The sequence below is a fragment of the Streptomyces sp. NPDC054765 genome (assembly GCF_053612065.1).
This window is the reverse complement of the sequence record NZ_JBSHBP010000018.1, coordinates 1-56,535: the sequence shown is the minus strand read 5'-3', so window position 1 is coordinate 56,535 and position 56,535 is coordinate 1. Positions and strand designations below refer to the sequence as shown.

The window sequence follows — 56,535 nt, the reverse complement described above, 5'->3', positions numbered from 1 at the left end:
AGCACCCGGTCGCTCATGCCGAGCACCTCGGGCAGATCGCTGGAGATCATCAGCACCGCCCGGCCGGACGCCGTCAGCTCGTTGATGAGCTGGTAGATCTCGACCTTGGCGCCGACGTCGATACCGCGCGTCGGCTCGTCGAGGATCAGCACCCTGGTGTCCGCCAGCAGCCATTTGCCGATGACGATCTTCTGCTGGTTGCCGCCGGAGAGGGTGCGGGCACTCTGCCCCAGCCCGCTCATCCGGACCTTCAACTGCTCGGCGACGGTGGCCGCTTCGCGCCGCTGCGCGCCGCGGTCGACCAGTCCGCCGCGGGTGTCGCGGTCGAGCCGGGCGAGGGTCAGGTTGTCCTGGAGAGAGGCGTCCAGGACCAGGCCCTGGCCCTTGCGGTCCTCCGGTACGAGACCGAGCCCGGCACGCATGGCGGCGCGGACATCGCCGCGGGCCAGTTCCTTGCCGTCGATCTCGACCGTGCCGGCGTCATAGCGGTCGACGCCGAAGACCGCCCGGACCACCTCGGTGCGGCCCGCGCCGACCAGCCCGGCGAGGCCCACGACCTCGCCCGCCCGCACCTCGAAGTCGATGCCCTCGAAGACCGGCCCGGCCACCGTGCCGTTGCGGGTCAGGCCACGGACGCGCAGCAGGGGCGCGCCCGGTGCCCCGGGCCGCTGGCGCGGGTACTGCTCGGCGATGTCGCGGCCCACCATGAGGCGGATCAGCTCGTCCTCGTCCGCCGAGGCCGGCACCTCCTCGACGGAGCGGCCGTCGCGCAGGACCGTGACCCGGTCGCCGAGCGCGCCGATCTCCTCCAGGTGGTGGGTGATGAAGATGACGCCCACCCCGGACTCCCGCAGCTCGCGGACGATCCCGAAGAGGGTCTCGACCTCCTCGGAGGTCAGGACCGCGGTCGGCTCGTCCATGATCAGGACGCGCGCGTCCAGGCTGAGCGCCTTGGCGATCTCGACCATCTGGAGGCGGGCGATGCCCAGTTCGGCGACCGGGGTGTCCGGGGAGACGTCGAGGCGTACGCGCCGCAGCAGCTCGGCGGCCCGTGCCCGCATCGTCTTGCGGTCGACCAGGCCGAGCGCGGTGCGCGGCTGGCGGCCCAGGAAGATGTTCTCGGCGACGGTCAGTCCGGGGACGAGGTTGAACTCCTGGTAGATGGTGGCGATGCCGAGCCGCTCGGCGTCCTGCGCCGAACGGATGGTGACCTCGTCGCCGTCCACGAGGATGCGGCCCCCGTCGGGGCGGTGGGCGCCGGAGAGCATCTTGATGAGGGTGCTCTTGCCCGCACCGTTCTCGCCGAGCAGGACGTGCACCTCGCCGGTGCGCAGGGTCAGGTCCACACCGTCCAGGGCGCGGACGCCCGGGAACGACTTCGTCACCCCCTCCACGCGCAGCAGTTCGCGGCCGCCCGGTTCGTCGTCGTTGACGCCGGTCATGCGCTGCCCCTCTCTCTTCCTCGGTGGTTCTGTGTGATGGCTGATTCGGGTGACGGGTCCGGGTGACGGGTCCGGGTGCCGGTGGCCTGCCCGGCGGCCTGCTCGACCGGCCTGCTCGACGGGCCTGCTCGACGGGCGTGCTCGACGGGCGTGCTCGACGGGCGTGCTCGACGGGCGTGCTCGACGGGCGTGCTCGACGGGTACCGGGCCGGGCCCCTCAGGGGGCGGGCGCCTCGCCGCAGGAGCGGCGGGTGACCAGCCGGGCCGGCAGCAGCACGGAGTCGGCGGGCCGGCCCTCGATCCGTTCCAGCAGGGTGTGGACGGCGGCCCGGCCCAGTTCACGGGTGGGCTGGGCGATGGCGGTCAGTGGCGGATCGGTGTGGGCGAACCACGGCACGTCGTCGTAGACCACCAGCGCCACATCGTCGGGCACCCGCAGTCCGCGGGCGCGGAGTTCGTCCATCGCGCCCAGCGCCATCAGGTTGTCGGTGGCCAGCACCGCGTCCGGCGGCTCGGCGAGGTCGAGGAAGTCGCTCATCACCCGCCGGCCGCCGGTGTGCTGGAGGTCGGGGGTGGCGCCGACCCGATCGTCGGGCAGGGCGATGCCGTGCCCGGCCAGCGCCGTACGGAACAGGTCGAGGCGCTCGTCGCCGGTGGGGGTGCCGGCCGGGGCGACGATGATCGCTGGGCGGCGGCGGCCGACGGCGGCGAGATGGGCGGCGAGGTCGGTGAGCGCGGCGCGGCCGTCGGCGCGTACGCAGGGGGCGTCGATACCGGGCACGGTGCGGTCCAGCAGGACCAGCGGGGTGCCGGAGGCGACGACCTCGCGGAGCATCGCCGAGCCGGTGCCGGCCGAGCTGACCAGCAGGCCGTCGATCCGGCGGTCGAGCAGGGTGCGGATGTAGTCGTCCTGCTGCGCGGGGCGCTCGCCGGCGTTGCCGATGACCAGGCTGTAGCCGAGGCTGCGGGCCTCGTCCTCGACGGCGTCGGCCAGCTCGGTGAAGAAGGGGTTGGTGAGATCGCTGATGACCAGGCCGAGGGCGCCGGTCCGTGCGGTGCGCAGCGCGCGGGCGACATTGTTGGGGCGGTAGCCCAGCTCCTGTACGGCGGCGAGCACCCGCTCACGGGTCTCGGCGACCGGGCTGTGGCCGTTGAGGACCCGGGAGACCGTGGCGACGGAGACTCCCGCCCGCTCTGCCACATCTTTGATGTTCGCCATGGCGCCGTTGCCGTTCTGTCCGTGCGCGCGCTCACCGTGTGGGAGAGCGGGTGCGCATGATCGACATGTAATCGATTTCCTGAGCAATTCGTGGGGGCTACGAAATCGATTACACGGCAGGCGCGTCAAGATGCGGCGAACGTGGCCTGCGTCACACCGGAGTGGGCGGGGGGTGTGGAGGTGCGGTAGTGGAGGTGCGGTACACCCCGACCCCGGGCACTCCCCCGTTCCCCAACCCGGGCATTCCCTCGTTCCCCAACCCGGGCATTCCCCCGTTCCCGAACCCGGGCACTCCCCCGTTGACCGTCCCGCCTCGACGACGGGCACCGGCCGTGTCCGGATCCCTGGGGCCCACCCGGCACCTACCGGGCGAACTGCCCCACACACGCGACGATCGCCACCAGCAGGCCCAGCACCCCGATAACGACCTGCCACCTGTCAGGCGGGGCCCATCGGTCGCTCTCCTGCTCCGTGTTCTGATCGTCCATCGCTCCTCCTCGTCCCTCCGGACCGGCCCCGGAGGCCAGGGCCTCCGCCGGCGGACCGCGGGCGAAGTTGTGGGGAGGAACGTGGTGAAGCCCCCTGAGAATAGCCCGAGTTGACGCCCTGCAGACGCTGAACCCGTCACGGGGCCTCCCTGACCCTGCCACGGGCTGCCCCCTCGCACGGCGTCACGGATCGCGGCCCCCGCACCGTGGCGCGGGCGCGGCCCCGCACCTCGCCTCGGACGCAGGACCACATCCCGTCGCGGACGGCATACGGCAGGGGGCCGCACCCCCTCGCGGGATGCGGCCCCCTGCCCGGAATGCCGGTGCAGCCGTGCGTCAGCCGACGGTCAGCTTGACCTCGATGTTGCCGCGGGTCGCGCGGGAGTACGGGCACACCTGGTGCGCCTTCGCCACGAGGTCCTCGGCGGTGGCCGCGTCCACATCGGGAATCGCGGCGGAGATCTCGACCGTGAGGCCGAAGCCGCCGTCCGCGGTCTTGCCGATGCCGACCTTGGCGGTCACCCGGGAGCCGGAGACATCGACGTTCTCCCGGCGGGCGACGACGCTCAGCGCACCCTGGAAGCAGGCGCTGTAGCCGGCCGCGAAGAGCTGCTCGGGGTTGGTGCCGGCGCCGCTGCCGCCCTGCTCCTTGGGCGGGTTGACGATCACGTCGAGCTTGCCGTCATCGCTGGCGACGCGGCCGTCACGGCCGTTCTCCGCGGTGGCGACGGCGGTGTAGACGACGTCGACGGTCTGGATGGACATACCCAATCCTCCTGTGGTTCGCCGCGACTCGCGCCCACGGATCGCGACGGCTGCCGCGAGCCTAATCCCTTGTCAAGGACGGCTTCCAGTACGAGTTCCCCGGCAGGGCCCTGCCGGGCCGCCCACCGCGGCCCCCGGCAAGGGCCACCGCCCGGCCGGAACGGCCACCGTACGACCGCAAAGCGCCGCCCGGCCGCAAGGACCGCCGTCAGCCGTCAGCTGTCAGCTGTCCAGGCTCACGATCATCTTCCCGGTGTTCTCACCGCGCAGCAGGCCCAGGAACGCCTCGACGCCGTTCTCGATACCGGCCACCTTGGTCTCGCTGTACTTCAGCTCGCCGGAGCGGATCCAGGCGGAGGCCTCCTCGACGAACTGCGGCTGCAGCGCGGTGTGATCCCTGACCAGCAGGCCCTGCAGACGCAGCCGCTTGCCGATCACCATCGCGAGGTTGCGCGGGGCGGGGCTCGGCTCCGTGGCGTTGTACACCGAGATCATGCCGCAGATGGCGGCACGGCCATGGACGTTGAGGGAGCTGATGGCCGCTTCGAGGTGGTCGCCGCCGACGTTGTCGAAGTAGACGTCGATGCCGTCCGGTGCGGCCTCCTTGAGCTGCTGGGCGACAGCGCCGTGCTTGTAGTTGAAGGCGGCGTCGAAGCCGTACTCCTCGACCAGGAGCTTGACCTTCTCGTCGGAGCCCGCGGAGCCGATGACCCGGGAGGCGCCCTTGAGCTTGGCGATCTGGCCGACCTCACTGCCCACCGCGCCGGCCGCACCGGACACGAAGACCGCCTCGCCCTCCTTGAAGGACGCGACCTCCAGCAGACCCGCATACGCGGTCAGGCCCGGCATGCCCAGCACACCGAGGTAGGCGGTGAGCGGAGCCAGCGACGGGTCGATCTTCGCGGCGCCCTTGGCATCCAGGACCGCGTACTCACGCCAGCCGAGGCCGTGCAGGACATGGTCGCCGACGGCGAGGGAAGCGTCGCGCGAGGCGATGACCTCGCCGACCGCGCCGCCGTCCATCGGCTGGTCGAGCTGGAAGGGCGGGGTGTAGGACTTCACATCGTTCATCCGGCCGCGCATGTACGGGTCGACGGAGAAGTGCTGCGTACGGACGAGGATCTGGCCCTCGCCGACCTCGGGCACCGCGGCCTCACGCAGCGCGAAGTCCTCCGGGGTGGGCCAGCCGTGGGGGCGGGCGACGAGGTGCCATTCGCGGCCGGTCGTGGGCAGTGCGGACATAAGCACGATCCTCCAAAAGCTTCAGGTACTGAAACAACCATGCTCCTCGATATTTCATGTTGTCAAGTAAATGGGTATCCTCCTGTGTATGACTCCCCGCGCAGACTCCTTGACCGTCGAGGTCGTCGAGCTCATCGGCACCGTCGTCGCCCGCTACCACGAGGAGTACGAGCATGCCGCGGCCGACCACTCCCTCACCGGCGCCCAGGCCAGGGTGCTGAGCCTGCTCAGCGTCGAGCCGCTGCCCATGCGCAAGATCGCCGAGCGTCTGAAGTGCGAGCCGTCGAACGTCACCGGCATCGTGGACCGTCTGGAGTCCCGCGGCCTGGTCGAGCGCCGTCCCGATCCGGCCGACCGCCGCGTCAAGCTCGCCGCCCCGACCGACGAGGGCGCACATACGGCCAAGGCGCTGCGTACGTCGCTCCACTTCGCCCGGGAACCGCTCGGCCACCTGACGGTCGCCGAGCGGACGCTGCTGAAGGAACTGCTGCAGCGGATGCTGGGCGTCGCGCCCGGGTGAGCCGGGCGGACAGCCGTCACCAGCCCGCGCTGAACGTTGTTCACCGCCGCCTCGTCGCGCCTGCGGCCGCGCCGCTCCCGCTCTTCCGCCAGTTCGCCGGGCGCCTCATCGACGGCGGCGAGCACGGCCGACACCTGCTCGTCGGCCACGCCCGGGGAGTCCCCGGCCGGCCTGTCGCAGACCCCGGCGGCTTCCGCAAGGGCGGCGAGCACCGGCTCGTCCGAGGCCCAGCGGTGCGTCGGCCGCGAGCGTCAGCGACAGATCGCCCCGCTCCACGGCCCGCACGGACGCCACGTCCATGGCAACGATCAGCAGAGCCCGGAGGGGGTGGTCATGGGCGATCAGCCCTCGGCTCCGGGCACCGCCCCGGACGCCGCCCCGGACGCGGCCCGGATCTGCTGCGCGAAGCCGGCCACCGTGAACCCGGGGGCGACACCGTCGACAAAGATCAGGTCACTGACGGCGTTGTTGGCGCGAAGGGGCAAGATCTTCTGGTACTCGGGCGAGTGGTACCAGTTCTGCGCGTCGGCCATGCCGGGGAACTCCAGGAGGACCGCCAGGCCCGGCCACGCCCCCTCGACGACCTGCGCCTCGCCCTGCGCCAGCCACTTGCCGCCGTACGCCTTGACGGTGTCCTCCACCTGCTCCAGATACGCCAGGCCCGCTTCGTTCGGGACACCGCCCGGTATACGCAGGTGATTGATCAAATAGGCGCTCATCTCAAACCCTCCAGCGTATCGCGGCAAGTACCGAGAGGCACTTCACAGTTGCCGCCTGCCGCCCCGCCGCGGGGGACACGGCGACACCCGCGGAACTGGACCGCTCCGCGACGGAACCACCCATCGGGTGAGGCGAATTCAGCGGTTTCGCCCGTTTCCACCCCAGTGTAGGGCTCCCTCCGCTTCACCGCGGGGGACCGGGACGGGGAGGCGAGGCGGGCGAAGTGGGCGAGGCGGCCGAAGTGGGCGAGGCGAGGTCCCCCGAGTTCGGCGCGTGGCACTCGATGCCCAGCGACTCACTGCCGACGGGCAGGCGGGCAGACGGGCCAACGGGCACGCGGGCCGACGGGCCGGGTCGTACGGACCGCCACCCGCCGCGGCGTTGGCGGCTTCCCGAGGGGCGGCCACCCGGTGCCCGGCCACCCTGCGGACGGATGCCATCAACGGGCAGCGCTCCGCCGGGGTGCGGGCGTACCGGCCGCCCCCTCCCCCGCCGGTACGCCCGCACCCTGCTGCGCGATCACTCCGATCGCCCCGCCGGCCTGCGGCTCCCCCTCAACTCCCGTTGTCCGCAGACCCCGCAGCAGTGTCAGCGCCGGCACCGCGGCGCAGACCATGACGCCCGCGGCACCCAGCACCGCCGTCTGCAGTCCGCCGGCGAAGGCGGCCCGTGCCGCAGCCAGCAGCGCCTCGCCCCAACGCCTCGGCACCTCTGCACCTCAACTCCTCTGCGCCGCTCCGCCTCCACGCCACTACGCCCCCACGCCGATTCCGTGCCCTCCCGCCCCGGCGGCGCCCCTCCCGGCTCCCCGGCACCCCCGGGACCCAGCCCCCGGCCCCCAGCCCCCGGCCCCCAGCCCCCGGGAGCGCACGCCATCCACGAGCATGTCCCTCATGAACGGCACCCCTGACAATGACCCGCCCGCCGGCCCCGGCACCCCCTCGGGCCTGCCGGGACCGGTCGCCTTCCAGCTCGTCCTGCTGCGCCGGATGGCCGACCACCACCCCGGCCTGGTCGAGGACGCCCTGCGCACCCTGCGGGTCTCCCGCGCCGATCTGCGCGAGGCCAACCGTCGCTGGCAGGCACGGATGCACGTCCCGCGGGCGAGCGGCGGCGTCCGGCCGTATCGTGCGCTGCTCGGCACCCCCGAAACCGTCACCACCCGCCGCATCGGCGACCTGACCTGCGAGGCCCTGTCCTGGCCCGTTCCGCTCTGGCCCGATCTGCGGTTCGAGGTCCTCACCGGCACCCGGGGCGCCGTCTGGAACGCCTGGCTCGTCCGGGCACCCGGCGCCACCGCCCCTGACCTGCGGACGACCGAGGATCTGGCGCCCTGGTCCTGCACGGTCGACGAGGTCGCCCAGGCCTTCGCACCGGCCCGCCCGATGGAGGGCAGCGCACCCAACCGCTGGCGGCTGTCCTGCACCGCCCCCGGCCCCGACGGCACGCCCCGGGACATCGTCCCCGAGTTCACCTGGGGGCTGTACCAGCGGCTGACCGGACCGGCCCCCGCCGCACCGGCAGACCACCGCGACATCACTCCTTCGCCCTAACCGCCCCTTCCCCGTCCCCCGACCGGACCTTCCCAGCAGGCGGCCCGCCGCGCACGACCGGAGGATGGCGCACGAGCGGTCCCTGTGAACAGGCCGCACGAACGCTCCGTCCATACCGGCCCAACGGGGAGGAATCACCCATGACCATCAGCCTCGCCCAATTGCGGCGGTGCTCGGCCGCCGTCGACCTCGGAGCGGCCCGGACCAGGGTGTATGTGAAGAACCAGGGGCTGGTCGTCGATGAGCCGACCGTCGCCGCCATCAACACCCGCACCGGGGCGCTGCTGGCCGTCGGCGCCCAGGCCGAGGTGATGGACGGCCGCACCCCCGACTACATCCGTGTGGTACGCCCGGTCTCCGGCGGCACCATCGTCGACATCGACATGGCCCAGCGGCTGCTGCGCACCCTGGTCGGCGACAAGCTGCGCAAGACCTGGCGGCGTCGGCCGACGATGCGGGCCGCGGTCTGCCTCCCGTACGGCAGCGAGCCGCTGGCGCAGCGGGCAGCCGTGGAGACGCTCACCGGGCTGGGGGCGCGGCGGGTGGAACTGGTCGACACCCTGGTCGCCGCCGCGGTGGGCTCCGGACTGCCGGTCGAGCAGCCCGAGGCGACCATGATCGTGGTGTGCGGCGCGGGAACCACGCAGGTCGCGGTGCTCTCCCTCGGGTCCATCGTGGCCGCGGAGACCGTGCCGGTGGGCGGCAACGCCATTGACCACGCGGTGGTCCAGCATCTGCGGCTGCACCACGAGCTGATGCTGGCGGGGCAGGCGGTACGGCCGCTGCAGCTGATCCTCTCCGGCGGCGACGGTCTCACCCCGGGCTCCACCGAGGTGCACGGCCGGGACGTGGTCAGCGGGATGGCGCGCTCCGTCCACGTCGACACCGAGCGGGTACGGGATGCCATCACCACTCCGCTGACCGCGATCCTCGACGGCATCGGGGCGGTGCTGCGGCGCTGCCCCCCGGATCTGGTGGCCGACCTCGGGGAGCGGGGCATCGTGCTCGCGGGCGGCAGCGCGCTGATCCCCGGACTGGAGCCGATGATCCATCAGGCCACGACCATGCCGGTGCACACCGCGGACCGCCCCGACACCTGTGCGGTCATGGGGCTCGGCGCCATGATCGAGGGCAAGGTGCAACCCCTGCACCTCGATCCGATGGCCCCGTAACGACGCCGCGCCCGGCCGGCCTCGTCAGCCGGGCCGCGGGGCTGCCGGACCCCGGACCGCCGCACCGCCGCACCGCCGCACCGCCGCACCGCCGGGCTACCGGACCGCCGCACCGCCGGGCTGCCAGACCGCCGCACCGCCCGGCACCACGGACTCCGCACGCACGTGACGGGCCGGCGTCCGCGACTGCCGCGGGCCTTACAGACCCGGACGTGACGGGCCAGGCGCTCACGACCGCCGCGAGCCCTACAGACTCCGGGCGTTCCAGGCGACCACGGCGGGGCGCTCGTGCTCGGTCCCCAGGACGCAGACCGCCCCGGTCTCGAACGTGAACAGCCCGCCCGCGGCGGCCGGCAGCCCGAGTCGGCGGGCGGCCAGCACCCGCAGGAAGTGCGCATGCGCCACCAGCGCCACATCTCCCTCATCGGCGGCGAGCTGTGCCGTGATCCGCGCCAGCACCCGGTCGGCACGGGCCCCGACCTGCTCCGGCGACTCCCCGGGATGTCCCTCGGGCCCCTCGGTCACGCCGTCGGAGAACAGATACCAGCCGGGCCGGCTGCGGTGGATCTCGGCGGTGGTGATGCCCTCGTAACCGCCGTAGTCCCATTCCCGCAGGTCGGCGTCGGTCTGCGGGCGGTCCAGGCCCGCCAGCTCGGCGGTGCGCAGCGCCCGCTTCATCGGGCTGGCATACACCGGCCCGATCTTCCGGTCCGACAGCAGCGGCCGCAGTGCGCGGGCCTGCTCCTCACCGCACGCGGTCAGCGGCAGATCGGTCCAGCTGGTGTGCCGGCCGTCCCGACTCCACTCGGTCTCGCCGTGCCGGACCAGAAGGAGGTCGCTCACGAGCCCTGCGCCTGCTGTCCCTGCTCCGCCTGCGCCTGCTCGCTCTGCTGGGCCTCGGTGACCGATGCGCGGACCTCGTCCATGTCCAGCGCACGGGCCTGGCCGATGACGTCCTCCAGGGCCTCCTCGGGCAGCGCGCCCGGCTGGGCGAAGACCGCGATGTTCTCCCGCACGATCATCACCGTCGGGATGGACTGGATCTGGAGGGCCTGCGCCAGCTCGGGCTGCGCCTCCGTGTCGACCTTGGCGAACACCAGGTCGTCGTGCGTCTCGGACGACCGCTCGAAGACGGGGCCGAACTGCTTGCACGGACCGCACCACTCGGCCCAGAAGTCGATGAGGACGAAATCGTTGCCGGAGACGATTTCGTCGAAGTTTTCCTTGGTGAGCTCGATGGTGCTCATGCGTGTTTCCCTGCTTCCGGTCGGTCGACGATTGCCAGTCGGTCTCCGGCTGCGGTAACGGGCACAACCCGTGACGTATTCCGCACGCCGGACCGTCCCGCACCCCTGCCCACCCCTCGCATTCCTAGACATGGCAATTCACGTGGGGAACCCCACGTCCGACGTGGGATACGCCACGCCGCCCGCCCGCCTCCGCCGCGGCGCCGAGAGCGCTCCCCCGCGCTCCTGGCCCCACCCCCTCCCGGGGCACTGCTGGGAGCGCCCCGGGGCACTACGGGGAGGCCGCGCAGCGACGCTCCCCGCAGTGCACCGCGCCACCAGCTAGCTCTTCGCCTTGGCGTAATCGGTCGCCATACCGCCCGCGAAGTCGTACAGAACGACCTGTTCGTCCCCCACGACCCAGGCATCGTGACCGGGCGGAAGGACGAAGACGTCGCCGGCGCCCACCTCGGACTCCGCGCCGTCATTCATCCTGATACGCATACGGCCTTGGACCATGAAGCAGTTGTGGTGGACCTCGCAGCTCTCGGTTCCGGCGATCGGCCCCACCGACTCCGTCCAGTGCCAGCCGGGCTCGAAGGTGGCCACGGCAAAGTCCAGTCCGGTGAGGTGCAGGGCTTCGAGGTGACCCCGGGGAAAGTCGCGCCGTTCATCCGGCTTGTCGACCGTCTTGACTTCCATCATGAGAGCTTCCTCTCTCCCTCCCCCTCCCCCTGGTCATCCGTTCTCCCTCCCCCTCCCCCCTGGTCATCCGTGCATCACCCCCTGGTCCTTCCATGGTGCGCCGCACCGGAGTACCCGGCCACCGCGTCGCGGGAAAAACGCTCCCTCGCGGGCACCCGGCCGGAATGCCGCCGGGACGTCGCCGGGGAGGTGCCGTGGCACGCAGTCGCCTCCCCCGACGGTTAGCATCCCGAAAGGACCGCCAAGAACGGAGCATTCTTCTGTGCGTCATCTGCGCGTAGGCGTCGCCATCCTGACCATGGGAAACCGTCCCGCCGAACTGCAGGCACTGCTGGATTCGGTCGCCAAGCAGGACCTCCCGCCGGCGCACATCGTGGTCATCGGAAACGGCTCGCCGCTCCCCCCTCTCCCGCACGGCGCGAAGGGCGTCGAACTGAGCGACAACCTCGGCGTCTCCGGTGGCCGCAACGTCGCCCTGGACGAGCTGCGCAAGCTCGGGGACCTCGACCTGGTGGTCGACCTGGACGACGACGGCCTGCTGATCAGTCCGGACGTGTTCAGCCGGCTGGCGGAACTGCACACCCGCGACCCGAAGTTGGGGATCGTGAGCTTCCGTATCGCCGACGAGCTGGGCCGCACCCAGCGCCGGCACATCCCCCGCCTGCGCGTCGGCGACCCCGCACGCGGCGGTCTGGTCACCACCTTCCTCGGCGGCGGACACTCCCTGTCCGTCCCGATGCTGGACAGGATCGGCGGCTGGCCCGACGAGTTCTTCTACGCGCACGAGGAAACCGACCTGGCCTGGCGGGCCCTGGACGACGGCTGGCACATCCGCTACGCACCGGAGCTGGTGCTCCAGCACCCGTACACCTCGCCCACCCGGCACGCCGTCTACCACCGCATGGTCGCCAGAAACCGCGTATGGCTGGCCAAACGGCACCTCCCCGCGCTCCTGGTGCCGCTCTACCTCGGCGTCTGGGCGCTGCTGACCGCCGTCCGCAGCCGCTCGGTCGCGGGCCTGCGCGCCTGGGCCGCCGGCTTCGCGGAGGGGGTACGGACCCCGTGCGGACGGCGACGGCCGATGCGCTGGCGCACGGTATGGCGCATGACGAGACTGGGCCGCCCGCCGGTCATCTAAGGGGTCTCTCCTCAAGGGGTCTCTCCTTAAGGAGGCTCCCCTCATTCCGCTTAAGGGGTCTCCCCTCGTTCCGCCCGCAGATACGGGTCGGTCACCCCACCCGGACAGGCGAGCCGTTCACGGTCCCATCCGGCACGCCGGGCACCGGCCTGATACGCACTCTCATAGAAGCCGAGCACGGCGGCACGGGGATCGGCCGCGGCACGGGCCTCGTCGTACGGCAGCACCGCCAAATGGCTGCCGCCGCGGTCGGCCCACTGTGCCGCCGCGGGCGCGAGCGGCTCCTCGGCCAGCCCCGCGGGCTCCGGCGCGGTATAGGAGTAGAAAGCGGGCGCCGCGAAGGAATCGTCGCCGAACCAGAAGCCGAAACTGATGACCTCCCGGGAGTACGCCTCCCGCGTCACCGGGTCGACCTGTCCGGGCTGGTCGACGTGCCGGTCGGAGAACCGGGTGTGGGCGATGTCGAAGGTGTGCCAGAAGTGGTGCACCGGGCTGGCCTTCCCCGAATAGCCCGCGGCGAACTCCTCCAGCACCGACGCCACCTGACTGAGAACCTGCCAGTAGCGGGTGGCATGCCCGGCGTCGTAGGTCGCATGCTCGGTGTCCTCGGCGAACGGCCGGGCTGCGTCGGGCAGGTCGAACGGCCGGGGGATGTCGAGCTCCGCCCGGACACCCAGCGCGGCCAGCGACTCCATGACCGCGTCGTGGAAGGACGCCACGGACCGACCGACGAGCGGGAACGAGATCGTCCGGCCGTCCAGCGTCGCGACGACCATCCGGTGGCCGACGAAGTCGAAGTCCATCGTGAAGATCGGATTGCCGTCGAGCTGTCCCATCGGACGGGTGGTGGTGCCGCGCCCGGTCAGATGGAACGGCACGTTCCACCAGTGATTACGCCGCGGACTGGCGGCCAGCCGGACCTTCCCCACGATCTGAGCGAAGCGATGAAGTGTCTCTTTGGTGTCCCGCCATTCGGCGAACGGGATCGGCGGGAACAGCTCCATCGTCATCACCTGCCCTTCCCGCCCAGCGCTCCTGACGGCCGGACGGGTCCTGGACGACCATGATGACCACGCCCGGACAGGTACGGCACGTCGTCAAACCCAAGAGGCCCAACGGCATTCCCGCGGCACACCGACCGGTCATGGTGGGCGGATCCCGTAGGGGACGTATCCGAGGTGCGGCACCCGCCCTCACCCGGGAAGACTCTCCCGGTAACGCGTTTCACCTGCGACTTCACCGGAGGGCCGGACATTTCCGTCCGATCCTGCTGGACAGCTCACCGGTCTTCCTGGACCCCGCCGAGGGCTGACCGGAGCCGCCGACGAAGAGGCCCCGCCCAGACGGGGGCAGGGCGCCTTGCGTTCCCCCCGCCGGCGCTCCGTCCGAGGCCGGCGGCGCGTCTGGCTGGTGCAGTTCGAGCTACCTACTCCACCGCATACAGCAGGTTGTACTCAGCACCATCTGCCTTGAAGTGCAGGCTGCGTTCACCAGGCGTATCCGTGATCCACTGCTGCCCGAGCCTGCCATCCCCGGCTGTGCCGCCGGCCTCCCCGAGAGAGACGGCAATCGTTCCCGTGAAGTCGCAGTCGTACTTGACGGTGTACATCCGGTCTCCCAGCACCGTCCCATTCCACACAGTGCCACGATTCTGGACAACAAGCCTCGGCTCGTCGAAGCCGCTCCAGCCCTCAATCGTGACGCACTTGAGCTTCTCCAGATACAGCTTGGCCATACCGTCCCCTGTGAAGGATCCTTCTCGACACTTCACATCCTGCCGAGCCTCAATAAACGATCACTAAACGAATGGACGCGGTATGCGCCGCCGAGGCGATGCCCCGCCCGCGGAGGGCGGGGCATCGCTGTAGCCCTCGTCAGAGCAGCCAGTGCGCCCAGCGCCACCAGCACCACCAGCACCACCAGCCCCAAGGCCGACCCTGCCACTACCCTCCCGTCACGCACCACACTCGGGGAGATCACGGACGAGGGGAAGCCGGCCCTCTACGCCGCCATATGAGCGTCTGGGTAGCTCCTGCTACTCGGGCCTCCTCCCGGTGGCGCTGACTGACGCCGGTACGCCGGTGGGGCAAGTCGGCTGGGAATGCGCAGGAGACACGTGCTGGCCGAAAACGCCCCGACGTGACTCCAGCTCGCCAAGAGCTCCGTGCCAGGATCCGAAAGGGTCGAAGTGGGAGAAATGCTTGCTGTGCAAAACCACTCCAAGTGGCACGCCGTCTGGCGTCTCATGGTCACCTGCAAGGAATCGAGCGTAATCGTCCACATCAATGCATCTTCCGGCGCTGTGGAGATGAAAGAAAAGCACCGAAAACCGGCCTGACGAACAGCCGACGGGCAAGCCGGCTACTCAGATTGCAGATCTGTTCGACACGTCAAACACCGAAGCCCCGCCAACCCATGGCGGGGCTTGGCTCGCTCCACGGATGCTCACCGCGCCCTCCCGCGGGAACGCGGCCGGGCACTGCCGGCAGTACAGCGACCGCGCCCACCGCTCCCGCGGCAACGACTTCCAGAAGTCCGGAGGCGGCCCGCATGGCGACGTCGACCAGGGTCCTGCGGCTGACCGCTTCAACCGGCCCCCTGGAACAGCGGGCCCCCTAGCCATGTGGGACGGCCGCGGAGAGGGTGCGCAGGTCGTCGAAGGCTTGGAGGAGATACGCGTCCACGCTCTGTGAGGGGTCGTCGAACCAGGCTTGTCTCGCCTGGCCGAACGCTGCCATGCCAATCTGCGCGACCAAGGCTGCGCGACGGGTCGGGACCCCCCGCGCGCGCAGGGCATCAGCCGCAATGTCGCTCAACAGCGCCGCCTTGGCGAGCTGACGCTCGCGCAGCGCGGGCGTGGCGGTGATGACGTGATGCCGGTGCTCCGAGGGCTCGCGGTTGCTCTCGAGGAAGGGGACCATCGCCCGGAATGCCTGCAGCAAGGTCGCGAGCGGCGGGACGGAACCGGGAACGGCGGCGAGGGCCTCGGCCAGCGCCTCTCGCGCGGTGGTTTCAAAAGCGAACAGGACCTCGCGCTTGTCCGCAAAGTGCCGGAAGAACGTGCGCTCGTTGACGCCGGCTCGGGCGGCGATCTCAGCCGTGGTGGTCTGGCCGAACCCCCGTTCCCGGTACAACTCCAGGGCCGCCTGCTCAAGGCGGCGACGCGCTTCTACTCCGCTCCGTGGCACCCCCCGAGGATACCGCATGTGTCAGTGACCGACACTACTTGACGCCAGTTACTGGCGCTACGTAGGGTCAGTGACTGGCGCTACGTAGCGCCAGTCACTGACATCAAATGGGGGAGTAGTGATTCATGCATGTCTTTGTTACCGGTGGCTCCGGCCTGACCGGCCCCGCCGTCGTCGCTGAGCTCATCGCGGCCGGCCACACCGTCACCGGTCTGGCGCGCTCGGATACGGCTGCCGCTCGGCTGGAGTCGCTGGGCGCCACACCACACCGCGGCTCCCTGGACGACCTCGACAGCCTGCGCAGCGGTGCCGAAGCCGCCGACGGCGTCCTGCACATGGCCTACGGCGGCGACTTCTCCGACCTCGACGACATGATGAGGCGCGACCGGACGGCGATCGAGACGCTCGGCCAACCGCTGGAACACTCGGGCAAATCGTTGGTCATCACCTCGGGCACGCTGGTCATGGCCGCCGGCCGGGAGACCACCGAGAAGGACGAGCCCGACACGGCCGGGATCGCCGCCTTCCGTATCGCGGGCGAGCGAGCTTGTCTGGGCTTCGCCGCCCGGGGAGTACGCGCGAGCGTGGTCCGGCTCGCTCCTACCGTCCACGGCCCCGGGGACTACGGCTTCATCGGCATGCTCGTCGCCACCGCACGAAGGACCGGCATGTCGGCCTACGTCGGCGACGGCGGCAACCGGTGGCCTGCGGTACATCGGCTCGACGCGGCGATCCTGTTCCGCCTGGCATTGGAGAAGGCTCCCGCAGGCAGCGTGCTGCACGGGGTAGCCGAAAGCGGCGTCACCCTGAAGAGCATCGCGGAGACGATCGCCCGGGGCCTCGATCTGCCCGCGGTCTCGCTGACCCCGGACGAGGCTGCCACGCACTTCCCCAGTCCGTTCATGGCCACTGTCTACGGCTTCGATGCGCCCGTCTCCAGCTCCTGCACCCAGGAACTGCTCAGCTGGTCGCCCACCCATCCGACACTGCTCGACGACCTGGAGCACGGCGATTACTTCGCCGCGCCGGCCTCCTGACCACCTCACACCGATCCTGAGCCCCGCCGTGAGAACTGTCCGCTTTCGCGAGTACGGCGAACCGAACGACGTGCTGCTCCTGGAGCAGGTACGCATGGGTACGCGCTCCTGGAGCAGGTACGCATGGGTACGCGCTCCTGGAGCAGGTAGGCATGGGTACGTGCTCCAGGAGCAGGTACCCATGCGTCGACGACGTACTCGGCGAGTTCGCCCGGCACGCCGCGGCCGGCAGGTTCACCCTCCCCGTCGCCCGAACCTTCGGGGCGAGGCAGGGCTGCTGATCGCGGTGCCCGGTCGGATACTGCTTCGTGGCGAAGGGGCTGCCGGCGTCGTCCTCGGTGAGGATGTCGAGCTTGACCAGGCGCTTCAGATTGGCGCGGGAGCCTTCGATGTTCGTGCCGGCCGCCGAGCGGCTTCAGGGCGAGCCTGATCATTTACCCGGCTCGTCGTCCTTGCGCTTGGCATCCTCGATATCGAGACGCCGCAGCAGGAAGCCGGCGATCACTGGCATCTCTTCTGCCTCGTCGCGGGCGGCCTTCTTGTTCTGCCCGCGCACACGTAATGCCGAGTGTTGTCGATCAGCATGGGTTCCAGGAGGAGCGATGGACGAGAACGAGCTTCACAGGCGGGACGCGACCGGGATAGCCGCACTGATCCGCACCCGGCAGGTGTCCGCTGCCGAGGTGGCACGCGCGCACCTGGACCGGATCGAGGCCGTCGGCCCGAAGGTCAACGCCACGGTGACGGTGCTCGCCGAACAGGCGCTCGCCATGGCGGAAGCGGCGGACGAGGCCGTGGCCGCCGGCGCGGCCGTCGGTCCGTTCCACGGCGTGCCCTTCACGGTCAAGGACTCGCTGGACGTGGCCGGTGTGGTGACCACACGCGGTTCGACGCTGTTCAAGAACCATGTCGCGGACGCTGACGCAACCGCGGTGGCCCGGCTCCGGGCTGCCGGGGGCATTCCCCTGGCCAAGACGAACCTGCCGGAGTTCTCCTACTGGACCGAGACGGACAACCCGCTCGTCGGCAGGACCCGCAATCCCTGGAACGCCGAACGCACTCCGGGCGGGTCGAGCGGCGGCGAGTCGGCCGCCATCGCCGCGGGGATGTCCCCGCTCGGACTGGGCAGTGACGTCGCCATCTCGGTGCGGGGCCCCGCTCATGACACGGGCATCGTCGCGCTGAAAGCCACCCGGGGCCGGATACCTGTCACCGGACACTGGCCCGAGGTGCCCCGCCGGTACTGGCACGTGGGTCCCATGGCCCGCAGCGTGCGGGACATCGCGACCGCGCTCGGCGTCCTCGCCGGTCCCGATGGTGAAGACGGTTACGTTCGCCAGGCGCTGCCGTCCCCGCGGCCGGCTTCGGCCGGCGAACCGCCACGGCTCGCCGGGCTGCGGGTGGGCTGGGCGAGTGAGCCCGCCTTCGGTCCGGTGGACAGCGAAGTGACCGCCACCGTGGCGGCCGCGGCCGACGCGCTGCGCGACCTCGGCTGCGTCGTGGAGCCCGCCGCTCCCGCCGGTCTGGAAAACCTCGACGCGACAGCCCTGAGCGCGGTGCTGTACACCGCTGAGATCGTGCCGTACTTCCGCAAGGCCGCCGACGGGCGCGTATCAGAGCTGGGCACCCTCCTCCAGCGGACGCTCGCCGCGCCGGAGGTGGAGCCGGCCGACTATGTCGCGGCACAGCAGCAGGTCGAACGGCTCAGCTCCATGTTCGCCGGGTACTTCGAGCGCTACGACGCCCTGCTGTGCCCGGTGTGCCCCATTCCCGCCCCGCCGCACGCCCTGAGCAAGTTCGAGGCCGGCGGTGTCACCGTCCCGGCACGCGGCATCATGCGGGCGGCCGTTCCTTTCAACCTCACCGGACTGCCCGCGCTGGCCCTGCCGTTCGGGACGACGGGCGGCGGTCTGCCGGTCGGCGTGCAACTCGTCTCCCGTTGGTACGACGAAGCGACCATCCTGCGCCTGGGCAGCGCCCTCGAAACGGTCAGCCCCGTACACGGCCGCAGCCCCGACCTCACCTGACGCGACCGGCATACAGGCCGCCGGCCTGTGCCCGCGCCCACCGAACACAGCGGCCTGGCCGAGTGGGCATCACGGTGGAGGACCTGGCACGCGACGCGAGGCCTGTTACCGCCGCCCGTGCGAAGGAGGTCATCGAGACCTTGCGGGCCCGGACTGTTCCCGCTCTCCGCGGTGCGGTCCGGGCCCGCTTCTGCTGACGAACAGCTCGCCCTGTTCGGCGAGCCAATGCCCGTGCGCATTCCTGCGGTTGAGTGGGCGGCATGGCCGGCTGACGAGTCGGTCCAGGCCCGTTACCGGGCCGAGGTCTGTCTCACCTCATCCCCGTCCGTGTGCTGGTTCCTCCAGTGAACGGCGCTGTCCAGGACGGCTCCGACGCCGTGATCGCACCGGACACAGCAAGATCGTGGCACCACGACCAGCCGTCACGGGACGGCCCTTGGTGTCCTCGTCATGCCTGGGTCCCGGGTTCGGAACCCGACGGCGGCTCAGCCGAAAAACCAGGTCAGACCCCCGTCTGACCCCCGTCTGACCTGGCTTTCCGCTGGGGCGGACGGTGCTACGCGCGCCCGGGATCGTGGTCCTTGCAGACCTGCAGAGCGCTGTCAGAACTGCAACCGATCAAGTCGCTGTTCTTGGAGTCGGTTCCCTCCTTCGCCGGGACGGTGGCGGTACCGGCGCCGGTCCACGAATTCCCCAGGTCGTTGGTGATCGTCCAGGTGCCGGTCACCTTCTTCGTCAGCTGGGCCCGCAGGAACCAGCCGTACTGATTCGGCTTGACGTGGATGGTGGCGGATCCGCCCTGTGTGTTGTCCGTCCGCCAGCTGTTCGACCAGTTGCCCTGGATCGCGACGTCGACTTTCCCCTGCACGGGCCCGTCCTTCGGACCGAAGGTCACACCTGCCGTGGTGGTGACGGATCCGCCCGCGGTGTAGGTGTAGCCAGTGGTCTGGCTCCAACTCACCTGCTTGTCCATGATGTCGCTCGTGCCGTTCACCACCCGCCCGCCGTCGGCCGTCACGTTCTGGAAGTCGCCGAGGGTCGCTGTGGTGCTGTCATCCACCTTGTAGTCGGCCATCGGGATGACGCCCGACTTGTTGTCGAACTGCTTCAGGGCGTACACGGTGGCCAGCGTGCGCAGCTGCGCATCCCCGGTTCCGGCGGCGAGGCTCCAATTCTGCGTCGCGTCGCCGCGGCTGCAGTCACGGGCTCCGATTATGGAGGCAGCGCCCATGCTGTGAAGGGGCTTCATGCATTTGTTGTCGCCGACGTGGCGGATCAGATACGTACCCGCGTCGGCAGCTGCGTCGCTCACCGGCTGGAGATACCACTTCTGCGCATCGGTGTCACCGCAGCCCGACTCGCTGAGGTCATCGGGGTAGGTAGCGCTGGACAGATCGAGGCACTTGCTGGAATTACCGTTGATCAACCGGAAGGTGCCGTCGTCATTGGGAACGATCTTGAATTTCTGCTGTGCCGAGTCGTCCTTGTTCCAGAGGTCATAGGTCGTCCCACCGGCGTACTCGTTGCCCCAGCGGAGTGCGAGGGAGCCGTTCTGCGCCGACGTGGATATGGAGACAGGGATCTCTGTGGCGATGCTTCCGGTGTCCGCGTGCGCGGCCACCGTGTTGAGCGGCGAAAGCACGATTCCCAGCGCCGCAACCGGGACCGCCAGCACCGCGGCGGTCATACGCGGCCCCGGGCTCCGGGGGGTCATCTCAACGGTCATGGTTCCTTTTCCTCATTTTCCGTAAGCCGTGCTCGTGGGGCCGGGTCAGGTGCCCCGAGCGGTATCCGCGGCACGGTCTCCAGGCCGAAGGCGGTGGCGGAAGGCGGTGGCCGAAGGCGGTGGCAGGACAGCAGCTCACCCCGTCCGACTGGTCCACCTGGTCCACCTGGTCCGTCTGATCCGTCTGATCCGTCTGATCTGCCGTAATACGATCGACAACGTAGGCGCGGGCGGCCGGATGAACATCCTTCATCTGACGGATAACGCACTCGATTGCGGCGCCGGACCGTGATGACCGGCGGTCAGCCCTGTGACAGCGGCCCGTCCAGGTTCTTTCGGCGGATGACTTCAGTGGCGAGTTCGACTCGTGAGGCCCAGGCGGGCCCCGGTACCAAGGTCGACACCAAGGCGGGCGCTGCGGGCAAGCGGTCGGGCCTCGCGCACGCCGCTGCCGGTGGCAGGTCGGGCTCGGGCGTCCCGCGCTGCCACACCTCCGGCCTGAACGCGTCGTTCGCCCCGAGTGACTCCGCATCGCCCGGCATCTCGGCGAGTCCCGGCCCTCATCCAGCCGGGCCTTCCCAGCGGCGGTGCACCCGCGCCCGCGGAGCGCACACGTACGGCTGCCGCTGCCGCAAGCGGTGTCCCCAGCGGGTCCGCATGCTGTTCCGGCAGGGGGAGCCGAGCCCGTGCTCCGGTTCCGATGAACTACGTTGATCATGCACGGACCGACGCCGGGGCGTCGACGGAGGATAAAGCTGCCTGTCGGCAAAGGGAGCTCAGCGACCTCCGCCCGACAGGCGCGCGCCATAGACGACGCCGGTGGGGACGACGGCCGGCAACGACGTCACCAGAATCAACGACTTCACCAGAATCGGAGAACAGCAATGCGGTACGAGTCGTCCGCGCAGCCTGACACGTCCGGCACGCCCTCCCTCGCGAGGCCGACCTCGCGTCGCCGGCTGCTGGGAGTGTCCGGCGCGGCCCTCCTCACAGCGGCATGCAGTCCTACGGGGGGTAAGCAGTCGGGCGGGGAGGGGAGTGTGCAGCCGGACGCGAAGGGTGGCGGCGCATCCACGGGCGAGGCGCCGAACGGCGCGCTCGGGGTGAACTTCAACGAGGACCCCTCCGACATGAACTTCGCTCAGGTGAGGGCCCTTTCGGCGAAGTGGGTGCGCGGCTTCGCCCCGATGACGGACTACTTCGACACACACGCCCCGGCCCAGCAACGGTCCATCGCCAGGCTGCTCGACGCGAGCGGGAACGGCTTCAAGACGGTCCTCTCGCTGAAGTTCCCTTTCCTGACTCTCGGGCAGTCGCTTCCCAAGGTGGGCAGCAAGGAGATGGGAGCGCAGCTGAAGCGCGTGGACCGGGTGCTGCACGCTGTCATGGGGAAGGTGGACATCCTCACGATCGGCAACGAGCCCTTCCTCGAGACCATGAAAGACGAGCGCGATGCGCGCCTCAATGTGTTCTACGAGCATGTCGCCGAACACGTCATCGCCTACCGCCGGAAGAACTTCCCGCAGGGCTGCGGCACCCGCCTGTACATGGGGGCTCTCACCCGCCTCGACAAGAAGGAAGGGCGCACGAAGGCCACCGAGCGGTGGGTCGGCTTCGTCAACAGGAATCCGGAGATCGAGGGCCTCGACATCCATCCGCACGTCGACTCCCTGCAGGCGGCCGGCAGGTACGTCCAGTACGTCGTGTCCCGCCTGGACAAGAACAAGAAGTTCCTCACCACGGAGTTCTCCCTGGTGCAGCGCTGGGAGAACCACATGAGCGACACGATCCCGGCGGCCTACGCCGAGAAGTACAAGGTGCCCCCGAACACCCGTGTGTGGCAGGTGATCGGCAACGCGTTCGAGAAGCCCTTCCCCCAGAAGAGGTGGGACGACTTCCTCGCGATGAGTCCGTGGTTCGCATCCCACAAGGACTATCTGACGCAGCAGGTGCGGATGTTCCGGGAGACCGGGAAGCTCGCGGTGGCCACCTACGGGGTGGTGCAGATCGAATCCATGCAGACGGGCTGGGGCGCTGCCAAGGAGCCGTGGATCCTCAACCCCCTGTACGCGAACCGCACTGTCAGGGAGGAAAACGGAAGGGTGGGACGGACCACCGTCTGGTTCGACTCGTTCCGTGCCCTGCAGGATTCCTGAGGCTCACCGGTACTGGTCCCGTTCGCGCCCCACAGGCGCATACGGGGGCAGCCTGGTCGGCAATACCCATGCCGACACCGGCAAGGCGTCCTCTCCGCGCAGACGGGGTTGGTCCCTGGACCACCGCCCTGGCCAAGGTCGGAATCGGGTGGTCCCCGCACCTGCGGGGGTGCCGCGATCGGCGTGGACGGTCTCGGGCACGATCCCGTTGCGTTCGATGGCCTCGCGGATCAGCTCCTCGGCCCGTTCTGCTGATTCGGCGCGTTCGACGTTGTGGCCGACGATGTAACGGCTGAAGATGTCGATGATGACGTCGGCGTGGTACCAGATGCACTTGTCCGGGCCGGCCAGCCTGGTGATGTCCCAGGTGAAGACCTGCGAGGGGGCGGTAGCGACCAGTTCGGGTACGGCCTTTGCCGGGTGGGTCGCCTGACGGCGGCGCTCGCCTGACTGCCCCGCTCACGCAGGATCCGGTACGTCGTGGAGACGGAGCAGTGGTAGCGGTCGGCATCCAGTTCGCGGGCCCAGATCTGCGCGGGCGGTAGTTCCGCGTATGCGGGGCTGTTCATCAACTCCAGTACTAAAGAGGGTTCTTCGGGTGTCAGGGCCGAAGGCTGCGTCTGGACGGTGCGGGTCTTACGCGGCGCCGGGGGTTTGAGGGCACGGTAGTGGGTCGCCCTGGACCGGCCGGTCAGCCGGCACGCGGCCGTGATGCCCAGCTGGTCCTGGACACCGGTGAACGCGGCGTCCAGGACAGGATCTGCGGCAGGCTTCAGTCCGCGCTCTCGGAGATCATTTCCAAGAGCGCGGAAGCTTTTCCCATCACCTCGAGTGCGGCCTTGTTCCGGGCCAGGTCCCTCTGCAGCCGCTCCACCTGCTGCCGCAGCTTCTCGTTCTCCACCTCCGCGGCGGACTTCTTCGCGCGGGCCGGGCTGGTCCGGCGGTCGACCAGGCTTTCCAAGGGCCCCGGCGCCCCGGGCGGCCCGCCACTCCTTGACATGCGAGTGGTAGAGCCGTTCCCGGCGCAGGACCGCGCCCTTCTCGTTCCTGGGCGCGGCGTCGTACTCGGCGACGATCCGCAGTTTGTACTCCGAGGTGAAGGTGCGGCGCTTCGGCCTCGGCGCCGGCTCGGATCCGACGGGCTCGGTGCTTGGTATAAGGGGCGATTTCTCCTGTCGTGCCCTCTCAGGCCAACCCCGCAGAACGGGACGTCTCACCCAAGGCCGGCAGAGAGGGTTCCGTCCCCTGCATGTCCCCATGTATGTCCCCTGTATGTCCCCTGACAGTCCCCCGAAAGCCCCCTGGAAGCAGTGGGGAAGTCCGGCTTGGATGCCGCGATATCGGCGGTGTCGACGGCGTCGGCGCCGATAGGCAAGCCGTCGGCTCTACGGCACGGGCGCAGCGGGAGCGGTCCGTGATGGAGATGGTCGGGCATGCCTGAGCGGCTTTGATGCGGTCCCGGTATTCCGTGACGGGGTGCCCGCCGGTTTGGTGGCGTCGAGTCTGGGGCGCTCACGCCCAGACTGCGCCGATTGAGTGAATACCGGCACGGAGGCTAGCGCCATCCGAAGAATCGGTGCGTCACTTGTGGTACTGGAAACCCGGTGGGCCGCCCGTCCCTCCCCGGGGGGATGGCAGTTGCCGCGCCGGAAGAGAACCCTGAAATACGGCTGCCGCCCGAGTGTGTCCCCCTGGCGGAGGCTGTGCATCTCCGATCCTGTGTTCTGCTGTGTCACAGCGTGGATGGCGCCCCCGGATCGGATCGAAGGGAACCTCCATGTCCGCATCCGCACATCAGACGGCCGCGCAGGCAGCAATCGATCAGCAGTTCAAGGAACTGAGCGAGGCTTCAAAGATGGCGCTGGCGCAGGCGCTCGCCGGCCTGGCGACGCAGCAGGGTCGGCCATCTCCTACTGCGGCAGCCGCCCAGGAGGCCGAACCTACCGCAGCGACGGCGGCCCCCGACCCGACGGTTCCGGTGGGTGCCCATCCGATCGGTGTGGCGATCGACGCGATCAACCAGCGCGCCTATGTGGCCAATTTCGGCGCCAACACCGTCACCGTACTCGACACCAGCACCCCCACGCCGACCTTCGTCGCCACCATCACGGGGTTCAGCTCCCCATTCGGTGTGGCGATCCTTCCCGACGGGCTGCATGCCTATGTGACCAACCTCGGTGCCGGCACCATCAGCGTGGTCGACACCACCACCAACGCCATCGTCGGGTCGCCCATCACGGTCGGGGCCGCACCGCGAGGAGTAAGGATCCTCCCGGCCTTGAACCGGGCCTACGTCGCCAACTCGGGGGCGGACAGTGTCAGCGTGATCAACACCAACACCAATGCGGTCATTACGGCCGTGCCTCTGCCCGCCGGAAGCGGACCGAACGAACTGGCGATCAGCCCGAACGGGACCCAGGTGTACGTGGCCAACTTCGGCAACGGCACCGTCAGCGTGATCGATGTCGCCACCAACACCGCATTCCCCGGCACGACGGCCGCACCCGGTGCCGCCGCGGTGGCGTTCCACCCGAACCCGGCCGCCAACCGCGCCTACGTGACCTCACTCACCAACGTCCTCGTCCTCAACACCGCCGTCACCCCGCCGACCGTCGTCACCCCCATCGGCGGGTTCAGCAACGCGGGTGGAGTAGTGGTCAGCCAGGACGGCCTGGACGCCTTCGTGGCCAACGCGGGCAACAACACCGTCGGCGTGATCGACACGACCACCAACACGCTTCTGGCGCCGCCTCTGACAGTGGGCAACGCACCGTTCGGCGAGGCGATCACACCGGACGGGAACTACCTCTACGTCACCAACCAAAACGACGGCACACTCAGCGTCGTGCAAATCCGGCCGATCGTCAGCGCCATCGCTCCGTCCTCAGGCCCCCAGTCCGGTGGAACTCCGATCCACATCTTCGGCAGCGGCTTCACCAACGCCACGTCCGCCAATCTCGGCGGCAGTCCCGTCACCGGCTTCACGGTGGTCAACGACTCCGACATCAGCGGCACCACGACCGCCCACGCCGCCGGAACAGTCCAGGCGACCGTATTCACCCCGCTGGGAAGCGGAACCGGTGGGAGCTTCGACTACCTCCCCCCGGCACCGAGCATCACGCAGATCACTCCCAACCAGGGCCCAGCAAGCGTCAGCACTACGGTCGTCATCACCGGCTCCCAATTCACCGGCACCACCAGCGTCACCGTCGACGGCAGCCCAGTCCCCTTCACCGTCGACTCCGACACCCAGATCACCTCGACGCTGCCGCCCCACGCGGCCGGCTCCGTCACGGTGATGGTGACCACCCCCGGCGGATCGGCCAACGTGGGGTTTACCTACCTCGCCGCCCACGCCACCTCACTGACGGCCACCCCCGCACTGAGCAAGCTCTTCCCGCCGCACGTGTACTTCCCCTCCCTGACCGCCACGCTGACCGACCAGGTCACCGGCCTCCCCGTGCCCGGCCAGACCATCACCTTCACCACGGGCAGCCACACCTTGGGCACCGCCACCACCGACGCCCAAGGCACGGCTCAGGTCAGCGAGGTACTCACCCTCTCGCTCATCCTCGCCAACGGCGGCTACGACGCCACCTTCGCAGGCACACCCACCCTCCTGTCCTCCAGCGCCCACGCCGGAATCGTCGAGCCCTGATCTCGCCCCCAGGACAACGGCACAACGCCCCAGCGGCACTGACGGGCGCCACCACAAGGCATCGTGCCGCCATCCGGCCGCGAACGGGGCACGTGACCGGCACCACCACCGCTCCGTGTGCTCCCGAATATGGAGCACACGGAGCGGTCTCCTCCCCCCGCCACAGCCCCGTAGCGGGCTCCTCATGAAGCAAGAGGGCTGACAGGCCACCACCGTGAACTTCATGGACGAATCTCTTGGCGACTGCGCGACGCACTCACCTTCGACCACTCAGTCGCTGGTCATCCCCGCCTCGCGGAGGCGGCATCGTAGCTCGCCCGACAGTTCCTACCGCCCCAGCCGGGTGCCGGCGTACTCCTCCTCCAACTCCTCCCGCGCCGCGGCCGACATCCTGGTGCCGCCCCTGGGATGTGGCGCCGATGAGGGCCTGGGGGCCGAGGCCCCGGATGATTGTGTTGACGGCGGCGCACGCTGCGGCGAGCGTGTCGATGTCGTTGCCGTACCAGGTGTAGTCGTGCGGGTTGAGCTTGAGGTCGCGCAGGCGCTGGGCGACGGAGCGGAACATGGTGCCCGAGCCGACAGCGGGTTCCCGGATCGATTTGCCTTCGCCGCCGACGTCCTTGTCCACGAGGATTCGGGCCATCAGGTCGGTGACGCAGGCGGGGGTGTGGTACTCGCCGCGCCACTTCTTGTCGCTCTTGTGGCGCAGGCCGGTCAGGAGCGGGCTGAGGACGGTCGGACTCGGAGCGCCAGTACGGGTCGTCGTGGCCGGTGAGGTCCATCAGGCCGGTGTTGAGGGCGGCGTGGGTGACGGCGTGGACGGCGCGCAGCTGCTGCTTGTCGGGCTCGGGGTTCCAGGCCCAGTCGTGCAGGCGTAGGGCCCGGTTGATCAGGTCCGGTCGCTTGATCCAGTGGCCGAGGTAGATCTGTTTGAAGAGCCGCGGTGGTTCGTGGGGCTGGAGGTTGAGTATCCAGTCGGCCAGGCCGGGAGCGTTGCGCAGGAGGGCGGGCGCGGCGACCGTGCCCAGGACCATCGGCACGACGTGCCCCAAGCTGGGCAAGGCGCACGGCACCTGGGCCTTCTACTTCGAGGGGGAACCAGGCGAGGGCGGCAAGCGTGCGCGTGTACGCCGCGGTGGCTTCGCCAAGTTGGACGACGCCAAGAAGAAGGCGAAAGAGCTCTATGACGCCACCAGCGCCGGCACCGATTCAAGGTCCGTCACCTGGACAAGATGCACGACGCGATCGAGAGGGAGAACGCCGAGCGGACCCTCCACCGCCTCCGCGTCGACCAGCTTCAGCAGGACCGGGACGCCGCGCAAACGGGCGCCGATCTCCTCGGTGTGATCGCCCTCGCCGGCCGGGGCCAGGAGGCTGCCGTCAGCGCGGCCGTGAAGTGGGTGAGGGATCACTGCCCGGCGAACGACCTGGAGCTGGTCCGGGTCGAGAACTTCAACGACCGGTACCCGGGGAAGGAGCGCGCGTACTTCTCGCTCACACGCTTCACGGTCGCCCGCTCCGAGTCTGCGGCCCTGGACGGCTGGGCGCTGCCGACGGGTCTGCCGCCCGTAGCATCGGGGGCCACCCGACGTGCTGCGAACAAGCGTCAGAAGGCGGCGTGAGGGCGCATCCGTCCCCTGATCCACACCCGTGTCCCCTGGGTGTCCCCTGAATCTTGGTCTGAACGGATGAACGGGGGCCACCGCGCTGTGGCGGTGGCCCCCGTTCTGACGTTTCCCCAGGCAGAAAGGTTCTTCGTCCTGGGTGCTGCGGTGGGGCGGGTGGGACTCGAACCTATCCCGGTGACGCGCCTCACCTGCGGCTTTGCCGAAGAAGCCGACATTTTCATCCCATTCAATCCTGCTGCGTCCTACTCGATCCTGCTGGATCCGGTGTCGTTAGGCGATCGCCACACCACTTCCCCGGCAGACGGCGACACCGGGGCGAGACGTGCCCCCAGCCCAAGTCCCGCCGAGCCATGCGTGCAAACGGATGACCACACAGCCTGGACAGTCGACCCTGGACGCGGTCGCTTTCTGTAGTCGCCGCAACGGAGAGTCTTGACGCAGCTGCGGCCCGAGAACAGCACCAACCCGACCTGCCCTTTGAACTTCCGCACAGGCTGCGCATGAGTTGAGCGCCGTGGTCAGCGCCTTCACCACCGCCCGAGAGTGTGCAGAAAGGTAGGTCGTCAGCATCGCGACCGCACGGCGCATTCTCGCCCTGTTCGCCCCGGGGCCGCCGACGGCACCTTCCAAGGGCCCGTTGCTGCGGTAGGCGGAACAGCGCCCAGACGACACCTCCGCCAACCCGGCTACAGAGGGCCTACCGTCGGCGGGCGGCCAAGCTGGATCGGGCATCGCGCCCCACCATGGCGCCGGCTCAAACCCGGCAAGATCCGTCGTAACGGATCGAGACAGCGCCCAGTATTAGCCTGGTGGTACCAACATCACACGTGCCAGCGGTACGACGCTGGAGCGGCGACCCCAGGCCGCAAAGGCTCCGTGGACCACTCTCGCCCCACTGGACCTGAAACCAACAGAAGGGCACTATGTCCGAATCGCTGAAAGTAAGTAAAAACAGCTCCCCGTCTCCCTGAAACCGCAGCTCACGACCTGTGGTCCCCGCGCATGCGGGGTTGGTCCCGCGGTGACGCAGTAGACGTCGATGCTGACCGGGTGGTCCCCGCGCCCGCGGGGTTGGTCCCATGGCGACCTGGGCGGCCTTCGGCCGGGTGGTCTGGTCCCCGCACCCGCGGGGTGGGTCCGTTCCCGCGGCCGAACGGATCGTGGTTCTCGACTGAATCCCCGCGGCCCCTGCTCGCCGGGACCGACAGCAAGGTAGTCAAGGAGAAGCTGGGCCACTCCTCGCGGCAGATCACTTCCGACACCTATAGCAGCGTCCTGCCAGAGATGATGCGGGCCGAGGCCGAATCGGTGAGGGCTATCGTCACCCGCCACGTCCCATACGAGGTGCCCACACCGCTGGAGATCCCTGAATCTGCCTGGCAGGGTGATGTGGCCGTCCACTTCGCTCACGGAGTATGGCAATCGGGGACGCCTGGGTTGTTAGAGCACAGACCCGGCCGGACTCCGTTCCCCTCGGAATGATCGAGCTGACCGGTCGGGGCCAGAATGACGCCGCCAACGTCTCCGTGAAGTGGATACGCGAGCGCTGCACGGCCAGGGCCCTGGAACTGGGCTGGTCGAGAACTCAACGGCCGCTACCCGAAGGATCAGCGGTCGCACTTCTCGCTCACGCGCTTCACGGTCGCCCGCTCCGAGGCACCGGGGCCGGCGGGCTGGGCTCTGCCGGTTGGCCTGCCTCCGCGGCAGGAAAATCTGCCCACCGTGCGCCAACTCAGCGTCGAACGGCGGCCTGAGGCGGATCTCCCCGGAACTGACCCCGTGGCCCCTGTAGCGCCCCTGTAGGGCCCCTGAATCTTGATCTGAACGGATGAACGGGGGCCGCACTGTGGCGGTGGCCCTCGTTCTGACGTTTCCCCAGGTAGAAAGGTTCTTCGTCCTGGGTACTGCGGTGGGGCGGGTGGGACTCGAACCCCCGGCCGACGGATTATGAGCCCTTTGGGGATCTTGGCGGCCCTTGCCCGTCCATGCTCCTTCATGACGTTTTAGCAGGTCAGAAGGGGTGAGCCGTGTCGGCGCCCTTTCGCCTTTGTCAGTCTGTTCCTGTCCTTGTGTCCCGACTGCGTCCCGACGCCGCCCTGATCAGACGACGTCACCGGCCTGACGGGGACATAGCGCCAGCTCGGCGAGGGGACCCGAACCCTGCCGCAGCGGAAATTCCTTCCAGAGCAAAGCGCCACGAGGGCAATGCCCGGCAGCCGACTGAAGAAGGGTGCCGAGAACCGACATGCCAGAACATGGCCTGCAGGGCAGTTGAGGTGCGCCTGACCAGGGACCAAAGCTCGACGGCGGGCTGACCGGCTCCCACGATTCGCCCAGCGGTCGGCCCAAAGGGCACAATGCCTGTCAACCGAGCGGCAGACAGGGGGAGTTAGCGTGTCAACGCGGCAGGTCTCGTACACACTTGACGACGAGACCGTTGTGCGATTCGAGATCGAGGAGACAGACACCTTCCGACCGGTGGGGGCGGAGGAAGTGGTGGGCAGGGTCCGCGAAGCCGTGCGGCCAGCCGTGGAGGCCGCACGCGCTGTCCTGGACCGAGTGCGGGAGGTGCGCCCCGCCGAGGTGGAGGTCAAGTTCGGTGTGAAGGCGACCGGGACGGCGCAGTGGTTGGTGGCCAAGGCCGCCACCGAGGCGAACTTCGAGATCACCCTGGTCTGGCGACCGGGCGAGGCTTCGAACATGGCCCCCGACAGCCCGTGAACGCGTCCCTGGTCAACGCTCCGCGCCCGGGCAGCGACCCTTGGGTCGCAGCGGTGCACGCCGACGAGTATGACAACCATCCCCTGGGATCCGGGTTCCTGATCGACAGCCGGCGCGTGATGACCTGTGCCCATGTCGTCTGTCCCTCATGGGACAAGGGCGTCGCTCTGTGGGTGGCCTTTCCCAAGTCCGATCAACTCATGGAGGACCAGCGGCTGCCGGTGAGTGAGGTGATCGCCCCGAGCCCGGAAAGCAAGCGGCATACACAGGACGTCGCGATCCTGGTGCTCGCAGACAGCGTTCCCGGCGAGTCGGCGGCACCTTTGCGCCGTCCCACCGCAGGAGACCTCGTGGGCGAGCCCTGGTGGTCCTTCGGCTTCCCCGACGACGTCTTCGGCAGTTCCTCCGACGGGGAGGTGGGAGAGAAGCTGGCTCACGGCTGGATCCGGCTGGACACCGCTTCGCGGTATTTGGTGCGCCCCGGCTACAGTGGCGCCGCCCTGTGGTCGCCCACCTATCAGGCGGTGGTCGGGATGGTGGGCCAGGCGAACAGCCGTGGCGACGCCCTTGCGCTCACTCTGTTCCAGACAGACAAGTGCCTTCCTGACGAGAAGTTGTCCGCCCTGACGGAGTGGTCGGCTCAAGACGCGGGTGAAAGCGCACTCGCCGCCTGGGGCTGGACCCTGGAGGACGACGCCGAGGCCGGGCGGCACTGGAAACCGCGGGCACGCGGCGTCAGCACGGACGCGGAGCGGGGTTTCCGGTTTCGCGGTCGCACCGTGGCCCTGACCGAGATCGTCGGCTGGATCACCGCCGATGAGGCACCCAGGCATGTACTGGTGGTCACAGGATCCCCCGGGGTGGGAAAGTCGGCCGTGCTCGGGCGGGTCGTGACGTCCGCCGACACCGCCATCGCGGCGACTCTGCCCCAGGCGGACGACGCCGTACGCGCCCCTCTGCGCTCGGTGTCCTGCGCCGTCCATGCCAAGGGCAAGACCGCGCTCGAAGTCGCCCGTGAGATTGCCCGCGCCGCGTCTGCAGCGGTTCCAAAAGCTGTGAGCGATCTCGCTCCCGGCCTGCGTGCGGCGCTCACCGATGCCTCAGGGTCACCCTTCACCGTCATCATCGACGCGCTCGACGAGGCCACCAGCGCCAAGCAGGCCCGGCTTATCGCCCGCCAGATCGCCATTCCCCTCGCCGAAACATGCGCGGACCTGCACGTACGCGTCATGGTCGGCAGTAGGCGCCGAGACGATGAAGGAGACCTGCTCGCCGCCTTCGGTGATGCCGCACGCGTGATCGACCTGGACAACCCCGCGTACTTCGAGGAAGCCGATCTCGCGGCGTACGCACAGGCAACGCTGCAACTGCTCGGTGATGAGAGACCGGGCAACCCCTACGCCGACGACCATGTGGCCCGCCCCGTCGCCGCCCGTATCGCCCGGTTGGCCGATGGCAACTTCCTGGTGGCGGGACTGACCTCACGTACCCGCGGATTGCGTGACACGGTCGCGGTGGCTCCGGCGGACATCTCGTTCAACCCCACGGTCGCCGCGGCGCTGCACGAATACCTGGAGCGGCTGCCCTCGATCGACGGCATTGCCGCGGAAACGGTGCTCACTGCGCTCGCCTACGCCGAGGCCCCGGGACTACCGCTCTCCCTCTGGGGCGTCGCCATCACGGCGCTGCACGGCACCTGCCCAACGGAGAACCAGCTGCGCGCGTTCGCGCGTTCTGCGGCGGCCAACTTCCTGATCGAGACTGGTGTCAACGACCAGAACGCCGGGGTCTTCCGTCTCTTCCACCAGGCACTCGACGACGCGCTCAAGCAGTCCCGCGTCAAAAACGGAGCCACGGAGGACGACGAGCGGGCTCTCACTCGCGCCTTCATCGCCCACGGGCAGACCTGCGGCTGGGATATCGCACCTGAGTATCTCCTGCGTTCGCTGCCGCGGCACGCGCTGCGTGGCCAGGTCGTGGACGACCTGCTCTCCGACATGACATATCCCCTCCACGCTGACCTGCGCCGGCTGATCCCAGTGGTCGGGCAAGCGCAGACACCCGAGGGGCGAGAACCTGCGCTGATTCTGCGTCAGACGCCTCTGGCCATCGATGCCGGGCCTGCGGAGCGTGCGGCGCTGTTCAGTGTCACCGAAGCCCAGGAGGGGCTCGGCCGTACCTATAAGGAGCACGCGGCCGGCAGTCCCTATCGGGCCGCGTGGGCCCTGGTCACTCCGCAGGCCGAGGAAGCGGTCCTGGAGGGGCACACGGAAGAGGTCCGTGCCGTGTGCGGCCTCGTCGTCAGGGGACGTTCCGTGCTCGCCAGCGCGGCCGAGGACGGCACTCTGCGTTTGTGGGATCCGGTTTTGGCCCGGGTGACACGAGTCCTGCAGCCCCGATTCGGTGGGATCAGGGCGCTGTGGAACTGCACGATCGATGATCACCCGCACCTGGCCCTCGGCACCGGGGATGTGGTGCGCTTGTGGGATCCGGCGACAGAGACCGGTGCAGGGCAACCCCTTGCCCTGCAGGGACATGGCAGCACTGTGTACGACCTCTGCCAACTTCAGGCCGGGGACAGTACTTATCTGGCCACCGCCAGTGCGGACAAGACCGTACGTCTCTGGGATCCCACCACTGGAGATTGCGTGCGGGTGATCACGGGGCACACCGACTGGGTCAACGCCGTGTGCAGCATCCCGTCGCCCCACGGTGACCTACTCGCCTCGGCAGGCGTCGACGCGACCGTGCACCTCTGGAACCCGCTCTCTGGTGAGATGCCGCTACGCGTGCTGACCGGGCACGAAGACGCGATCAACGCCATGTGCGCGATCGAGGTAGGCGGTCACGTGCTGCTGGCCACCGGCGGCTCGGATGCGACCGTACGGCTATGGGACCCCGTGACAGGGGAACCCGTGCGGGCCCTCAGTCGCCGTGCGGAGCCGGTGCTCAGGCTGTGCCCGCTGGAGGTGGAAGGCCAGTCACTTCTCGCCTGCACGACAGGCGATGCCATCCAACTGTGGGATGCCGCTTCTGACGACACCGTCGTCACCCTGCGTGGGCACAGCGACGATATCGGGGCGTTGTGCACGCTGCCCGTTCACGAACGTACGTTCCTCGCGAGCGGTGGCCTCGACCACACGTTGCGCCTCTGGGACCCCGCAAGAGTGCAGGTCAAGGAAGCCCATGCCGTTCACGCGGTGTGCGCGGTGTCCGTGGACGGACGCACGGTCCTGGTGACTGGTGGCGATGACGGAGTGCAGGTGCGAGACGTTGTCACAGGCCACGTCGAGCGGTCTCTGGAGGGCCCGAGCGACTGCGTGCGCGCCCTGTGTCCACTGGTCGTCGACGGCCGCTCCCTCGTGGCCGCTGCCGACGATGACCACTCCGTGGTTCTGTGGGACCTGGGGTCAGCGGATGCGTTCGGGGAGTACCGGGGACACGCGGCTGCTGTTCACGCCGTCTGCTCTCTGACGGTAGACGGACGCACGCTCCTCGCCAGTGCCGGCGCCGACTGCACCGTGCGCGTGTGGGATCCCGAAACGGCAGAGACGGTCCACACCCTGTGGCATCCCTACGGCGTGTACGCGGTGTGCGCCGTCGATGTCGACGGAGTCCAACTTCTGGCCTCTGCCAGCGGTGGGCCTGACGGCCGGGTTTACCTGTGGGATCCCACAACTGGTGAACGTATGGGACGCCAGTGGCGCGCCTCGACGGCGGTTCTCGCCATGTGCTCCTTGCGCATCGGCAAGCAATCGGTCATTGCCGCCGCGACAATCGACGGCGAGACGTGGCTCTGGGATGCCGCCACTGGGCAGTGTGTCCACGACCCTGAGGAGCCCGGTCTGCGCCATACGAGCGCGATCAACGACCTCTGCACCGTCGAACACGCTGGCCGCACTCTCCTGGTCACCGCGAGCAGCGACAGGACGGTGTGCCTATGGGACCCGGCCACCGCAACACTGGTCATGGAGGTCCCAGTCCGCCACACCGGCCTGGGAGTGTCCTGGTTCGAGGGACTCCTAGCAGTAGGCCTCGACCGAGGGCTGCAGGCCCTTTCCTTCAACCTTCCGTTCTGACCTTGAACGACACCCCAGAAGCGGCGAAGAGCTGGGCGGACCACTGAACGTCACGCGCCTTCCCTCTCATTGCTGGCCCAGCTGCTCTCAGGCCCAGCGCGGCCACGCTCTGTGAGCCAGCTCCCCGTGTGTGGGCGTGTTACCCCGGCCGCGTTCAGCACGGGTAGGACGCGCAGCCGTATGCACTGGCTGGGAGCAATTACGATGACGCTCGAGTGCCGACGGGGAGCAATGCCGGCTGTCCAAGGTTCGCATTACGGTGGCCGAGCGACCTACGGCCGCGTGCGGCAGGGCACGATGGAGGGCGGCGCGGAAGGTGGCGCACAGGTCGATGGCGACGTAGCGGACCCGCTCGCGCCAGGCGGCGGGCTGGGAGGTGAGTCAGTCGGCGACCGACCCTGCCTTGCGGCCCTCGACCTGGCCGAACAGGCCGCGCCCGCCGATCGCATCGACGAAGCCGATGTGCCAGGCGTCCGTGACGAGTTCCCACTTGCCGGTGGAGGGGTTCTGCTTCCACACCGGCTTGCCCCGCCGGGTCTCGTCGATCCCGATCGCCGAGGCCGCGGGCGGGTCCTCGGGCGGGATCTTCGCTGCGTAATCCTCGATGCAGTGCTGCACGATCGGCCAGGACAGGCCCAGATCCCGGCCGGCCTGCACCACCGTGCGGCCGCCGTCACAGACCGCGGCCCCGCCGCCTGGCGCAGGGCCTTGGTGGTACGCATCCGTGGTGGCACCTGGCCTATCGCCTCGGTGAACGAACCGCGAGGGCAAGCGGGTTCGGTGCAGTACCCGTGTGCCTTGCGCCGCTGGATGCTCACGGGGCGTCCGCTGCAGGGCAGGTGCCGCGGCCGGGTGGTGCAGTAGTCCTTCAGCCGAGTGGAGAAGGCCCCACAGCCGGGGCAGGCTCGGGCGGAGCCCTCGCTTGTCACCACGTACGCCGAGGAGCCGCCCGTCCTGTCGTCCTTGACCTGCGTCACCCTCACCTCCTCCAGCCCCACAAGTCGCGTTGCCGCCTCGTTGATCCCGGTATCGTCGATGTTCGAGCCTGTGGGGTTTCATGATCGGTTGCCTGGAGAACAACCATGATCACGAAGGCCCGCGGGCCACTTGCGTCCGGGGCACCCACGTCCCACACGCCGATGCGCGGTCAAAGCATCTGGGCCGCACATCGGGGCACCATACCGATAAGTAAGGCGCCACCTTCCTCGCCCGAACCTGCACAGTAGTAACATGTACTACATGGAGGTCACTGCCCGCGAGTTCAATCAGAAGTCCTCGCAGATCCTCGCCGCTGCAGCACGGGGCGAGACCATCGTCGTCACCAAGAACGGCGTCGCCGTCGCGCGCCTCGTCCCGATCACCGACGAGGACATCCCCCCGTACCCCACGGATCCCATGGGACCCATCGACCTGCCGGAGCTAGACCTTCCTGACCTCACCAACGATGAGATCAACGACGTGCTCAGGGGGATGGGTTCGTGAGCCTGGTCGCCATCGCCGACACCAACGCCCTCTACCGTCTGCTCGACCCGAAACTCGCCGGGCACGAGGAGCACAAAGAGGCGCTGGCAGCCATCAGCCATCTCATCGTCTCCCCCATGGTCCTGGCCGAACTGGACTACCTGATCGCGGCAAGAGGCGGGCCCCGCAAGGCTTTGGCCTCGGCCCGGTTCATCGAACGCAACACGGCCACCCGCCGGTTCGAGGTGCCCTCTGTCGCCGAGCACCTGAGCGCAGCGATCGCTGTCGCCGAAGGGTACACAGACGCTGACGGAGGGAAGGGCATTGGATTGACCGACGCAATGAACGTGGCCCTGGCTGCCGCGTATCGAACCGACGCCGTGTTCACCACGGACCGCCACTTCCGCATGGTCCGACCCCTGACCGGCCACAAAGCCTTCCGGCTCTTGCCCGACGACCTGTAAACGCCAGGGCTGACGTCGCCGCGAAGCATGCCGAGATACCTTGCCGACCTCAGAAACCCCTGCCGGGTAAGCCTCTCAGGTGGATCCACTCGGTGAGCCCCCGGCCGCCGCTCCGGAACCGGGCGGCGCTGGGGCTGCTCCCGACAGTGGGACTGCAGCATCCGCAAGATCGATGTGGCCGCCCGGCATCACTCTGCCGAGCAACCGCACCAGACGTATCGACCGCGTCGCCCCCAGGGCTATGACTACCCGGCGCACCGTCCGCCGGACGCCACCCGCCAACCACCTGCCAACAAGCCGTTCGTGATCACATCACAGGATGAACAGGGCATGTGGGCGTCATTCTGGACACTTGCGTCCACTACGTGTCCACTGAATCTTGGTCTGAACGTGTGAACGGGGGTCACCACGCTGGGTGGTGACCCCCGTTCTGACGTTCCCCCAGGTAGAAAGGTTCTTCGTCCTGGGTGCTGCGGTGGGGCGGGTGGGACTCGAACCCACGGCCGACGGATTATGAGTCCGCTGCTCTAACCGGCTGAGCTACCGCCCCCCACGGCGCGTCGCGCACATTTGTGCGCGCCGTCTGCCGCAGCATAGCCGCTCATACGATCTGTTGCCCGTGAGGGCTGCCGTCGGGCGACCACGCACGCCCAAGAGGACTTCGATCACCGGGGGTTCGGTTCCACGGCGCAAGAAAAAGGACCCCTTCCGGGGTCCTCTTCTCTCTGCTCCCCCGACTGGACTCGAACCAGTAACCCTCCGGTTAACAGCCGAATGCTCTGCCAATTGAGCTACAGGGGACCGAGCTCCCCCGACTGGACTCGAACCAGTAACCTGCCGGTTAACAGCCGGCTGCTCTGCCAATTGAGCTACAGGGGATTGCTCTGTGTGCCTCGAATGCACCGCTGTCCGGGCTCCCGGACGGCGTGCGCTCGCTGCGACACATACATTAGCGCAAGCAGGGGGGTGCTCCGCCAATCGGTATCGCCTCAGGTCACCTCGGGTGATCTTCGGCCCCGGAGGGTAGGCGCGCGGCACGGCCCGGCACTCCGGTGCGTACCGGCACCGGACGGGAGAGACGAGAGGGAAAGGTGGAGCAATGCGCTACCGGCTCACGTTCATCGCGGGACTGGCCACGGGGTACGTGCTCGGCGCACGGGCCGGCCGGGAGCGGTACGAGCAGCTCCGCAAGGCCGCCCAGCGGGTCATGCAGAATCCGGCGGTCCGGAACACCGCCGAGTCCGCCGCGCTGACCGGGCGCGACGCGGCGTCGAAGGCGTTCGGGACGGTGTCGGCCAAGGTCGGGGAGCGGATGCCGCAATCCGTCAGTGACCGGGTCCGCTCGCTGCGCGAGCAGCGCGGCTCCGGTGAGGACGACTGGGGCACGAGCAATACCTGAGCCGGAGGCTCCCGGGGGCGAACCCTGGCTCCTTCCCTATGTGTCCCCTGACTTCTGCCCTATGCGTCCCCTGACTCCTTCCCTTTGCGTCGTATGGGGCATCATCTGGGTGCATGGGGATAGTCGCCGGATTGGACAGTTCGTCCGAGAGCACACGGATCGTTGTCTGCGATGCGGACACGGGTGCCGTCATCAGGCACGGGTATGCGCCGCACCCCGTCGCGAAGGGGCCCGAGGCCGATCCGCAGGCGTGGCTGATGTCACTCGGCGAGGCGGCGGGCAACGGGCTGCTCGAAGGGGTGCAGGCGATCGGTGTCTCCGCGCAGCCGCACGGTCTGGTCCCGCTGGATGCCGAGGGCAACCTCGTACGCCCCGCGCTGGTGGGCAATGACAAGCGGGCGCAGAGCTCGGCCGCGGACCTGATCGACTCGCTGGGCGGGCGTACCGCGTGGGCGCAGGCCGTCGGGGCGGTGCCGCAGGCGTCGCACGCGGTGACGAAGATGCGCTGGCTGGCGCGTACGGAGCCGGCGCATGCGGCCCGGATCGCGGAGATCATGCAGCCGCACGACTGGCTGGCGTGGCAGTTGCTGGGGCGGCCCGCGCGGCGTACGACGGACCGCGGCGGGGCCTCGGCGACCGGCTTCTGGTCGGCGGCGACCGAGTCGTACCGGCCGGATCTGGTGGAGCTGGCGCTGGGCCATCAGGTGCGGCTGCCGGAGGTGCTGAGCCCCTCGGGGACGGCCGGGTTCACCCCGGAGGGGCTGCTGATCTCGGCAGGTACGGGCGAGACGATGGCGGCCGCCTTCGGGCTCGGCGTCGGGGCGGGCGACGCCGTGGTGTCGCTGGGCGCCTCGGGGTCGGTGTTCGGGATCCATCACGAGGCGCTGGCCGACCCGACCGGGACGATCACCTCGTTCGCCGACGCGACCGGCCGGCATCTGCCCGTCGTGCACACCAGCAATGCGGTGCGGGTGCTGCGCGGGGCGGCGGAGATGCTGGGGACGGATCTGGAGGGGCTGTCCGAGCTGGCGCTGAAGTCGTCGCCCGGTGCGTACGGCATGGTGCTGCTGCCGTACCTGGAGGGTGAGCGGACGCCGCATCTGCCGCACACCGCCGGGTCGTTGCACGGGATACGGCGGGAGAGCATGAAGCCGGAGCATCTGGCACGGGCGGCCGTGGAGGGCATGCTCTGCGGGCTGGCGGATGCGCTGGATGTGCTGCGCGGGCGGGGTGTGGCGGTGCGCCGGGTGTTCCTGCTGGGCGCGGCCGCGGAGCTGGGCGCCGTGCAGACGGTGGCGCCGGGGCTGTTCGGGGTGCCGGTCGTGGTGCCGCAGCCGGCCGAGTACGCGGCGCTGGGCGCGGCGCGGCAGGCGGCGTGGGCGTGGGGCGTGGCGCACGGCACGCTCACCCCGGCCGCCGGCGCGGAGTCCGGGGCGGGCGGCCAGGCCGCCTGGGTCGATCCGCCGCCGTGGCCGGCCGCCGCGAGCCAGGTGTTCGAGGCGGGCGAGGAGCTGCCGGTCGGCCAGGCCGTGCGCCAGCAGTACACGACGGTGCGCGACGAGGTCCATCCCGGGGCGTTCCAGCGGTCGGTGTGAGGTCCCGGGGTGCGCCGGGCCGGGGGCCCGGCGGCCTCAGTCGAGGTAGCCGCGGAGCTGGTCGGCGAAGGCGTGGTCGCGGAGTTTGCCCAGGGTCTTGGACTCGATCTGCCGTATCCGCTCGCGGGTGACGCCGAAGATCCGGCCGATCTCCTCCAGGGTGCGGGGGCGTCCGTCGGCGAGGCCGTAGCGGAGCTGGACGACCTTGCGTTCGCGCTCGCCGAGGGTGGACAGGACCGCGTCGAGATGCTCGCGGAGCAGCAGGAACGCGGCGGATTCGACGGGTGAGGCGGCGTCGCCGTCCTCGATGAGGTCGCCGAGGGCGACGTCCTCCTCCTCGCCGACCGGGGCGTGCAGCGAGACCGGCTCCTGGGCCAGCCGCAGCACCTCGCTGACGCGTTCCCCGGTCAGGTCGAGGTGCGTGGCGACCTCCTCGGGCGTCGGTTCGTGGCCGCGTTCCTGGAGCATCCGGCGCTGGACCCGCACCACGCGGTTGATCAGCTCGACGACATGGACCGGGACACGGATGGTGCGGGCCTGGTCGGCCAGCGCGCGGGACATCGCCTGGCGGATCCACCAGGTGGCGTAGGTGGAGAACTTGTAGCCGCGGGCGTAGTCGAACTTCTCGACGGCACGGATCAGCCCGAGGTTTCCCTCCTGGACGAGGTCGAGCATGGTCAGCCCGCGGCCGACGTAGCGCTTGGCGACGGAGACCACCAGGCGCAGGTTGGCCTCGATCAGGCGGCGCTTGGCCATCCGGCCCAGGACCACCAACTTGTCGAGATCGAAGGCGAGTCGGGAGGAGAGGTCGGGGGCGTTGGTGAGCTTCTCCTCGGCGAAGAGACCGGCTTCGACGCGGCGGGCGAGTTCGACTTCCTCGGCGGCGGTGAGCAGCGGGATCCGGCCGATCTCGCGGAGGTACTGGCGGAAGAGGTCGGAGGACGGGCCGCCCGTCTCGGGGCGCTGCGCACGTTCCGGGGTGATCGCCTCGATGAGCATCTCCGCGGCGGGTGGTTCGGCCTGCTGCGGCACGGTGAGCGCTTCCGGGGCCGGCTCGGTGTCGGGGTCCGTGGCCGGGTCCGTGGCCGGTTCTGCAACGGTCGGCGCGTCGGCGAGGGTCTGGGTCTGCACGGGGGCGACCTCCAGGGTGATCGCTGCTGAGGCGGCAGAAAGGTGGTCGGGCACGGTTGCGGCCGAGCCGCTGTCCGTCCCGTACGTCACGAGCGGTTCCGCGGGGGATTCCGGCGCGGTGCGACCGGGCCCGCCGCGCTCCGAGGACTCAGGCACCGCTTCTCAGTGTGGAGTACGACACACTCCCTCCACGAGGGGCGTGCGAGCACTTTTTGAGTCCGGTCCGTGACCGGACGGCTACCGCGGGGAGTCCCGGGGGCGCTACAGGGCGGCGTGGCCGCGTTCGCGCAGGGACTGGCCGTACTGCTGGAGGACCCAGAGTTCGTTCTGTACGGCGGCGAGGTGTTCGGGGTCGGCGCGGGGGCCGAGGCGCTGGAGGGTGCCGCGGATTTCGGTGACGCGGTGGTTGACGGCGGCGAGGCGGACGGCGACCAACTGGACGCCGGCGTAGGCCTCGTCGGGGTCACGGCGGGTGTGCAGCGGTTCGACGGCGAGCTCGGTGACCATGGCGCGGACGGTGTCGTCGGGGGCCGCTTCCCGTACCCGGGGGATGTACGCGCTGTCGGCGGCGCCGGCCGCGGTGCCGCCGGCGTCCTCGACGCACTGGCGGACCACGGCGTAGGGCGGGGCGGTGAACTCGTCGGCCCCGTAGGCGTCGAAGGCCGGGGAGACCAGGTCGGGGCGCTGCAGCGCGAGCTTGAGGAGCTCTCGCTCGACGCGGTGGGCGGGGCTGCGGAGATTGAGCGCCGGGCCGCGCGGGCCGGGGGCGGGGCGGGCCTGCTCGGCGGCCGGGGGCTGTCCGCGGTGCGGCCGGCGGCCCTGGTCGGGGCCGCCGTCACGGCCGCGCTCGCGGGCCCAGCGGGCGAGCTGGCTGACCCGGCGGACGACGAACTGGGTGTCCAGGATGCCGAGCATGCCGGCGAGCTGGACGGCGGATTCGTGCTGGATGGAGCTGTTCTTGATGTGGGCGACGATGGGGGCGGCTTCGTCGAGGGCGGCGGCGCGGCCGACGGTGGTGTCGAGGTTGTGCCGGGAGACGACATGGCGCAGCGCGAACTCGAAGAGCGGGGTGCGGGCCTCGACGAGATCGGCGACGGCCGCATCGCCCTTGGCGAGCCGCAGGTCGCAGGGGTCCATTCCGCCGGGGGTGATGGCGATGGAGGTCTCGGCGGCGAACTTCTGGTCGTCCTCGAAAGCGCGCAGGGCGGCCTTCTGGCCTGCGGCGTCGCCGTCGAAGGTGAAGACGACCTCGGAGCCGGAGTTGTCCATCAGCAGGCGGCGGAGGATCTTGATGTGGCCCTCGCCGAAGGACGTACCGCAGGTGGCGATGGCGGTGGTGACGCCGGCGAGATGGCAGGCCATGACGTCCGTGTAGCCCTCGACGACGACCGCGCGGTTGGTCTTGGCGATCTCCTTCTTGGCGAGGTCGATGCCGTAGAGAACCTGGGACTTGCGGTAGAGGGGCGTCTCGGGGGTGTTGAGGTACTTGGGGCCGTTGTCGTCGTCGCGGAGCTTGCGGGCACCGAAGCCGACGACCTCGCCGGCGATATCGCGGATCGGCCACATCAGGCGGCCGCGGAAGCGGTCGATGGGGCCGCGGCGGCCCTCCTGGGAGAGACCGGAGAGGACCAGCTCCTGGTCGCTGAAGCCGCGGCCGCGCAGAAAGCGGGTGAGGTGGTCCCAGCCGGCCGGGCTGTAGCCGACGCCGAAATGCTGGGCGGCGGCCTGGTCGAAGCCGCGCTCGGCGAGGAACTTGCGGGCGATCTCGGCCTCGGGGCCGTCCAGCTGCTCAACGTAGAACTGGGCGGCGGCCTTGTGGGCCTCCACCAGGCGGGTGCGCTCGCCCTGCTGGCGGCCGGGGGTGTAGCCGCCTTCTTCGTAGCGCAGGGTGATGCCGGCCTGGGAGGCAAGCCGTTCGATGGTCTCGGCGAAGGAGAGGTGGTCGAGCTTCATGATGAAGTCGACGGTGTCGCCGCCCTCCTGGCAGCCGAAGCAGTGATAGAGACCCTTGGCGGGGCTGACGTGGAAGGACGGGGACTTCTCGTCGTGGAAGGGGCACAGGCCCTTGAGGTTGCCACCGCCGGCGTTGCGGAGCTGGAGGTACTCGGACACGACGGCGTCGATCGGGACCGCGTCCCGTACCGCCTTCACATCGTCATCGTTGATCCTGCCTGCCACGCGTGAATTCTACGGCCGGGGTCGGACAGTCCTGGCCGCGCGTCCGTGCGCGCCGACGGCTCCGGTCGGGCAGCCCCTGGGGGAGCCGTCGGCGAGCGCCGTGGGGCTCCCTCGCCCCGGCCGGCCTCCCCGGTCAGCCCAGCAGCTCCAGGAACCGTTCCAGTCCCACGTTGCCGCCCGAGACGATCACGCCGACGCGGGGCGGCAGGGGGGCGATGCGGCCGGCGAGCAGGGCGGCCAGGGCGCTGGCGCCGCTGGGTTCGGTGACGATCTTGAGGCGTTCGAAGGCCAGCTTCATGGCCGCGCGGATCTCGTCGTCGCTGACCAGGACGACGGAGTCGAGGAGGTGGCGGTTGACGGCGAAGGTCAGCTCGCCGGGGGTGTCGATGGCCTGGCCGTCGGCGATGGTGCGCGGGACCGGGATGGTGACGCGGTGGCCGGCGGCCAGTGAGCGCCGGGTGTCGTCGCCGGCCTCCGGCTCCACGCCGATCATGCGGATGCCGGGGACCAGCGCGGTGGCGGCGGTGGCCGAGCCGGCCATCAGCCCGCCACCGCCGACCGGTGTCAGCAGCGCGTCGAGCGGGCCGGTCTCCTCGATCAGCTCCAGGGCCGCGGTGCCCTGGCCGGCGATGATGTGCGGATGCTCGTACGGCGGGATCAGGGCGAGGCCGCGCTCCTCGGCGAGCTGCCGGCCGAGGGCGGCGCGGTCTTCGGTGTAGCGGTCGTAGCGGACGATCTCGGCGCCGTAGCCGGCGGTGGCGTCCGTCTTGGACGCCGGGGCGTCCTCGGGCATGACGATGACGGCATGGCTGCCCAGTTCCCGGGCGGCCAGGGCGACGGCCTGGGCGTGGTTGCCGGAGGAGTAGGCGGCGACCCCGCGGGCCAGTTGTTCCGGGGAGAGCCGGGAGACGGCGTTGTAGGCGCCGCGGAACTTGAAGGCGCCGGCCCGCTGGAAGTTCTCGCACTTGAGGAAGATCTCGGCGCCGGCCAGCGCGTCGAGGGTGCGGGAGCGCAGCACGGGCGTGCGGTGTGCCACGCCCGCCAGCCGCCGGGCGGCGTCCCGGACGTCGTCGAGCGTGACGACCGGGACGCCGGCTTTGCCGGGGCCGGTGGATCCGGTGGATCCGGTGGGCCCGGTGGATCCGGTGGATCCGGTGGGACCGTTGGGGTTCTGCGTCATGGGCGCACGCTACGGGAGCAGCGAGGACAGCGGAACCTCCGGATCGGCCAGCGCCTCGGGTGCCAACCGGGCTCCGCCGCGGATCAGTTGCTGGATGGATTCGGCCACGTCCCAGACGTTGACGTTCATCCCCGCGAGCAGCCGGCCGTCCGCGCCGAGCCAGAAGGCGATGAACTCCCGTCTGGCGACGTCGCCGCGGCAGACGACCTGGGCGTAGGAGCCGGGCGGGGCGTAGCCGGAGTACTCCATGCCGACGTCGTACTGGTCGGAGAAGAAGTACGGGATGCGGTCGTAGCTGATGTCCTGGCCCAGCATCGCGCGCGCGGCGGCCGGGCCGCCGTTGAGGGCGTTGGCCCAGTGCTCGACGCGCAGACGGGTGTCCAGGAGGGGGTGGTCGGCGGCGGCGACGTCACCGGCGGCGTAGACGTACGGGTCGGAGGTGCGCAGCGCCGCGTCGACGGCCACCCCGCCGCCGGCCGCCGGGTCGGCGAGGTCCAGCCCGGCCTGTTCGGCGAGTGCGGTGCGCGGGGCGGCGCCGATCGCGGCGAGCACGTCGTGGGCGGGGTGTTCCTCGCCGTCGTCGGTGCGCACGGCGAGCACCATCCCGTCCTGTCCGACGATCTCGGTGAAGCGGGCGCCGAAATGGAAGCGGACGCCGTGTGCGCGGTGCAGGTCGGTGAACAGGCCGCCGAGTTCGGGGCCCAGGATGCCGTGCAGCGGGGTCGGGGCGGCCTCGACGACGGTGACCTCGGCGCCGTAGGAGCGTGCCGCGGCGGCGACCTCCAGGCCGATCCAGCCGGCGCCGGCGATGACGAGGTGTCCGTTGTCGCGGCCGAGCGAGGCCAGGACACCGCGCAGCCGCTCCGCGTGCGCGAGGCGGCGCAGGTGGTGCACGCCGGCCAGGCCGGTGCCGGGGATGTCCAGGCGGCGCGGTTCGGCGCCGGTGGCCAGCAGCAGCTTGTCGTAGGCGATCAGGGTGCCGTCGCCGAGGCGGACGGTCCTGGCCGCGGGGTCCAGATGGACGGCGGGCTGGCCCAGGTGCAGTTCGATCTGGTTCCGGGCGTACCAGGCGGGCTCATGGACGAAGACGCTGTCGCGCTCTTCCTTCCCGAGCAGGAACCCCTTGGAGAGCGGGGGGCGCTCGTAGGGGTGGTCGCGCTCGTCGCAGATGAGGATCACCCGGCCGGTGAACCCTTCGGCGCGGAGAGTCTCCGCGGCTTTTGCGCCGGCCAGGCCACCCCCGACGATGACGAACGTCTGGTGTGCGTCGACCACTTGCTTCCTCCTCGTTGCGGTGCCGTACGTCCGCGTCCGCGTCCGTAAACGCCCCCCGGTCTGCTCTCCCCCGTTGATGCCTGCGGTGCGCCCGGGTTCCCGTTCGCTGCTGAACGGGTGTCCCGTGCGCGGTGGTCAGGGTTCTTTGCGGTCAGAGTTTCTCCGCGGTCAGGGTCTCTGTTCACCGATGTCAGGGTGCTCCGTTCGAAAACGGCCGGGTCCGAGCGTCCCGCACGGAGCGTGAGGGGGGAAGAGGGGCTTCCCCCCAGGGTCACCCCCGGCGGCCCGTGGTGTGACCGGGGTGCCGGGTGAGACGGGCGTGCAGAGAACGGGCCGAAGTGTCGGTCAGGGCCGCGATCTGGTCGATGACGGCGCGCATCCGTGCGGTGTCGTCGGGGGCCGCGTCGAACAGTGAACGGAACTGCGGGTCAAGGCCGTCGGGGGCGCGGGCGAGCAGCGCCTCGGCCAGTTCGGCGATGACGATGCGCTGGTCGGCACGGAGCGCTTCCTGGTCGGGGCGCTGCATGACGAACCGGTCGGCGACGGCTTTCAGAACGGCGCATTCCAGCCGCGTTTCGGCCGGAACCACCAGCTCGGCTCCGTAGCGGGTGAGCCGCCCGCTCCCCCACCGGGCCCGGGTCGCGGCCTCGGCGGCGAGGCAGAAGCGGCCGATCAGCTGGCTGGTGGCGTCCTTGAGGCGGGCCTGCGCGAGCGCGGAGCCGTCGTAGCCGTGCGGCCACCACTGCTGTTCCAGCAGGCGGTCCAGCGCCGCAGCCAGCTCCCCCTGTCCGGCGCCGGGCGCATAGCGCTCCCCGGCGACCGCGAAGATCTCGGCGCGCTCGGCGTCGGCGAGCAGGAGGTTGGGGTCCAGATGTCCGGCGTGCAGGCCGTCCTCGACGTCGTGCACCGAGTACGCCACATCGTCGGACCAGTCCATGACCTGGGCCTCGAAGCTCTGTGCCCCCTCGGGGGCGCCCTGCCGGAGCCACCCGAAGACCGGCAGGTCGTCCTCGTAGACCCCGAACTTCGGGGACCCGGGGTCGCTGGGGTGGGCGCCGCGCGGCCAGGGGTACTTGGTGGCCGCGTCGAGGGCGGCACGGCTGAGGTTCAGGCCGACGCTGACCGCCGAGCCGTCCGGGGCGGGCACGAACCGCTTGGGCTCCAGACGGGCCAGCAGCCGCAGCGACTGGGCGTTGCCCTCGAAGCCGCCGCAGGGCGCGGCGACCTCGTTGAGCGTCTGCTCGCCGTTGTGCCCGAAGGGCGGGTGGCCGAGATCGTGTGCCAGGCAGGCGGTCTCAACCAGGTCCGGGTCGCAGCCGAGGGCGGCGCCCAGCTCCCGGCCGACCTGGGCGCACTCCAGGGAGTGGGTCAGGCGGGTGCGCGGGCTGGCGTCCCAGGCGGGGGTGTGCGCGCCCGGGGTGACGACCTGGGTCTTGCCCGCCAGCCGGCGCAGCGCGGCGGAGTGCAGCACCCGGGCGCGGTCGCGCTGGAAGGCGGTGCGTCCCGGCCGTTTGTCGGGCTCGGTGACCCAGCGCTCGGTATCGGCCGTGGTGTAACCGGGGATGGTCGGTGAGGTGCCCGTCATACCGCGACGGTAGCCGCCCTGGTGCTCCCGGGGTCGGATCCGGTACGCGCAAGCAGCGCCTGGTCGTAGCGGTGCAGTACGAGACGGGCCAGTGCGGGGTGGTCGCCCAGGGGCGCGGCGGCGGGCCCGGGGGCGGTGGCCGCGCACGCGGCGGCGAAGCGTCCGGGGGCGGTGAAGCAGCCGGCGACGGCGATCCGGTCGTGGCCGCGCGCGGCCAGCGCACGGACCGCGTCGGCGACGGTGGGGGCGGCGGCCGAGGCGTAGCCGGGGAGGACGGGGGTGCCGCCGAGCCGGGCCGAGAGCAGCTGTGCGGTGCGTTCGGTGTCCTGGACGGACCGCGGGGCCCGGGAGCCGGCCGCGGCCAGGACCACGGCGGTGCGCGGGCCGCGGCCTGCGGGGAATCCCGCTTCCACCAGGCGGCCGTGCAGCGCCTTTGCGAGGAGGGTGTGTGGTCCGAGGGGTCCGGCGGTCCGGCCGGTCAGGTGGGGTGCGGCGGCCAGTGCGGCGGGCAGGTCGTGGGTGACGTGGTGGCCGCGGCCGAAGAGCAGCGGGACGAGGACGGCCTCGCCGCGCAGCTCGGCGAGGGTGTCGGCGAGCAGCGGCCGGTTCAGGTCAAGGTGCCCGAGCCGTACGGGCAGGCCGGGGCGCAGCGCACGGACCCGGTCGAGCAGTGCCCGGACGGTGGGCAGGGCGCGGGGGTCGCGGCTGCCGTGGGCCACCGCGACGAGGGCGGGGGCGGGTGGTGCCGGGTGGCAGAAGCCGTGCAGCCGGACCCGGCTGAGCTGTGCGCTGAGCTGTGCACCGATCTCGGCGGCGAGGTCTCCCGTGCCGAGGGGGGCCAAGGGCGGGGAGGTCGGGTGCGATAGCGGCGCCGTCATGGCGTGAGCGTGGCAGCCGGGCGTTGCGGCGTCGTTTCCCCGCGGCGAACTTCGTGTTCCCTGCGGCCCGCACCGGAGGCCGCCGCACGGTAAGGACGGGCGGCAGGGGGCGAACTCACCTCCCTGCCGCCCGCTTTGGGGGCCTGGGCCTGCCGCCCGCCTTGAGGTCCTCAGGCGGGCGGCAGGCGGTCCTCAGGCAGGCGGTCCTCAGGCGGTCCTCATGCCTGGTGCGCGTCCAGTTCCTTCAGATACTCCGCGCGGGTCGCCTCGTCGAGGAAAGAGGCGCGGAAGGAGTTACGGGCGAGCGTGCGCAGGGTCTCCGCATCGAGGCCGAGGGCGTCGCGTACGGCGGTGAAGTTGTCGTCCGCGTAGCCGCCGAAGTAGGCGGGGTCGTCGGAGTTGACGGTCACCAGCAGTCCGGCGTCCAGCATCGCGGGCAGCGGGTGGTCGGCGAGGTCGTCGATGACCCGCAGCCGGACGTTGGACAGCGGGCAGACGGTGAGCGGCACCTGATCGGCCACCAGGCGGGCCACCAGCCGCTCGTCCTCCAGGGAGCGCACACCGTGGTCGATCCGGTCCACGCCGAGCACGTCCAGGGCCTCCCACACATAGGCCGGGGGCCCCTCCTCCCCCGCGTGCGCCACGCACTTGAGCCCGGCCTCCCGGGCCAGCGCGAAGACCTCCCGGAACTTCGACGGCGGGTGCCCGACCTCGGCCGAGTCCAGGCCGACGGCGGTGATCCGGTCCAGGTGCGGGCGGGCCGCCTCGAAGGTCGTCAGGGCGGATTCGGCGCTCTCGTCGCGCAGGAAGCACATGATCAGGCGGGTGCTGATGCCGTAGGTCTGCTGGGCACCGTCCAGCGCGCGGGCCAGGCCGTTGATGACCGTGCCGATCGGGACGCCCCGCGCGGTGTGCGCCTGCGGGTCGAAGAAGATCTCGGCGTGCCGTACGCCCTGTTCCCTGGCGCGGGCGAGATAGGCGTGGGCGAGGTCGGCGAAGTCGTCCTCGGTGCGCAGCACGGCCATCAGCGCGTAGTAGAGGTTCAGGAAGGACTGCAGATCGGCGAAGGAGTAGGCGCGGCGCAGCTCGTCCTCGGTGGCGTACGGCAGCGTGACGCCGTTGCGCGCGGCGAGCGCGAAGGCCAGCTCGGGCTCCAGAGTGCCCTCGATGTGCAGATGCAGCTCCGCCTTGGGCAGCGGCGCGGAGGCGGTTGCGGCGGAGGGGGAGGACGGGGAGGAAGCCACGCGGGTCACACCTGTTCTGCGGTAACGGGAAGGGTCTCCGCCGGGGCGGAGTCGTCCAGGCTATCCGGGGCGGGGTCCGATGCCGCGGCGGCACCCTGGGCGGGTCCGGTGCTGGTCTTCCGGGGCGGCGCCGGCGCCGTTCTCTCCGGGGCGGGTCCGGCACCGGCTGTCCCGGGGCGGGTCCGGCAGCGGCCGTCCCGGGGCGGCGGTGTTCAGCCCGCCGCCCTCCCCGAGGTCAGCCAGTCGCCGCCCTCGAAGGGGGTGCCGGTGGCGCGCAGCCGGGCGGCGAGGGGCGGGGCCGCCAGATAGACCCAGGCCTCCACGGTTCTGCCGTCCGCGCACACGGCCTCGGTGCGCACCCGCTCGTAGACGTTCCGCGGGTCGCCGGGGGTGTAGTCCTCCAGCCGGTCCAGCGTGGCGCACACCTCGTCGTAGTCGGCGGCGCGGGGCAGGACGAGGGCGCCGTGCACCACGGCGTCGGCGGGCCCGGCCGTGGCGTAGGGGTATCCGGGGCCGGCGTAGAGCAGCGCGCCGCCGATACGGGCCGGTTCCTCGGCGGCGGTCCGGCCGCGCAGGGACCGGGCGTGGTTGGCCTCGCCGGGGCGCAGCGTTCCGTAGACGAAGAACGGCAGACGCTCGGGCACGGTGGTCATGTGGCGCTTCCTCTCCGGGACGGGGTGCTTCCTCTGCCACGATGCCAGGCCGCCGGTGCAACCATCACGGCACGGTGGACGTCGCAGCCTGCGACGCCGGTCACGACCACCGCCGGGTCACGACCAGACCGTCCGATCTCCTCGGAGTCCTCATGGATTCAGCGATGGGGCGTGGCCCGGTGGCCCGGGACACCGCCCGTCGTGCGGTGCGGGAACTCGGGTACGTCCACACCGTGCCGCAGCGGGGCACCTACGTGCGCGACCGCGGCGAGGGCGAGCACCAGGGCGCGCGGTAGCCCCCGCCCATGCGCTGCGGGGGCAGCGCACGGACGGGGCCGCCGAGGGACCGCCCAAGCGGTCAAGCCGGGTTCGAAGTACCCCGGGGTGCGGAACAGGCCCATGAAGGTTCCGGGGCCGTGCCGTTCGTCCGGCCACGCTCCCAGCGCCGTCACGTCGCCGCTGATGATGGCCGCGAGAAGGCCCTCGGGCCGCACGAGAACGGGGTGACGGAGGCGCTGCATCAGCGCCTCCGTCCCCTCCGGTCACACTCCGGCCACCCTCGGATCAGGTCTGTGACGCGCGGGAGTAGAGGTCGAGCACCTTCGTCCCGAAGTACGGGCTGTAGGAAATGCGGCTGTTCTCCGGGCCCTTGGGGCCGCCGCCGTTGAGGCCGCCGATCAGCCCGATGACCCGGCCGGTCCCGCTCTCCTCGTCGAAGTCGGCCAGCCAGGGGCTGCCGGAGGTGCCGCCGAAGAACCCGCCGCACTCCATGCGGAGTTCACGGGTGCCGGTCAGCCGGCTGGTGCGGGTGGCACAGCGTACGGCCCGGTCCTGGGGGTCGTGGCGGACGCTCGGGTAGCCGACGACGGTGACGTCGTTGGTGTAACCGGGCGTCGGGGAGAGGGTGTTGCCGCCGGTGGTCTGCTCGACGGGGTGACCGTCCTCGTCAGGGGCGACGGTGGCGAAGGCGAAATCGAGGTCCGCCCCGGAGCCGGTGGTGCCACGGCCGGGGTAGGCGAAGGTGTCCTCGATCGCCCACACCCCGTACGGCTGGGTGCCCGCGCCGGAACGATACTGCGGGACAAAGGCGGCACGGCTCCCCGGATTGCAGTGCCCGGCGGTGAGGATCAGATTGCCGTGCGGACTGTGCACCACGCTGGCGGTGCAGTGGTGCGCCTTGGTGTCCCCGTCGACGGAGAACAGCACGCCGACGGACGGAACGCCGCCGAAGTGCCGTGCGGTGGCGGCGGACCGGGCCGCGGGCGCGGCGGCGGACCGGGTCGACGGCCCGGCGGGCGGGGTGGCGGTCTCCGCCCCGGCCGCCGGCGCGTCGGCTGCGGCCGCGGCGTCACCCCCGGCAGGTGCGGCGGCCGCCATCCGGTCGGCCGTCCAGTAGGCGGCGGCGTCGCGGCTGGTCCAGGCGGGGCCGGGGGACGGGCTGGGCTTGCCGGCGCTCGGTGCCTCGCGCCGCATGTCGTCGACCGCGTGGCCGACGGGCGCGGCGGCCAGGCACACCGCCATGCCGAGTACGGCCGTCGTGGCCCTCCGCCACGTCCGCCGGCCGGGCCGGGCCTGCTCGACGCGTGTCATACCGTCGCGGCCGGTGTTGTCTCGCTGCACGTCAGCTCGTCTCCTTTGCGACCCAGGACAGATAGCCGGCGCCACCACGGGTGACCGGGGTGGCGATGATCTCGGGGGCGTCGTAGTCGTGCGCCTGCAGGGGATAGGCCTCCAGCGCCTCGTAGCGTGCCTCGGCCGTCTTGAACAGCACCTGCCACTCCTGGCCGGTCTCGATCGCGTTGTCCCAGCGGAACACCGAGGTCACCGGCGCACTGACCTGCGCACAGGCGGCGAGCCTGGCCTCGATCGCACCGCGCGCCAGTTGCCCTGCCTTGGCTTCGCTGTCGGTGGTCGTCATGACGGTCAGGAATCGGGCCGGCCGCCCGGCGGGGTCGGGTGGCTGGTTCGGGGCAGTCGGGTCGGCCACGTTTGCGCATCCTTCGCGGTGGGGGGACGGGCGGAGCGGTGGGGCCGCATCGGTCAAGCAGGCCTGACCGGGGGCACAGGACCGCACCGCATCGTACGGACCGAGATGATCATCCCGTAAGTGACGGGCCCGCTCCGGGGCGGTATTTACCCGGACGCCGTCCCGCTCGCAGCCGCGGACGACGGAGCGGCGGGGGCGGACGACGCGGCGGTCGACGCGGCGGACGACGTGGCGGACGACGTGGGCAATGGGGCCGGCAGCGGGGCCGGCAACAGGGCCGGAGGGGGCGGCGGGCCCGGCCCCCGGTTGCGTCCCCCCGCGCACCGGCAACGATGGAGGGGGAGCCCAGCCGCCGGTCCGCACGCGAAAGGCCAGCATCATGGACGATCTCGATGCGCTCGCCCGCCAGCAGCTCGACGAGGCCAGAAACTCCGCTCACGGGCGCAGCGCCCGGCTCTTCCTGCACGACGGCCCGCTGCGGCAGACCGTGATCGCGCTGGTCGCGGGCGCGGCGCTGGACGAACACAACGCGCCCCCGGCGGCAAGCCTGCAGGTACTGCACGGCCGGGTACGGGTGACCGGGGCCGGCGGCGGCCGGGAACTGACGGCCGGCCAGGTCGCCGACCCGCGCGAGCGGCACGGCCTGCTGGCGGTCGAGGACTCGGCGGTACTGCTGACGGCCGTCACGGAGATCGCGGCGGGGGCGCGCCCCACGGCGAGCGCGGGGGCGGTCCGGGATGAGGTGGCAGCAGGGTAATTTCCGAGACTTCACACTTTTCTGAATCTTACGGATTCTCCGGCATATGGCCGATCCGCGGATGAACCTGACCAGTCCACGGACGAAGGCTTCCGGAAGATGCGGCCGAGCCCCGGCGGTGGGGCCGAGCCCCGTCGGTGGGGCCGAGCCCCGTCGGTGCGGCCGGAGTCGCGCTGCACGCCCTCTGTACGGCGCCCTTATACGGCACCCTTCCTCCGGAGGTGCCACTGCCGGTTCCGAGCGGGGCGCCCCCCGGGCAGAACCGGCCGGCCGCGGATCAGACCGCCAGCCACTGGTCGTACGCCAGCTTGCACAAGAGCGCGATGACCACGACCACCAGCACGCCCCGCACGAAGCCGGTGCCGCGCTTGAGGGCCATCCTGGCGCCCACCATGCCGCCGACGAGGTTGAACAGCGCGAGCAGGGCACCGAGCTGCCACAGCACGGTGCCCTGGATCGCGAACATCGCCAGCGCGCCGATGTTGGTGCAGACGTTGACGACCTTGGCGGTGGCCGAGGACGCGACCAGGTCCATGTGCAGGATCGCGGTGAGCGCGATGACGAGGAACGCACCGGTCCCCGGCCCGACCAGCCCGTCGTAGAAGCCGATGCCCAGGCCGGCGACGAGGATGGCCGCCACCACGCGCTTGCGGGAGACCGGCCCCGAGGGCGCGGGGGCGGTCCCGAAGGCCGGCCGGAAGAGGACGAAGGCGAGCACCCCCAGCAGAACGGCCATGATCAGCGGGCGCAGCACCTCGCTGTGGATACCGGCCGCGAAGAACGCCCCGCTCAGCGAACCGGCCATCGCGGCGAGGCCGATGCGCAGCGCGGTCCGCACATCGATCGGGGCCTTGCGGACGTAGGTGACCGCGGCCGCGGTGGTGCCCGCGATGGCGGTGGACTTGTTGGTCCCGAGGACATATGCGACGGGGGTGTGCGGCAGGCCGACCAGCAGGGCGGGGAGCAGCAGCAGACCGCCACCGCCCACCACGGCGTCGATCCAGCCCGCCGCGAGGGCGGCCAGGCAGAGCAGGGTCAGGGTGAACAGCGATATATCAGGAGGCACCGGTTGATCTTATGAACGGCGCGACCCTCTAGGGTCCGGATTTCATGAAGACCGAAACCGTGAAGCCGTGGAGCTGTGGAGCTGTGGAGTCGTGAAGCCGTGGAGCTGTGAAGCCGTGGAGCTGTGGAGCTGTGGAGCTGTGGAGCTGTGGAGCCGTGGAGCCGTGGAGCCGTGGAGCCGTGGAGCCGTGGAGCCGTGAAGCCGTGACCGTGGACACCGTCTTTCCGATCGGTGGAGATCTGCCCGTACGGCGGCTGGGGTTCGGGACCGGCGGGCTCGTCGGCCCCGGCTACTGGGGGCCGCGGCACGACGATCCCCAGCGTTCCGTCGCGCTGCTGCGCCGGGCCGTGGAGCGCGGGGTCACGCTGATCGACACCGCCGACAACTACGGCCCGGACGCGGCGGAGGAACTGGTGGCGCGCGCCCTGCACCCGTATCCGGCGGGGCTGGTGATCGCGACGAAGGGCGGGGTGGTGCGTACCGGCCCGGACGTCTGGCACCTCGCGGGGCGCCCGGAGCAGCTGCGCGCCGCATGCGAGGCGAGCCTGCGCCGGCTGCGCACCGGCACCATCGACCTCTACCAGCTGCACCGGCTGGACCCGGACGTGCCGATGGCCGACCAGCTGGGCGCGCTGCGGGAGCTCCAACAGGCCGGAAAGATCCGGCACATCGGGCTGGATTCCATCGGCGCGGACGAGCTGGCGCAGGCACAGGACATCACCCCCATCGCGTCCGTGCAGAACCGCTACAACCTGACGGACCGCGCGGCGCAGGACGTACTGGAGCTCTGCGAGCGGCGGGGCACGGCATTTCTGCCGTGGTTCCCGCTGGGGCACGGTGCGCTGGCCGACGCCGCGGGCGAGGCGCGCACGGCGGTCGCCGCCCGGCACGGAGCGACCACCGGGCAGATCGCGCTGGCCTGGCTGCTGCACCGCTCCCCCGTGCTGCTGCCCACTCCCGGTACGGGCTCGGCCGCGCATCTCGATGAGAATCTGGCCGCGGCCCATATCTGCCTCACGGAGGAGGACTTGGCGCACCTTGAGGCGCTGGCGTAGCCCGCCGCCCGGGAGCGTCCCGCACCTCGCCACACCTCCCTTCGCCGCCCGTGCCGCTCACGTCGGGGTCGTGGTCCGGCACGGGCAGGCGTGCGCCCCGGCTCTCCGCGACCCGGTGCACGTCGACGAGAGACGCTGCAGGTGGCTAAAACGGCACCGGACACCCTCTCGGGCTCACCGGATCGGAGCCATGTGGCTGCTGCGCGCGAAGTTCTGGGTCAGCCACGGTGATCCTTGGCCATGAGTTGAAGCCGCTCGGCGAATTCAGTGAGTCCGGCCTGGTCGACGTTGCCGAAACTGACCCGGAATACCTGGCGGTCGTCGGGCAGGAAGGCGGTGCCTGAAATGACGAGCGTGTCGTAGCGGGTGATGAGGTCGCGCACGACCTCATCTGTGCTGCGCTCGGCAAAGGGGTGGCGGATCCAGCCGAAGAACCCTCCGCAGCTCAGCAGCTCGAAACCGCCCGGCCGGCCGGCCAGCACGGTTTCCAGCCAACGTCGCTTGTCCGTGACCTCGTGCGCGCGCGCAGCTCGCCATTCCTGGGCCGAGGTCAGCCCGGCCCAGGCGGCCTCCTGTCCGACTCGTGGCGGGCAGATCGCCACGCAGTCGAGCGACTTCATCACCTCGCGGTTCAACTCGGGCGAAGCGACGACCGCGCCCACCCGGTAGCCGGGCATCGCGAGGTCCTTGGAAAAACTGTGCAGACTTACCAGGGTTTGCCCCCAATTGGGGTCGGTGAACAGCTCGTGCGCCGGTTGCGCGGTGTCGCGGAACGAGCGGTAGGTCTCGTCCAGGATCAGCGCGATATCGTGCTGCTTCGCCAACTCGTAGAAACCCGCGAGCACATCCGGCGGAATGCTGACGCCGCTCGGGTTGCCCGGGGTGACCAGCACGATCGCCCTGGTGCGCGACGTGATGAGCGCTTCGGCCGCCTTCGGGGTGGGCACGAGATCAGACCCGGGCTCCAGGTATCGCGGCACGACGCCATTCATGCGCAGCCACATGTCGTAGTTGAAGTAGTAGGGCAGGGCTTCGATGATCTCGTCACCTGGCTCGGCGAGCGCCTGAGCGACCAGGCAAAATGCCTGATTACATCCTGCGGTGACGACCATCTGATCGGGCCCTATCCGACTCCGGTAACCGCGGTTGAGGTCGGCCGCGAAGGCCTCCCGCAGCCGGGGCAGCCCGGGGCTCGGCACGTAGGCAGCACCATTCGGCTCGTGCGCGACCTTGGCGACGTGCTCGATCATCTCGATCGCGGGAGGATAGCTCGGTGCGGCTTGGGCCAGATCGAGCAGCGCACGCTCACCGCTGCGACCCGTCAGCAGGGCGTACGTCGCTCCCATCGGCGAATCGATTTCGTGCACGGTTCGCGGGCTGAGTTGCATGTCGGCACTCCTTTGGTACTCCGGTCGCAACACGGTTGATTTCGACCGGCGTTGACGTGTCCGCTCAGCAACGACGCCAGTGTGAGGCCGCGAACCGCGCGAAGGGCTGTCTTCGCCGATCCTCGTCAGTAAGACCGGTGGAGAAAGGTGTCGATCCGCACTATCTCACCGGGCAGGATTTCACGCAGGGGGAAACGATGCGCTCGGCGAACCAGCGGAGTGCCGTTCTCGCCGCGGCCAGATCGACGCGGTCGGGGAAGAGGGACAGGTCGAGGTTGAGTCCGTCGATCAGGGTGAGAAGGCGCGTGACGTGAGCGTCGACGTCGGCCGGGGCGACATGCCCCTGATCGGCGAGCACGCCGAACCAGCGGAGCAGCACCTCCTCCGAGGCCCGGCGCCCGGTCTTGAGGATCTCCACGACTCCCGCGTCGCCGCCGAGGGCCAGCCGGGCCAGCTCGGCCCAGCCTGTCAGCGCCGACGCCTGCTCGTCGGACGGCACGAACTGCGCGAGGCAGTCGTACAGGCGGGCGGCCGGATCGCGGCTGTCATCGGCGATGTCGAGGTCGCTGAGAACGTTGGTGACGAGCCGGCTCGCGACCGCCAGATAGAGGTCGGCCTGGGACGGGAAGTAGTGCCGCAAGGTGCTCGCCCCGACGCCGGCCGCGGCTGCGACGGACCGGACGCTCAACGTTCCGACGCCTTGCTCGTACGCCAGCCGGACGGCCGCGGCGAGGATCTCTTCCCGCCTGCTCGTATGCGCGCTCGTGTTCACGAAAATCACCCTAGCACGGTGTACTAGTACACCGTGCTAGGGTGATTTTAGTACAGC

Annotated in this window: 50 protein-coding genes and 3 tRNA genes (1 of these 53 only partly in view); 18 read left to right on the top strand and 35 right to left on the bottom strand. The window is 70.2% G+C overall.

The features are described from left to right. The 5 genes from ACWGJY_RS14410 to ACWGJY_RS14390 all read right to left on the bottom strand — a co-directional run. Positions 1-1,442: the 5' portion of a sugar ABC transporter ATP-binding protein gene (locus ACWGJY_RS14410; protein ID WP_453261113.1), read on the bottom strand. The gene continues 148 nt to the left of window position 1, outside the view; 1,442 of the gene's 1,590 nt are visible here — the first part of the coding sequence; its start codon is at positions 1,440-1,442; its stop codon lies off the left edge, out of view. A gap of 217 nt (positions 1,443-1,659) precedes the next feature. Next, the gene (locus tag ACWGJY_RS14405) at positions 1,660-2,661 is read right to left on the bottom strand and encodes a LacI family DNA-binding transcriptional regulator (protein ID WP_453261112.1); all 1,002 of its coding nucleotides are present in this window, start codon (positions 2,659-2,661) and stop codon (positions 1,660-1,662) included. A 362-nt stretch (positions 2,662-3,023) separates the two neighbouring features. Beyond that, positions 3,024-3,149 carry a hypothetical protein gene (locus ACWGJY_RS14400; protein WP_266105129.1) on the bottom strand — a complete coding sequence of 42 codons (126 nt, stop codon included), beginning with the start codon at positions 3,147-3,149 and terminating at the stop codon, positions 3,024-3,026. A 336-nt stretch (positions 3,150-3,485) separates the two neighbouring features. Next, positions 3,486-3,914: an organic hydroperoxide resistance protein gene (locus ACWGJY_RS14395; RefSeq protein WP_453261111.1), complete on the bottom strand. Its 429-nt coding sequence runs from the start codon at positions 3,912-3,914 to the stop codon at positions 3,486-3,488. A gap of 222 nt (positions 3,915-4,136) precedes the next feature. Further along, on the bottom strand, positions 4,137-5,156 hold the full coding sequence (locus ACWGJY_RS14390; protein WP_453261110.1) for an NADP-dependent oxidoreductase: 1,020 nt from the start codon (positions 5,154-5,156) through the stop codon (positions 4,137-4,139). An 88-nt stretch (positions 5,157-5,244) separates the two neighbouring features. On the opposite strand from ACWGJY_RS14390, the gene ACWGJY_RS14385 reads away from it, so the two are divergent. Beyond that, complete coding sequence (locus tag ACWGJY_RS14385; protein WP_453261109.1) at positions 5,245-5,676, top strand: MarR family winged helix-turn-helix transcriptional regulator; 432 nt, start codon at positions 5,245-5,247, stop codon at positions 5,674-5,676. 341 nt (positions 5,677-6,017) lie between these two features. Here ACWGJY_RS14385 and ACWGJY_RS14380 read toward each other — a convergent pair whose 3' ends face one another. Together ACWGJY_RS14380 and ACWGJY_RS14375 are read right to left on the bottom strand one after the other, a co-directional pair. Continuing rightward, on the bottom strand, positions 6,018-6,395 hold the full coding sequence (locus tag ACWGJY_RS14380) for a DUF1330 domain-containing protein (RefSeq protein WP_453261108.1): 378 nt from the start codon (positions 6,393-6,395) through the stop codon (positions 6,018-6,020). Between the two features lie 440 nt (positions 6,396-6,835). Then, positions 6,836-7,105, bottom strand: a complete 270-nt coding sequence (locus ACWGJY_RS14375) for a hypothetical protein (protein WP_453261107.1) — start codon at positions 7,103-7,105, stop codon at positions 6,836-6,838. A gap of 184 nt (positions 7,106-7,289) precedes the next feature. Here ACWGJY_RS14375 and ACWGJY_RS14370 point away from each other — a divergent pair, with 184 nt between their 5' ends. Continuing rightward, positions 7,290-7,949, top strand: a complete 660-nt coding sequence (locus ACWGJY_RS14370; RefSeq protein ID WP_453261106.1) for a hypothetical protein — start codon at positions 7,290-7,292, stop codon at positions 7,947-7,949. Positions 7,950-8,089: 140 nt separating this feature from the next. Then, complete coding sequence (locus ACWGJY_RS14365) at positions 8,090-9,121, top strand: rod shape-determining protein (protein ID WP_453261105.1); 1,032 nt, start codon at positions 8,090-8,092, stop codon at positions 9,119-9,121. Positions 9,122-9,367: 246 nt separating this feature from the next. Here ACWGJY_RS14365 and ACWGJY_RS14360 read toward each other — a convergent pair whose 3' ends face one another. The 3 genes from ACWGJY_RS14360 to ACWGJY_RS14350 all read right to left on the bottom strand — a co-directional run bounded on the left by ACWGJY_RS14360 (position 9,368) and on the right by ACWGJY_RS14350 (position 11,052). Next, the gene (locus tag ACWGJY_RS14360) at positions 9,368-9,964 is read right to left on the bottom strand and encodes a histidine phosphatase family protein (protein WP_453261104.1); all 597 of its coding nucleotides are present in this window, start codon (positions 9,962-9,964) and stop codon (positions 9,368-9,370) included. After that, positions 9,961-10,368 carry a thioredoxin gene (gene trxA / locus ACWGJY_RS14355; protein WP_453261103.1) on the bottom strand — a complete coding sequence of 136 codons (408 nt, stop codon included), beginning with the start codon at positions 10,366-10,368 and terminating at the stop codon, positions 9,961-9,963. The genes ACWGJY_RS14360 and trxA overlap by 4 nt, the downstream gene beginning before the upstream one ends. Positions 10,369-10,689: 321 nt before the next feature. After that, entirely contained in the window at positions 10,690-11,052 is a 363-nt protein-coding gene (locus ACWGJY_RS14350) for a cupin domain-containing protein (RefSeq protein WP_453261102.1), read from the bottom strand. A 262-nt stretch (positions 11,053-11,314) separates the two neighbouring features. Here ACWGJY_RS14350 and ACWGJY_RS14345 point away from each other — a divergent pair, with 262 nt between their 5' ends. Beyond that, positions 11,315-12,190 carry a glycosyltransferase family 2 protein gene (locus ACWGJY_RS14345; protein WP_453261101.1) on the top strand — a complete coding sequence of 292 codons (876 nt, stop codon included), beginning with the start codon at positions 11,315-11,317 and terminating at the stop codon, positions 12,188-12,190. A 50-nt stretch (positions 12,191-12,240) separates the two neighbouring features. On the opposite strand, the gene ACWGJY_RS14340 is transcribed toward ACWGJY_RS14345, so the two are convergent. From ACWGJY_RS14340 to ACWGJY_RS14330, 3 genes are all read right to left on the bottom strand, one after another. After that, positions 12,241-13,194 (bottom strand): DUF5996 family protein, encoded by a 954-nt coding sequence (locus tag ACWGJY_RS14340; protein ID WP_453261180.1) that lies wholly within the window; start codon positions 13,192-13,194, stop codon positions 12,241-12,243. 422 nt (positions 13,195-13,616) lie between these two features. Beyond that, positions 13,617-13,925, bottom strand: coding sequence for a hypothetical protein (locus ACWGJY_RS14335; protein ID WP_453261100.1), 309 nt, complete (start codon positions 13,923-13,925; stop codon positions 13,617-13,619). An 880-nt stretch (positions 13,926-14,805) separates the two neighbouring features. Then, complete coding sequence (locus tag ACWGJY_RS14330) at positions 14,806-15,378, bottom strand: TetR/AcrR family transcriptional regulator (protein ID WP_453261099.1); 573 nt, start codon at positions 15,376-15,378, stop codon at positions 14,806-14,808. Between the two features lie 125 nt (positions 15,379-15,503). On the opposite strand from ACWGJY_RS14330, the gene ACWGJY_RS14325 reads away from it, so the two are divergent. Then, complete coding sequence (locus ACWGJY_RS14325; RefSeq protein WP_453261098.1) at positions 15,504-16,415, top strand: SDR family oxidoreductase; 912 nt, start codon at positions 15,504-15,506, stop codon at positions 16,413-16,415. 430 nt (positions 16,416-16,845) lie between these two features. Here ACWGJY_RS14325 and ACWGJY_RS14320 read toward each other — a convergent pair whose 3' ends face one another. After that, positions 16,846-16,971: a hypothetical protein gene (locus tag ACWGJY_RS14320; RefSeq protein ID WP_453261097.1), complete on the bottom strand. Its 126-nt coding sequence runs from the start codon at positions 16,969-16,971 to the stop codon at positions 16,846-16,848. 46 nt (positions 16,972-17,017) lie between these two features. On the opposite strand from ACWGJY_RS14320, the gene ACWGJY_RS14315 reads away from it, so the two are divergent. Then, positions 17,018-18,442, top strand: a complete 1,425-nt coding sequence (locus ACWGJY_RS14315) for an amidase (protein ID WP_453261096.1) — start codon at positions 17,018-17,020, stop codon at positions 18,440-18,442. 556 nt (positions 18,443-18,998) lie between these two features. Here ACWGJY_RS14315 and ACWGJY_RS14310 read toward each other — a convergent pair. After that, complete coding sequence (locus ACWGJY_RS14310) at positions 18,999-20,129, bottom strand: RICIN domain-containing protein (RefSeq protein ID WP_453261095.1); 1,131 nt, start codon at positions 20,127-20,129, stop codon at positions 18,999-19,001. Between the two features lie 1,079 nt (positions 20,130-21,208). On the opposite strand from ACWGJY_RS14310, the gene ACWGJY_RS14305 reads away from it, so the two are divergent. Continuing rightward, positions 21,209-22,324 carry a hypothetical protein gene (locus ACWGJY_RS14305; protein WP_453261094.1) on the top strand — a complete coding sequence of 372 codons (1,116 nt, stop codon included), beginning with the start codon at positions 21,209-21,211 and terminating at the stop codon, positions 22,322-22,324. A 3-nt stretch (positions 22,325-22,327) separates the two neighbouring features. On the opposite strand, the gene ACWGJY_RS14300 is transcribed toward ACWGJY_RS14305, so the two are convergent. Both ACWGJY_RS14300 and ACWGJY_RS14295 read right to left on the bottom strand, forming a co-directional pair. Then, positions 22,328-22,723, bottom strand: coding sequence for a DDE-type integrase/transposase/recombinase (locus ACWGJY_RS14300; RefSeq protein WP_453261179.1), 396 nt, complete (start codon positions 22,721-22,723; stop codon positions 22,328-22,330). 373 nt (positions 22,724-23,096) lie between these two features. Beyond that, entirely contained in the window at positions 23,097-23,285 is a 189-nt protein-coding gene (locus tag ACWGJY_RS14295) for a hypothetical protein (protein WP_453261093.1), read from the bottom strand. An 816-nt stretch (positions 23,286-24,101) separates the two neighbouring features. Here ACWGJY_RS14295 and ACWGJY_RS14290 point away from each other — a divergent pair. Then, complete coding sequence (locus ACWGJY_RS14290) at positions 24,102-25,982, top strand: IPT/TIG domain-containing protein (protein ID WP_453261092.1); 1,881 nt, start codon at positions 24,102-24,104, stop codon at positions 25,980-25,982. A gap of 256 nt (positions 25,983-26,238) precedes the next feature. Here ACWGJY_RS14290 and ACWGJY_RS14285 read toward each other — a convergent pair whose 3' ends face one another. Then, positions 26,239-26,691: an N-6 DNA methylase gene (locus tag ACWGJY_RS14285; protein WP_453261178.1), complete on the bottom strand. Its 453-nt coding sequence runs from the start codon at positions 26,689-26,691 to the stop codon at positions 26,239-26,241. A gap of 523 nt (positions 26,692-27,214) precedes the next feature. On the opposite strand from ACWGJY_RS14285, the gene ACWGJY_RS14280 reads away from it, so the two are divergent. The 3 genes from ACWGJY_RS14280 to ACWGJY_RS14270 all read left to right on the top strand — a co-directional run bounded on the left by ACWGJY_RS14280 (position 27,215) and on the right by ACWGJY_RS14270 (position 34,410). Then, positions 27,215-27,604: a hypothetical protein gene (locus ACWGJY_RS14280; RefSeq protein ID WP_453261091.1), complete on the top strand. Its 390-nt coding sequence runs from the start codon at positions 27,215-27,217 to the stop codon at positions 27,602-27,604. Positions 27,605-30,004: 2,400 nt separating this feature from the next. After that, positions 30,005-30,331 carry a CU044_2847 family protein gene (locus ACWGJY_RS14275; RefSeq protein WP_453261090.1) on the top strand — a complete coding sequence of 109 codons (327 nt, stop codon included), beginning with the start codon at positions 30,005-30,007 and terminating at the stop codon, positions 30,329-30,331. Then, positions 30,328-34,410 (top strand): trypsin-like peptidase domain-containing protein, encoded by a 4,083-nt coding sequence (locus tag ACWGJY_RS14270; protein ID WP_453261089.1) that lies wholly within the window; start codon positions 30,328-30,330, stop codon positions 34,408-34,410. Before ACWGJY_RS14275 ends, ACWGJY_RS14270 begins: the two co-directional genes overlap by 4 nt. Before the next feature lie 381 nt (positions 34,411-34,791). Here ACWGJY_RS14270 and ACWGJY_RS14265 read toward each other — a convergent pair whose 3' ends face one another. After that, complete coding sequence (locus ACWGJY_RS14265; RefSeq protein ID WP_453261088.1) at positions 34,792-35,070, bottom strand: hypothetical protein; 279 nt, start codon at positions 35,068-35,070, stop codon at positions 34,792-34,794. Positions 35,071-35,640: 570 nt separating this feature from the next. On the opposite strand from ACWGJY_RS14265, the gene ACWGJY_RS14260 reads away from it, so the two are divergent. Both ACWGJY_RS14260 and ACWGJY_RS14255 read left to right on the top strand, forming a co-directional pair. Next, complete coding sequence (locus ACWGJY_RS14260) at positions 35,641-35,892, top strand: type II toxin-antitoxin system Phd/YefM family antitoxin (RefSeq protein WP_453261087.1); 252 nt, start codon at positions 35,641-35,643, stop codon at positions 35,890-35,892. After that, positions 35,889-36,335: a PIN domain-containing protein gene (locus ACWGJY_RS14255; RefSeq protein WP_453261086.1), complete on the top strand. Its 447-nt coding sequence runs from the start codon at positions 35,889-35,891 to the stop codon at positions 36,333-36,335. The genes ACWGJY_RS14260 and ACWGJY_RS14255 overlap by 4 nt, the downstream gene beginning before the upstream one ends. A gap of 476 nt (positions 36,336-36,811) precedes the next feature. On the opposite strand, the gene ACWGJY_RS14250 is transcribed toward ACWGJY_RS14255, so the two are convergent. The 3 genes from ACWGJY_RS14250 to ACWGJY_RS14240 form a co-directional block, all read right to left on the bottom strand. Further along, positions 36,812-36,885 (bottom strand) — tRNA-Ile (locus tag ACWGJY_RS14250). Between the two features lie 178 nt (positions 36,886-37,063). Then, positions 37,064-37,136: transfer RNA gene (locus ACWGJY_RS14245), tRNA-Asn, on the bottom strand. 5 nt (positions 37,137-37,141) lie between these two features. Continuing rightward, positions 37,142-37,214 (bottom strand) — tRNA-Asn (locus ACWGJY_RS14240). Between the two features lie 220 nt (positions 37,215-37,434). Here ACWGJY_RS14240 and ACWGJY_RS14235 point away from each other — a divergent pair. Together ACWGJY_RS14235 and ACWGJY_RS14230 are read left to right on the top strand one after the other, a co-directional pair. Further along, positions 37,435-37,734, top strand: coding sequence for a YtxH domain-containing protein (locus ACWGJY_RS14235; protein ID WP_453261085.1), 300 nt, complete (start codon positions 37,435-37,437; stop codon positions 37,732-37,734). Between the two features lie 113 nt (positions 37,735-37,847). Then, positions 37,848-39,329 (top strand): FGGY family carbohydrate kinase, encoded by a 1,482-nt coding sequence (locus ACWGJY_RS14230; protein ID WP_453261084.1) that lies wholly within the window; start codon positions 37,848-37,850, stop codon positions 39,327-39,329. 36 nt (positions 39,330-39,365) lie between these two features. Here the strand turns inward: ACWGJY_RS14230 and ACWGJY_RS14225 are convergent, their stop codons facing one another. The 8 genes from ACWGJY_RS14225 to ACWGJY_RS14190 form a co-directional block, all read right to left on the bottom strand. Further along, positions 39,366-40,616, bottom strand: a complete 1,251-nt coding sequence (locus ACWGJY_RS14225; protein WP_453261083.1) for an RNA polymerase sigma factor — start codon at positions 40,614-40,616, stop codon at positions 39,366-39,368. Between the two features lie 105 nt (positions 40,617-40,721). After that, a complete protein-coding gene (gene dnaG / locus ACWGJY_RS14220) occupies positions 40,722-42,638 on the bottom strand; it encodes a DNA primase (RefSeq protein ID WP_453261082.1) in 1,917 nt (638 codons plus the stop codon). Positions 42,639-42,771: 133 nt separating this feature from the next. Further along, positions 42,772-43,818: a threo-3-hydroxy-L-aspartate ammonia-lyase gene (locus tag ACWGJY_RS14215; protein WP_453261081.1), complete on the bottom strand. Its 1,047-nt coding sequence runs from the start codon at positions 43,816-43,818 to the stop codon at positions 42,772-42,774. Between the two features lie 9 nt (positions 43,819-43,827). Beyond that, positions 43,828-45,093, bottom strand: a complete 1,266-nt coding sequence (locus ACWGJY_RS14210; RefSeq protein ID WP_453261080.1) for an NAD(P)/FAD-dependent oxidoreductase — start codon at positions 45,091-45,093, stop codon at positions 43,828-43,830. A 271-nt stretch (positions 45,094-45,364) separates the two neighbouring features. After that, positions 45,365-46,678 (bottom strand): deoxyguanosinetriphosphate triphosphohydrolase, encoded by a 1,314-nt coding sequence (locus ACWGJY_RS14205; RefSeq protein ID WP_453261079.1) that lies wholly within the window; start codon positions 46,676-46,678, stop codon positions 45,365-45,367. Beyond that, positions 46,675-47,556 (bottom strand): sirohydrochlorin chelatase, encoded by an 882-nt coding sequence (locus tag ACWGJY_RS14200; protein ID WP_453261078.1) that lies wholly within the window; start codon positions 47,554-47,556, stop codon positions 46,675-46,677. The genes ACWGJY_RS14205 and ACWGJY_RS14200 overlap by 4 nt, the downstream gene beginning before the upstream one ends. Positions 47,557-47,774: 218 nt before the next feature. Further along, positions 47,775-48,800: an adenosine deaminase gene (locus ACWGJY_RS14195; RefSeq protein ID WP_453261077.1), complete on the bottom strand. Its 1,026-nt coding sequence runs from the start codon at positions 48,798-48,800 to the stop codon at positions 47,775-47,777. A gap of 212 nt (positions 48,801-49,012) precedes the next feature. Then, positions 49,013-49,453, bottom strand: a complete 441-nt coding sequence (locus ACWGJY_RS14190) for a gamma-glutamylcyclotransferase family protein (RefSeq protein ID WP_453261076.1) — start codon at positions 49,451-49,453, stop codon at positions 49,013-49,015. 152 nt (positions 49,454-49,605) lie between these two features. On the opposite strand from ACWGJY_RS14190, the gene ACWGJY_RS14185 reads away from it, so the two are divergent. After that, the gene (locus ACWGJY_RS14185) at positions 49,606-49,749 is read left to right on the top strand and encodes a hypothetical protein (RefSeq protein WP_453261075.1); all 144 of its coding nucleotides are present in this window, start codon (positions 49,606-49,608) and stop codon (positions 49,747-49,749) included. A 268-nt stretch (positions 49,750-50,017) separates the two neighbouring features. Here the strand turns inward: ACWGJY_RS14185 and ACWGJY_RS14180 are convergent, their stop codons facing one another. Continuing rightward, positions 50,018-51,073 carry a trypsin-like serine peptidase gene (locus ACWGJY_RS14180; protein ID WP_453261074.1) on the bottom strand — a complete coding sequence of 352 codons (1,056 nt, stop codon included), beginning with the start codon at positions 51,071-51,073 and terminating at the stop codon, positions 50,018-50,020. Position 51,074: 1 nt separating this feature from the next. Beyond that, complete coding sequence (cutA, locus tag ACWGJY_RS14175; protein WP_453261073.1) at positions 51,075-51,440, bottom strand: divalent-cation tolerance protein CutA; 366 nt, start codon at positions 51,438-51,440, stop codon at positions 51,075-51,077. Between the two features lie 379 nt (positions 51,441-51,819). Between cutA and ACWGJY_RS14170 the strand changes: the two genes are divergently transcribed. Continuing rightward, positions 51,820-52,197 carry a cupin gene (locus ACWGJY_RS14170; protein ID WP_453261072.1) on the top strand — a complete coding sequence of 126 codons (378 nt, stop codon included), beginning with the start codon at positions 51,820-51,822 and terminating at the stop codon, positions 52,195-52,197. A 277-nt stretch (positions 52,198-52,474) separates the two neighbouring features. Here ACWGJY_RS14170 and ACWGJY_RS14165 read toward each other — a convergent pair whose 3' ends face one another. Continuing rightward, on the bottom strand, positions 52,475-53,263 hold the full coding sequence (locus tag ACWGJY_RS14165) for a sulfite exporter TauE/SafE family protein (protein WP_453261071.1): 789 nt from the start codon (positions 53,261-53,263) through the stop codon (positions 52,475-52,477). Positions 53,264-53,472: 209 nt separating this feature from the next. Between ACWGJY_RS14165 and ACWGJY_RS14160 the strand changes: the two genes are divergently transcribed. Beyond that, entirely contained in the window at positions 53,473-54,318 is an 846-nt protein-coding gene (locus tag ACWGJY_RS14160; protein WP_453261177.1) for an aldo/keto reductase, read from the top strand. Between the two features lie 218 nt (positions 54,319-54,536). On the opposite strand, the gene ACWGJY_RS14155 is transcribed toward ACWGJY_RS14160, so the two are convergent. Together ACWGJY_RS14155 and ACWGJY_RS14150 are read right to left on the bottom strand one after the other, a co-directional pair. After that, positions 54,537-55,706, bottom strand: coding sequence for an aminotransferase (locus tag ACWGJY_RS14155; protein ID WP_453261070.1), 1,170 nt, complete (start codon positions 55,704-55,706; stop codon positions 54,537-54,539). 160 nt (positions 55,707-55,866) lie between these two features. Further along, positions 55,867-56,478: a TetR/AcrR family transcriptional regulator gene (locus tag ACWGJY_RS14150; RefSeq protein ID WP_453261069.1), complete on the bottom strand. Its 612-nt coding sequence runs from the start codon at positions 56,476-56,478 to the stop codon at positions 55,867-55,869. Between the last annotated feature and the right edge of the window lie 57 nt (positions 56,479-56,535).

What these genes read in the sequence shown, in the direction of transcription:
- ACWGJY_RS14405 (WP_453261112.1), bottom strand. Translation starts at nt 2,661, where the DNA reads ATGGCGAACATCAAAGATGTGGCAGAGCGGGCGGGAGTCTCCGTCGCC.
- ACWGJY_RS14155 (WP_453261070.1), bottom strand. Translation starts at nt 55,706, where the DNA reads ATGCAACTCAGCCCGCGAACCGTGCACGAAATCGATTCGCCGATGGGA.
- ACWGJY_RS14310 (WP_453261095.1), bottom strand. Translation starts at nt 20,129, where the DNA reads ATGACCGCCGCGGTGCTGGCGGTCCCGGTTGCGGCGCTGGGAATCGTG.
- ACWGJY_RS14370 (WP_453261106.1), top strand. Translation starts at nt 7,290, where the DNA reads ATGAACGGCACCCCTGACAATGACCCGCCCGCCGGCCCCGGCACCCCC.
- ACWGJY_RS14335 (WP_453261100.1), bottom strand. Translation starts at nt 13,925, where the DNA reads ATGGCCAAGCTGTATCTGGAGAAGCTCAAGTGCGTCACGATTGAGGGC.
- ACWGJY_RS14170 (WP_453261072.1), top strand. Translation starts at nt 51,820, where the DNA reads ATGGACGATCTCGATGCGCTCGCCCGCCAGCAGCTCGACGAGGCCAGA.
- ACWGJY_RS14350 (WP_453261102.1), bottom strand. Translation starts at nt 11,052, where the DNA reads ATGATGGAAGTCAAGACGGTCGACAAGCCGGATGAACGGCGCGACTTT.
- ACWGJY_RS14325 (WP_453261098.1), top strand. Translation starts at nt 15,504, where the DNA reads ATGCATGTCTTTGTTACCGGTGGCTCCGGCCTGACCGGCCCCGCCGTC.
- ACWGJY_RS14385 (WP_453261109.1), top strand. Translation starts at nt 5,245, where the DNA reads ATGACTCCCCGCGCAGACTCCTTGACCGTCGAGGTCGTCGAGCTCATC.
- ACWGJY_RS14230 (WP_453261084.1), top strand. Translation starts at nt 37,848, where the DNA reads ATGGGGATAGTCGCCGGATTGGACAGTTCGTCCGAGAGCACACGGATC.
- ACWGJY_RS14395 (WP_453261111.1), bottom strand. Translation starts at nt 3,914, where the DNA reads ATGTCCATCCAGACCGTCGACGTCGTCTACACCGCCGTCGCCACCGCG.
- ACWGJY_RS14200 (WP_453261078.1), bottom strand. Translation starts at nt 47,556, where the DNA reads ATGACGGCGCCGCTATCGCACCCGACCTCCCCGCCCTTGGCCCCCCTC.
- trxA (WP_453261103.1), bottom strand. Translation starts at nt 10,368, where the DNA reads ATGAGCACCATCGAGCTCACCAAGGAAAACTTCGACGAAATCGTCTCC.
- ACWGJY_RS14260 (WP_453261087.1), top strand. Translation starts at nt 35,641, where the DNA reads ATGTACTACATGGAGGTCACTGCCCGCGAGTTCAATCAGAAGTCCTCG.
- ACWGJY_RS14390 (WP_453261110.1), bottom strand. Translation starts at nt 5,156, where the DNA reads ATGTCCGCACTGCCCACGACCGGCCGCGAATGGCACCTCGTCGCCCGC.
- ACWGJY_RS14400 (WP_266105129.1), bottom strand. Translation starts at nt 3,149, where the DNA reads ATGGACGATCAGAACACGGAGCAGGAGAGCGACCGATGGGCCCCGCCT.
- ACWGJY_RS14290 (WP_453261092.1), top strand. Translation starts at nt 24,102, where the DNA reads ATGTCCGCATCCGCACATCAGACGGCCGCGCAGGCAGCAATCGATCAG.
- ACWGJY_RS14185 (WP_453261075.1), top strand. Translation starts at nt 49,606, where the DNA reads ATGGATTCAGCGATGGGGCGTGGCCCGGTGGCCCGGGACACCGCCCGT.
- ACWGJY_RS14315 (WP_453261096.1), top strand. Translation starts at nt 17,018, where the DNA reads ATGGACGAGAACGAGCTTCACAGGCGGGACGCGACCGGGATAGCCGCA.
- ACWGJY_RS14340 (WP_453261180.1), bottom strand. Translation starts at nt 13,194, where the DNA reads ATGGAGCTGTTCCCGCCGATCCCGTTCGCCGAATGGCGGGACACCAAA.
- ACWGJY_RS14190 (WP_453261076.1), bottom strand. Translation starts at nt 49,453, where the DNA reads ATGACCACCGTGCCCGAGCGTCTGCCGTTCTTCGTCTACGGAACGCTG.
- ACWGJY_RS14380 (WP_453261108.1), bottom strand. Translation starts at nt 6,395, where the DNA reads ATGAGCGCCTATTTGATCAATCACCTGCGTATACCGGGCGGTGTCCCG.
- ACWGJY_RS14280 (WP_453261091.1), top strand. Translation starts at nt 27,215, where the DNA reads ATGCACGACGCGATCGAGAGGGAGAACGCCGAGCGGACCCTCCACCGC.
- ACWGJY_RS14215 (WP_453261081.1), bottom strand. Translation starts at nt 43,818, where the DNA reads ATGACGCAGAACCCCAACGGTCCCACCGGATCCACCGGATCCACCGGG.
- ACWGJY_RS14235 (WP_453261085.1), top strand. Translation starts at nt 37,435, where the DNA reads ATGCGCTACCGGCTCACGTTCATCGCGGGACTGGCCACGGGGTACGTG.
- ACWGJY_RS14365 (WP_453261105.1), top strand. Translation starts at nt 8,090, where the DNA reads ATGACCATCAGCCTCGCCCAATTGCGGCGGTGCTCGGCCGCCGTCGAC.
- ACWGJY_RS14205 (WP_453261079.1), bottom strand. Translation starts at nt 46,678, where the DNA reads ATGACGGGCACCTCACCGACCATCCCCGGTTACACCACGGCCGATACC.